We start from the raw sequence: 55,659 nt of genomic DNA on the forward strand, positions 1-55,659 counted from the left end.
AAGAACGGCATGTTCATGCGCGAGCGGCAGGCCGGATCCACGAGGTTGACGTAAAGCTGCGAGCCGTCGATGGCCTCATACAGCAGCCGCGCGCGCGCGATCGCGCGCGCCTCCATCGCCGCCACGCCGGTGAGCTCGCCCTCGCGCTGCGCCGCCACCCACTGGAACACCAGGCCCGCCACGTAGATGGCCCAGGTCGGCGGCGTGTTGGCCATCGACTGCTGCTCGGCCAGCACGCGGTAGTCGAACACGGTGGGGCAGATCGGCAGCGCGTGGCCGAGCAGATCCTCGCGCACGATGATGAGCGTCAGCCCCGCCGGGCCGATGTTCTTCTGCGCCCCGCCGAACGCCAGCCCGACGCGACGCCAGTCGATCGGGCGCGACAGCACGTGGGAGGAAAAGTCGATCACCAGCGGCGCGTCGCACCCCAGCGCCGCCAGGTCCGGCAGCTGGTGGAATTCGACGCCGTGAATGGTCTCGTTGCTGCACAGGTGCACGTAGGCGGGGTTGGCGCGCAGCCGCCACGTGGCCGGGTCGGGGATCGCGGTGTAGCCGCCGTCGGCGCCGCTGGCGGCCACCTGCACGTCGGCGTAGCGGCGCGCCTCCTGCGCCGACTTCTGGCTCCAGGCGCCGGTGACGACCACGTCCACCGCGCGCTGCGGATGGCGCCCGGCCAGATTGAGCGGCACCATCGCGTTGTGCGCCAGCGCGCCGCCCTGGCTGAACAGCACCTTGAAGTGGTCGGGGATGGCCAGCAGCGCGCGCAGGTCGGCTTGCGCCTGCTCGAGGATCTCGCCGAATTCGCGGCCGCGGTGGCTCATCTCCATCACGCCCATGCCGCAGCCGTGCCAGTCCAGCATCTCGGCGGCGGCCTGGCGCAACACGGCCTCGGGCATGGTGGCCGGGCCGGCGGAGAAGTTGAACGGGCGCGCCATCGGCTCAGCCCTCCGCGGGGGCGGGTTCGCCCCCTTCGTCCTCGCCCCCGTCGCCGGCGTCGGCGATGCGCTGCAGACCGCTCAGCCGGTCGCCCTCGTCCAGGCTGATCAGCGTGACGCCCTGCGTGGCGCGGCCCATCTCGCGGATCTCGGCCACGCGCGTGCGCACCAGCACCCCGCGGTCGGAAATCAGCATGATCTCGTCGTCCGGGCGCACCAGCGTGGCGGCCACCACCTTGCCGTTGCGCTCGCTGGTCTGGATCGCGATCATGCCCTTGGTGCCGCGCCCGTGGCGGGTGTATTCGACGATCGGGGTGCGCTTGCCGTAGCCGTTTTCGGTGGCGGTCAGCACGCTCTGCGTCTCGTCTTCGGCCACCAGCAGCGCGATCACCTGCTGGCCGTCCTCCAGCGTCATGCCCTTGACGCCGCGCGCCTGCCGGCCCATCGGGCGCACGTCGTTCTCGTCGAAGCGCACCGCCTTGCCGGCGTCGGAAAACAGCATCACGTCGTGCCGCCCGTCGGTCAGCGCCGCGCCGATCAGGTAGTCACCCTCGTCCAGGTCGACGGCGATGATGCCGGCCTTGCGCGGGTTGCTGAATTCGTCCAGCGGCGTCTTCTTGACCACGCCTTGCGCGGTGGCCATGAAGACGTAATGATCGGCCGGGAAGCTGCGGAACTCGCCGGTCAGCGGCAGCACCACGGTGATCTTCTCGCCCTCGGCCAGCGGGAACATGTTGACGATCGGCCGCCCGCGCGCGCCGCGCCCGCCGGCGGGCACCTCCCACACCTTGAGCCAGTAGACCCGCCCGCGGTTGGAGAAGCACAGCATCCAGTCGTGCGTGTTGGCGATGAAGAGCTGGTCGATCCAGTCGTCGTCCTTGGTGGCGGTGGCCTGCTTGCCGCGGCCGCCGCGGCGCTGCGCGCGGTATTCCGACAGCGGCTGCGCCTTGACGTAGCCGGCGTGCGACAGCGTCACCACCATGTCCTGCGGCGCGATCAGATCCTCGGTGTCGAGCTCCTGCGCGTGGGGCTCGATCTGACTGCGCCGCTGGCCCTGCGGCGTCTGGCCGAATTCGGCGCGGATGGCGCGCAGCTCCTCGGCGATGATCGCCGTGACGCGCTCGGGCTTGGCCAGGATGTCGAGCAGGTCGTCGATCTGCGCCATGACCTCCTTGTACTCGGTGACGATCTTGTCCTGCTCCAGGCCGGTGAGGCGCTGCAGCCGCATCTGCAGGATCTCCTGCGCCTGCGTCTCCGACAGCGCGTAGAGCCCGTCGGCCTGCAGCCCGCAGGCGCGTACCAGTCCCTCAGGGCGGTAGTCGTCGGCGTTCACGGTCCCGCCATCGGCGCGCGCGCGCGTCAGCATCGCGCGCACCAGTTCGCTGTCCCAGCGGCGCGCCATCAGCTCGGCCTTGGCCACCGGCGGGGTGGGGCTTTCGCGGATGATGCGGATGAACTCGTCGATGTTGGCCAGCGCCACCGCCAGCCCTTCCAGCACATGGCCGCGCTCGCGCGCCTTGCGCAGCTCGAACACCGTGCGCCGCGTCACCACCTCGCGCCGGTGCTGCAGGAAGATGTCCAGCAGATCCTTCAGGTTGCACAGCTTGGGCTGGCCGTCGACCAGCGCCACCATGTTGATGCCGAAGGTGTCCTGCAGCTGTGTGTGCTTGTAGAGGTTGTTGAGCACGACCTCCGGCACCTCGCCGCGCTTGAGCTCGATGACCACGCGCATGCCGGACTTGTCGGACTCGTCCTGGATGTGCGCGATGCCCTCGATCTTCTTGTCGCGCGCCAGCTCGGCGATGCGCTCCAGCAGCACCTTCTTGTTGACCTGGTACGGGATTTCGTCGACGACGATGGCCTGGCGCTGGCCGCGGTCGATGTCCTCGAAGTGGCAGCGCGCGCGCATCACCACGCGCCCGCGCCCGGTGCGGTAACCCTCGCGCACCCCCTGCAGCCCGTAGATGATGCCGGCGGTCGGAAAGTCCGGCGCCGGGATGAAGGCCATCAGGTCATCCACCGTTGCCTCGGGGTGCGCCAGCAGGTGCAGGCAGGCGTCCACCACCTCGTTGAGGTTGTGCGGCGGGATGTTGGTGGCCATGCCCACCGCGATGCCGGCCGAGCCGTTGACCAGCAGGTTGGGCAGCCGGCTGGGCAGCACCAGCGGCTCGCGCTCGCTGCCGTCGTAGTTGGGGCCGAAATCGACCGTCTCCTTGTCGATGTCGGCCAGCATCTCGTGCGCGATCCTGGCCAGCCGGATTTCGGTGTAGCGCATCGCGGCGGCGGCGTCGCCATCGACCGAGCCGAAGTTGCCCTGGCCGTCGATCAGCATGTGGCGCAGGCTGAAGTCCTGCGCCATGCGCACGATGGTGTCGTACACCGCGCTGTCGCCGTGCGGGTGGAATTTACCGATGACGTCGCCGACGATGCGCGCGGATTTCTTGTAAGGCCGGTTCCAGTCGTTGCCCAGCTCGTGCATCGCGTACAGCACGCGCCGGTGCACGGGCTTCAGGCCATCGCGGGCGTCGGGCAGCGCGCGCCCCACGATCACGCTCATGGCGTAATCGAGGTAGCTGCGGCGCATCTCCTCTTCGAGGCTGACGGGCAGGGTTTCGCGGGCGAAGGATGGACTCATGGAAGGCGCCGCCTCGGTGGCGTGAATGGGCGTGGGGTGCCGCCGGTGCGTTGCCGGCCCGGATTGATGCCACGCCAGCCGACGATTGTACCGGCCGAGGTCGGCGCGCTTGGCGCCAGGCGAGGCGCTGCGGCCGATGCCATCGCTGTCGCATCGCAGCAACAGCGCCGCGGACGCCGTTGGCGCCGGTTTGGCAGGGGCTTGGCGCTGTGGCGGCTTGTGGCAGAATGGAACCAAGAGCGCAAAGGTCCGTCTATCGTGGGCGGATTCGCGATCTTGTCCGCGTACACCATACCAAGAGGAACCCCATGAACAAGCTCTCGAAGATTGCCGCGCTGTTCGCCACGGCTGCCATGGCCTCGGCGGCCGGTGCCCAGACCATCGACAACTGGCGCAACGGCACCGGTGACCTGGTGTGGAAGAACGGTACCAACGAACTGTGCTGGCGCAACAGCTCGTGGACGCCGGCCACCGCGGCCAAGGGCTGCGACGGCGCGATCGTGCCGGCCCCGGCGCCCGCTCCGGCCCCGGCGCCCGCACCGGCCCCCGCGCCTGCGCCTGCGCCGGCCGCCGCGCCCGCGCCTGCTCCGGCGCCTGCGCCGGCGCCCGCTCCGGCCCCTGCCGCGCCGGCCAAGGTGACCTACGCGTCGGACGTGTTCTTCGATTTCGACAAGGCCGTGCTCAAGCCTGAGGGCAAGGCGCGCCTGGACGACCTGGTCGAGAAGATCAAGGGCATCAAGCTGGAGGTGGTCATCGCCGTCGGCCACACCGACTGGACCGGCCCCGACGCCTACAACCAGAAGCTGTCGGTGCGTCGCGCCGAGGCCGTCAAGGCCTACCTCGTCAGCAAGGGCATCGACGCCAACCGCATCTACACCGAGGGCAAGGGCGAGAGCCAGCCGGTGGCCGACAACCGCACGCGCGAAGGTCGCGCCAAGAACCGCCGCGTCGAAATCGAGGTGGTCGGCACCCGCTGATCGGCGCCGGCCGGCGTGTCCCGGCGCTGGCGGAAAAGTTTCTTTCGACCCGCTGCCAAAGGCCCCGACCGGGGCCTTTGGCGTTTCCGGCGGCTGCGACGCGCCGCGATAATGGCGCCATGGAAACGAAGCTGAACGCGGATCCGGCCGAGCTGGCCAAGTTTTCCGATCTCGCTCACCGTTGGTGGGATCCGGAAGGCGAGTTCCGGCCGTTGCACCAGATCAACCCGCTGCGTCTGGGATGGATCGAGGAGGTGGCCGGGCCGCTGCGCGGCCGCGAGGTGCTCGACGTCGGCTGCGGCGGCGGCATCCTGGCCGAGGCGATGGCGCGCCGCGGCGCGCGCGTGTTGGGCATCGACCTGGCGGACAAGCCGCTCAAGGTGGCGCGGCTGCATGCGCTGGAGCAGCAGGTGGCGGGGCTGGAATACCGTGCCGTCAGCGTCGAGCAGCTGGCGCAGGAGCGCGCGGGCGCCTTCGACGTCGTGACCTGCATGGAGATGCTGGAGCACGTGCCCGACCCGGCCTCGGTGGTGGCGGCGTGCGCGGCGCTCGTCAAGCCCGGCGGCTGGGTGTTCTTCTCGACGCTGAACCGCAACCCCAAGTCGTTCCTGCTGGCCATCGTCGGCGCCGAGTACGTGCTGCGCCTGCTGCCGCGCGGCACGCACGAGTACCGCCGCTTCATCCGTCCCAGCGAGCTGGCGCGCTGGGTGCGCCCGGCCGGACTCGAGGTGGTGCAGCTCAAGGGGCTCAGCTACCAGCCGCTGACGCGACGCTTCACGCTCGGCTCGGACACCGACGTCAACTACCTGATGGCGGCGCGCCGGGAGGCCGCGTGAGCGTGCGCTGGCGCGACGTGCGCGCCGTCCTGTTCGACCTCGACGGTACGCTGCTGGACACCGCACCCGACCTCGGCCACGCAGCCAACCTGCTGCGGCAGCGCCGCGGCCTGCCCCCGCTGCCGTTGGCCCGCTACCGTCCCCACGCCAGCAGCGGCGCGCGCGGCATGCTGGCCATCGCGCTGGGGCTGCAGCCCGGTGACGACGGCTTCGAGGCGGCGCGTGCGGAGTACCTCGCCGTGTACGAGGAGGTGATGTTGCGCGCCACGGCGCCGTTCGAGGGCGTGCTGCCGCTGGTGCAGGCGCTGGATGCGGCCGGATTGCCGTGGGGGGTGGTGACCAACAAGGTCGAGCGCTTCGCGCTGCCGATCGCTGCGCGCGTCGAGCCGCTGCCGCGCGCGGCCGTCGTCATCGGCGGGGACACCACCCCGCACGCCAAGCCGCACCCGGCGCCCCTGCTGGAGGCGGCGCGGCGGCTCGGCCTGGAGCCCGCGGCCTGCCTCTACGTCGGTGACGACGAGCGCGACATCGTGGCCGGCCGCGCGGCGGGCATGCGCACGGTGGCGGCACGCTACGGCTATCTCGGGCACGCCGCCGACGTCGCCACGTGGGGGGCGGATGCCCACATCGACCATCCGCAGCAGCTGTTGAACTTTCTCGAATTGCCCTAAACTAAGCAGGCACGGGGCTGCACCGGTTTCGACGTGGGTGCGGACTCGACGCAGAGCATGCCGAGGTGCTGTCACCTCGCTAAACCACAGCAACAAAGTAACTGCGAACGACGAACGTTTCGCTCTCGCCGCCTGATCGCGGTGAGCCTTGCACCGGTCGGCCGATAGGCCGGGCCGAAGGGGCCGCAAGGTCCTGACGGCGGCAAGGGCACATTCATCGGCTGGTCGCATCGCGGGCAACTTGCGGTGCGATGAGATTCAAGGTTGCTGGTTCCGGGCGCAGCGTGCCGCTGCGCGGCGCGCGGGACGAGACCCCAAACAGACGGCTACGCATGTAGAACTGCGCGAGAATGGCCTGCGGACGGCGGTTCGACTCCGCCCAGCTCCACCACACACCTTGGCCGTGGCGCCGTGCCGCGGCTTTCCCCCTCGGCGGTGCCGCCTTGCCTTGCGTGGACATAGTCATGTCGAACGAAGGGTTTTGTGCGCGGTGCCGGAGGGGTTGCCGTATGCTGCCGGTCTGCAGTCTTTCGAAGAATCGAGGAGACCGGCATGAAAGGCATCGCATGGGCGGCGGCCGCAGGGGCCGCTTTCCTGTTGTCGGGTTGCGCCCACTGGACGGGCGGCCCCACGGCGGTGGCACAGCTGCAACCCACCCGTGGCAGCACCACGCAAGGGGTCGTGCAGTTCCAGCAGCGGGGCGACGTGGTGGTCGTCTCCGGGGAGGTACGCGGCCTCAAGCCGAATGCCGAGCACGGCTTCCACGTGCACGAGCGGGGTGACTGCTCCAGCGGCGATGGCATGAGTGCTGGCGGGCACTACAACCCGCACGGGCATCCCCACGGCCGTCATGGCCATGGCATGCACCACGCCGGGGATCTGCCTAATCTGAAGGCGGACGCACAGGGCGTGGCGACGTTCCGCTTCGAGGTGCGCACGATCAGCGTCGGCGCCGGCCCGGCGGACGTCGTCGGCCGGGCGCTGATCGTGCACCGTGATCCCGACGACTATCGCAGCCAACCGGCGGGCAACGCCGGTCCGCGGCTCGCTTGCGCCGTGATCCAGCTGCAGCGCTGAACCTTGCGGATCAAGGGGAAGGGCGATCGAAAAAGGGCTTACGCGATCGCTCGCGTAAGCCCTTGATGTTGTTGGTCGGCGTGGCGGGATTCGAACTCGCGACCCCTTGCACCCCATGCAAGTGCGCTACCAGGCTGCGCTACACGCCGAAGACTTTCATTATACCGCATCGCCATGGGCCTGCGCCGGTTCGCTGGTGCCGTCGGGCAACAGGTCACGGATGGCACGCAGCTCGGCCGCCAAGGCCCGTCTGGCCGAGGTCGGCAGGCCGGCCAACGCTTCGCCCAAGGTGGCCGTTGCCTGGGTCACCGCCATGGCCAGCTTCTCTCCCTCATCCGCGACAGGCTCCACGGTGGCGTTGCGCTGCTGGCGCTGCTGGCGCGTCCATTCGGCCAGGCGGTTGCGCGCTCCCTGGATCGTGAAGCCCTCCTCGTAGAGCAGTTCACGGATGCGGCGGATCATCAGCACCTCGTGGTGCTGGTAGTAGCGCCGGTTGCCGCGCCGCTTCATCGGGCGCAGCTGGGTGAACTCCTGTTCCCAGTAGCGCAGCACGTGCGGCTTGACGCCGCACAGATCGCTGACCTCGCCAATGGTGAAGTAGCGCTTGGGCGGGATCGGGGGCAGGGTCGCCTCGGTGGCCATGGTGACAATCGACCGCAAAGCCGCAACTGTAGCGCAACGGCGCGGACTGGCCGTCGATCGCCTTCAGCGGCCGGTGGCCAGGGCGTCGAGCCGCTGCGCATCGGCGCAGAACAGGCGGATGCCTTCGGCGAGCTTTTCGGTGGCCATCGCATCGTCGTTGAGCGCGAGGCGAAACGCCGCTTCATCGCCGGCACCGAAGTGGAGCTCGGGCAGGTCGGCGCGGCGCGCCTCGTCCTCGTCCAGCGTGCGTGGCACGTCACCCTCGGTGGCGGCCAGCCGCGCCAGCAGTTCCGGGCTGATGGTCAGCAGATCGCAGCCGGCCAGCGCCAGGATCTGGCCGGTGTTGCGGAAGCTCGCACCCATCACCTCGGTGCGGATGCCGAAGTGCTTGTAATGGCGCCAGATGCGCGTCACCGACTGCACCCCCGGGTCGTGCAGGCCGGCCATCGCCGCCTCGTCCCACTGCGCACCCGCGCGCGCCTTGTGCCAGTCGTAGATGCGGCCGACGAAGGGGGAAATGAGCGTGACACCGGCATCCGCACACGCCACCGCCTGGCAAAAGCTGAACAGCAGCGTGAGATTCGTATGGACGCCGTCGCGCTCCAGTTGCTCGGCGGCGCGGATGCCCTCCCAAGTGGCGGCGATCTTGATCAGCACGCGCTCGCGCGGCACGCCCTCGGCTTCGTAGAGTGCGATCAGGCGGCGGGCACGCGCCGCGGTGGCGGCCGTGTCGAAGCTCAGGCGCGCATCGACTTCCGTGGAAACGCGGCCTGGCACGATGCCCAGGATCTCGCAGCCGAAGCGCACCAGCAGCCGGTCCACGCGTTCGTCCAAGGGGCGATCGCGGTGGCGTGCCAGGACCTCGTCGACGAGCGATGCATAGTCGGGCTTGAGCGCCGCCTTCAGGATGAGCGATGGGTTGGTGGTGGCGTCGCGCGGCTGAAATTGCGCGATCTGCAGGAAGTCGCCGGTGTCGGCGACGACGGTGGTGTGGCGCTTGAGGGCGTCGAGCTGGTTCATCGCGGGGGCGGGCAGAGCGGAATGGGGCGCGGTCAGGTCAGCGGTGTGGCCAGCCGCTCGATCACGGGACGGGTGTCGGGGCGCACACCGCGCCACCAGGCGAAGCTTTCGGCAGCCTGCTCGACCAGCATGCCCAATCCGTCGGCAAGCCGGCCGGCACCGGCAGCGCGTGCCTGGCGCAGGAAGGGGGTCAGTCCCTGGCCGTAGACCATGTCGTAGGCCAGCGTGACCGGTGCGAAGACGCCGGACGGCAGCGGCAGCGGCTCGCCCCCCAGGCTGGCGGCGGTGGCGTTGATGACGACGTCGAACGGGGGCTGCCCGGCCAGGTCGGCGTAGCCGCATGCCGCGAGCTTCTCCCGGCCGAGGCCGAGCGCCTGCAGCGCCGCAACGAGCGCCTCGGCCTTGGCGACGCTGCGGTTGGCCACCACGACGGCGTCAGGCCCGGCCTGCAGCAACGGCTGCAGCGCTCCGCGGGCGGCACCCCCGGCGCCCAGCACGAGCACGCGCCGTCCCGCCAGGGGCTGACCGAGGTTGACCTGCAGGTCGCGCACCAGGCCGACGCCGTCGAAGTTGTCGGCGCGGCAGCGGCCGCCGTCGAACGCCAGCGCGTTGGCCGCGCCGGCCACGCGCGCGCGCTCGCTGACCTCGTCGGCGTAGGCGCAGGCCTCGAGCTTGAACGGCAGCGTGACGTTGAGGCCGCGTCCTCCTGCGGCGCGGAATGCATCCACCGTGGCGGCAAAACCGTCCAGCGGGGCTTCGATCGCGGTGTAGGCCAGCGCCTGGCCGGTGGCCTGCGCGAACAGCGCGTGGATCAGCGGGGACTTGCTGTGGCCGACGGGGTGGCCGATGACGGCGTAGCGATCCATGTCGTGATTGTCACCGATGGCGCCCACGCCAGGCTGACGGCAGGGGGCGCAGGCCACGGTTCAAAGGCCTTGCACGCCGCGTTGCCGCTCGTGCAACCCGGCGCGGGAAGGGCGGCGCTAGGATCGTGTTCCTTGCATCCCGACGCCACTGACGATGTCCGCCGTCCTGCCCACGCTGTTCGTCTCGCACGGTTCGCCGATGATGGCGCTGGCGCCCGGCGCCGCCGGGGCTGCGCTGCGGGGCTGGGGCGAATCGCTCGTGGCGGGGGCCGGCCTGCGCGCGGTGGTGGTGCTTTCGCCGCACTGGATGGAGGAGGTGGCCGCCGTGGGCAGCCACCCCAGCCCGCCGACGTGGCACGACTTCGGCGGCTTTCCGCCGGCGCTGTACCGCCTTCAGTACCCGGCACCGGGCGATCCGGCGCTGGCGCACGAGGTGCTGACACGCCTGCGCGCGGCCGGCCTGCCCACGCGCGAGGATCCGCTGCGTCCGCGCGACCACGGGGCGTGGTCGCCGCTGCGGTTTCTGCTGCCGCAGGCGCGCTGGCCGGTGGTGCAGCTGGCCCTGCCCGTCGCGGCCGATCCGGCGGCCGTGTACGCGCTGGGCGCTGCGCTGGCCGATCTGCGCCACGATGGGGTGCTGCTGATGGGCTCGGGCAGCCTGACGCACAGCCTGACGGTGTTTTTCGAGGAGCGGGCGGCGCTGGATGATCCACCGGCGCCACAGGTCACGGCGTTTGCGGACTGGGTCGCGCAGCGTCTGCAGGCCGGCGACCTGGAGGCGTTGCTGGACTACCGCACGCGCGCCCCGCATGCCGCGCACGTCCATCCGACCGACGAGCATCTGCTGCCGCTGTACTTCGCGCTCGGTGCGGCCGGCTGGCCTCATGGGGAAGTTTCGGTGCGACCGATCACGCGGGAGGTGCAGTACCGCCACCTGGCGATGGACAGCTACGCGTTCGGCTGAACGGGCGGCCGCAGCCCGTCACGACACCCACTTGGTGCTGTCGTCCACCTCGGGCGGCGTGTCGTCGTGCACCAGCGCCTCGCGCAGCGCCAGCAGATCCATCATCACGTCCAACGGAAACCCGCGCCGCCCCCCGCGGTGGTCGTGCAGCAGCTCGTGAAACCGCTCGCGCAGGGCCTGCGGATCGTGCCGCACCGCCGCCAGCGCGTTGGCGATGCGCGGAAACTGGGCCGCCAGCGCTTGCGGATAGGGCAGTCCCGGTGCCGCGCGCAGCCACGCCTCGGTCTCGGGCAACAGGGTATGCACGTCGGTATCGGCCATGGTCGGGCCATTATGCGCACGGCCACGCCGGGCCGCAACCACAGCCAGCTACGATACGTCCAGCATTCTCCACGAATCTCGGTGGCCTTCGTGAGCGCCTTTGGTGGCGGCACCGTGCGCGACCTGCTGCTGGATCGCCGGCCGCTGTTCTGGATCGAGCACGAAGCCTACCTGTGGCTGGTGCTGGCGATGGCGCTGTCGGCGCCGCTGTGGCTGCCGATGGCGCTGCGCGAGACGGGCGCGCGGTTGATGGTGGTGGCCGATGCGCTCGGGCTGGGCCTGTTCGCGATTGCCGGCACGAGCATCGCGCAGGCGGCCGGGATGTCGCCGCTGGTCAGTGCGTTGCTGGGCGTGGCCACGGCGATCGTCGGCGGGGTGGCGCGCGACGTGCTGTGCAACGAGATCCCGCAGGTCTACCGCGACCACCGGCCCTACGCGGTGTGCGCGCTGGCCGGCTGTGCCGCGTACCTGGCGCTGGAGGCGTGGGAAGTGGCGGCGCCGTGGGCCAGCGCAGCCGGCGTGGCGGTGGCCACCGGCAGCCGGTTGGCTGCCGTGGCCCTGGGGTGGACGCTGCCGAGCTGGCGTCCACCCGGCGCGCCTTGAGCGCGGGCGGCGCCCACGGCGGCGCGGGGCGGCCGCCCCGGGGATCAGGCCGCGGCGGCCTCGGCCACCGGCACGCAGCTGCAGAACAGGTTGCGATCGCCGTAGACGTTGTCCACGCGCCCCACCGGCGGCCAGTACTTGCTGCCGGCGCCACCATGTGCGCGGTGGAACGGCAGCGCGGCGGCCTGCTCGCGCGGGTAGGGGTGCGTCCAGGCTTCCTCCAGGCAGTGCGCGGCGGTGTGCGGGGCGTTCTTCAGCGGGTTGTCGTCGCGCGGCCACACGCCCAGCTCCACCGCGCGGATCTCCTCGCGGATGGCGATCATCGCATCGATGAAGCGGTCGAGCTCGGCCAGGCTTTCGCTTTCGGTGGGCTCCACCATCAGCGTGTTGGGCACCGGAAACGACAGCGTCGGGGCGTGGAAACCGTAGTCCATCAGCCGCTTGGCGATGTCCTCGGCCATGATGCCGGCGCTGTCCTTGAAGGCGCGGCAGTCGAGGATGCATTCGTGCGCGACGTGGCCGTTGGCGCTGGCGTAAAGCGTCGGATAGTGCGCGCGCAGCCGGGCGCTGACGTAGTTGGCCGCGAGGATCGCGGCTTGCGTCGCGCGCTTCAAGCCCTCGGCACCCATCATGCGGATGTACATCCAGCTGATCGGCAGCACCGCCGCGTTGCCCAGCGGCGCGGCGCTGACCGCACCGACCGCCGCCTCGCGCGGCGCGGCGCCGGCGTAAGCCCCGGCGGCGTGCGCGGTGGCATGGCCGGGCAGGTAGGGGGCGAGCTCCTCCACCACGCACACCGGGCCGACGCCGGGGCCGCCGCCGCCGTGCGGGATGCAGAAGGTCTTGTGCAGGTTGAGGTGGCTGACGTCGCCGCCGAAGCGGCCCGGCGCGGCCAAGCCGACCAGCGCGTTCATGTTGGCGCCGTCGATGTAGACCTTGCCGCCGTGCTCGTGCACGAGGCGGCACAGTTCGGCGATCTCGGTCTCGAACACGCCGTGCGTGCTCGGGTAGGTGATCATGATGCAGGCGAGTTCCCGCGCATGCTGCTGGCACTTGGCCCGCAGGTCCGCCATGTCGACGTTGCCCTGGGCGTCGCAGGCCACCGGTACCACGCGGTAGCCGACCATCTGCGCGCTGGCCGGGTTGGTGCCGTGCGCGGAGGTCGGGATCAGGCAGACGTCGCGGTGGGGTTCGCCGCGGGCGACGTGCCAGGCGCGGATCGCCAGCAGGCCGGCGTACTCGCCCTGCGAGCCGGCGTTGGGCTGCAGGCTGATGGCGGCGTAGCCGGTGGCCTGCGCCAGCCAGGCACGCAGCTGCTCGTCCAGCAGCCGGTAGCCTTCCAGCTGGTCGGCCGGCGCGAACGGATGCACCTGGGCGAATTCGGGCCAGGTGACCGGGATCATCTCGCTCGTGGCGTTGAGCTTCATCGTGCACGAGCCGAGCGGGATCATCGTGCGGTCCAGCGCCAGATCCTTGTCCGCGAGGCGCCGCAGGTAGCGCAGCATCGCGGTCTCGCTGTGGTGGCTGTTGAAGACCGGGTGCGTCAGGTAGGCCGAGGTGCGTCGCAGCGCCGCCGGCAGCAGCGGCTGCGCCCGGGCGGCCACGGCGTCGAAGTCCGGCAGCGGCTGGCCCGGCAGCGCGAACACCTTCCACAACGCCTCGACGTCGGCGCGCGTGGTGGTCTCGTCCAGGGAGATGCCGACGTTGCCGTGGCCGGCGTCGCGCAGGTTCATGCCGGCTTCGCGCGCGCGCAGCAGGGCCGCGGCGGCGCCTTGCCCGAGGTGCAGCGTCAGGGTGTCGAAGGCGGTGCCGTTGGCGGGATGGTGGCCGAGCTCGCCCAGCCCGGCGGCCAGCACCGCGGTCAGCGTGGCCACGCGTTCGGCGATGCGGCGCAGCCCCTGCGGGCCGTGGTAGACGGCGTACATCGAAGCCACCACCGCCGGCAGCACCTGCGCGGTGCAGATGTTGGAGGTGGCCTTCTCGCGCCGGATGTGCTGCTCGCGCGTCTGCAGGGCGAGGCGGTAGGCCGGCTGGCCGTGCGCATCGACGCTGACGCCGACCAGCCGTCCGGGCAACGAGCGCTTGAAGGCATCGCGGCAGGCGATGAAGCCGGCATGGGGGCCCCCTGCGCCCATCGGCATGCCGAAGCGCTGCGCGCTGCCGACCACGATGTCGGCGCCCCACTCACCGGGGGGGGCGAGCAGCGTCAGCGCCAGCAGGTCGGCCGCGACGACGAAGGCCGCGCCCTTGGCGTGCACGCGTCCGGCGTCCTCGCGCCAGTCGTCGATGCGGCCGGTGGTGGCCGGATACTGCGTCAGCGCGGCGAAGTAGTCCTCGCGCGCCAGCGCCTGCAGCCAGTCCTCGCGGCTGTGGGTGACACGCACCTGAAGGCCCAGCGGCTCGGCGCGCGTGCGCACCACTTCGATCGTCTGCGGATGGCAGTCGGCGCTGACGACGAACACGGTGCCACCGGCCTTGACGACCCGGCGCGCCAGCGTCATCGCCTCGGCCGCGGCGGTGGCCTCGTCCAGCAGCGAGGCGTTGGCGATGTCCATGGCGGTGAGGTCGGCCACCATGGTCTGGAAGTTGACCAGCGCCTCCATGCGGCCCTGCGAGATCTCGGCCTGGTACGGCGTGTAGGCGGTGTACCACGCGGGGTTTTCCAGCACGTTGCGCAGGATCACGCCCGGCGTCAGGGTGCCGTAGTAGCCTTGGCCGATGAAGCTCTTGAGCAGCCTGTTGCGCGCGGCGATGGCCTTGAGCTCGGCCAAGGCCTCGGCCTCGCTGGCCGGGGCGGGCAGCTGCATCGCGTCCAGGCGCGCGATCGCCTGCGGCACGATGCTGGCGGTCAGCGCATCGAGGCTGTCCTCGCCGATGGCGGCCAGCATGCGGCGCTGGTCGGCGTCGGTCAGGCCGATGTGGCGGGCGACGAATTCGCCCTGCGGCAGCAGGTCGGCCAGCGGTGTGGAGGCGGGGGTGGTCATCGGGCAGTCTCGGGCGCGGGGTCAGTGGGCGATCTGCTGGTAGGCGGCTTCGTCCAGCAGGCCGTCGAGCTCGGCCGGATCGGCCAGGCGCAGCCTGAAGAACCAGCCTTCGCCCATCGGGTCGCGGTTGGCCAGCGAGGGGTCGGCGCGCAGCGCCTCGTTGACCTCGACCACCTCGCCGCCGACCGGGGCGTAGACGTCGGCGGCGGCCTTGACCGACTCGACGACGCCGGCCACGTCCTTCCGCGCGAGCTTGCGGCCGATCTCGGGCAGCTCGACGAAGACGACGTCGCCCAGCGCATCCTGCGCGTGGTGCGTGATGCCGACGGTGGCGAGGTCGCCGTCGACGCGGATCCATTCGTGCTCGGGGGTGAACTTGAGGGTCATCGGAGGGCTCCTGCGGGAAAGGGAAAAACGCTCTTCGGGGGCACGCGACCGTCAGCCGCGGTGATAACGGGGCGCCACGAACGGCATCGGCACGACTTCCATCGGCACCGGCTTGCTGCGCACGATGGCGTGCAGGCGCGTGCCGGCGGCGGCGTGGGCGCTGGCGACGTAGCCCATCGCGATGGGCACGTCCAGCGTCGGCGACAGCAGCCCGCTGGTCACCTGGCCCACCGGTGTGCCGTCGGGGGTCTGCAGCGGGGCGGGCTCGCGCACCGGGATGCGCTCCAGCGCCTTCAGGCCGACGCGGCGGCGCGCCACCTCGGCGCGGCCGTCCAACTGCGCCAGCACCCGGTCGGCGCCCGCAAAGCCCCCGGCGCGCTCGCCGCCGCTGCGGCGCACTTTCTGGATCGCCCAAGTCAGGCCGGCCTCCACCGGCGTGGTGGTGCGGTCGATGTCGTGGCCGTACAGGCACAGGCCGGCTTCCAGCCGCAGCGAGTTGCGCGCGCCGAGCCCCACCGGCTTGACTTCCGGCTGCGCCAGCAGCGCGCGTGCGAACGCCTCGGCGGCCTCGGCCGGCAGGCCGATCTCGAAGCCGTCCTCGCCGGTGTAGCCGCTGCGCGTGACGTACAGATCGGCGCCCTGCCAGGTGAGCGGCATGCCGGTCATGAAGACCAGCCGCTCCACCCCCGGCAGCAGGCGCTGCAGCGCCTGCGCCGCCAGCGGCCCCTGCAGCGCCAGCAGCGCGCGCTCGAAATGCGCGGTGACGCTGCAGCGCGCGCCGATGCGGGCCTGCAGGTGCGCCAGGTCGGCGTGCTTGCAAGCGCCGTTGACGATCAGGTAGAGGTCGTCGCCGCGGTTGACGAACATCAGGTCGTCGAGGATGCCGCCGTCGTCCGCGAGCAGCAGGCCGTAGCGCTGGCGGTGCAGCCCCAGTCCCTGCACGTCCATCGGGATCAGGCTTTCCAGCGCCGCGGCAGCCTGCGGGCCGCGCAGCGTGATCTGCCCCATGTGCGAGACGTCGAACAGACCGGCGGCTTGGCGCGTGTGCAGGTGCTCGCGCAGCAGGCCGTCGGGGTACTGCACCGGCATCGCGTAGCCGGCGAACGGCACCATGCGCGCGCCGAGCTCGAGGTGCAGCGCGTGCAGCGGGGTGGTCAGCAGATCGGTGGCGGAGACGGACATGGCGGGCTTCCCGACGGCAACGACAGGGCCGGTCCGAACACGGACCGGGGCGCGCCTGCTGTCCGCTTTACCTGAGAGATTCACGCCGCAGTCGCCGCCCTGAGGCGGCGCGACACCGCGTTTGCTCCTTCGGTGGACGCCGCCGCCCGGGGTTCGGTCCGGCGTGGCCGCGCCTCTCTCCAGCAGGAAACCCGCCAGCCGCACGCGGCCGGGGCGGGGCATCAGTCCTTTTGCCTGAGCGTTCGGCCCGCGGGCCTGCGCCTTCGGCGGCCGCCCGGCACCTCGGCAAGGTGCGGCGGCGCTCTCCTGATGGGTTGCATTGTAGCGCCGCTGCCGCGACCCGTCGCGGCCCGGTCCAAGGCGGGCTCACATCCCCCACACGCCGATCGTGCGGCCGCCGATGGTCTCGCGGCGGTGGAAGATCTTCTCTTCCCAGCTCCGCCCGGGCCGGCGGTCGAAGACGATCAGGTGCGCTTCCTGCGCGCCGCACTGGTCGGCATACGCCGCCGTCTGGGTGAGGCCTTCCTCGATCGTCGCTTCCAGGCTCCTGTGCAGGATCTTGAGCTCGAGGACGACGCGCTGCACGGGCCCGAGAAAGCCTTGCGCTTCATCGAGCGGCCACTCGAGGAAGAGGTCGGTTCGGCGACGGCCCAGGCCGTACTCGCGGCTGATGCGGCCTCCTCCGTTGACGATCCTCTGCAGGAAGGCCTGCAGCAGCAGCTGCGGGCCGGCTTCCCGGTACTGGAAGCGCTCGATCCAGGCGTCGGCGTTTTCGCGGAAGAATTGCTGGAAGGCCGCAAGGAGCTTGTCCATGTCCAGCCGCCGGTCGCTCGGGCGGACGTACCAGGCCTGCTGCTGCGGCAGCATGTACTGGGTGCTGAAGGTGAGTTCGCGCGGGATGACTTCGCGGTAGATGCGGTTGCTGATCTCGGCCGACGGGATGCGTCGAATCAGCCCCAGGTCTTCGACGTACTGCAGGTCGTCGCTGGGCAGGTCATGCACGGCTTCGTCGCCGCCGGCCAGCAGGCGGCTGATGACGGCGTGCACGCGCGGCTCTCTCAACTTGTCGGTGAGCTGATCGAGGTGCGTGGCGCGGCTCTGGATCAGCCGCTCGCGCGCGGCCTTGTAGCGCTCCAGCGTCACCGGCAGCGCGCGGTTCTTGCGCAGCTCCTTGTCTTGCCAGGTGCATTCGTGCCCCAGGGCATTGACCAGCCACGGCTGGCCCCGGGTGTCTTCCCAGAGTTCCGGCCAGATGGCTTCCTCGAAACGCTGGCCGGTGGCTTCGGTGTGCTGCAGCCACAGCGCGCGCGTTTCTTCTTCGCTGAAGTTGCCCAGCCGGATCGAGGCGGCCTTGATGTTGAAGGCGCTGCCGCCCGTGATGATCTCGCCGTCGCCGCTGTGGATGCGGTAGTCGCGCACATCCCGCACGCCGCACAAGACCACCGTCTGCGGAAAGGCCATCGGCCGCTGCGCGTAGCCGGCGCGGATCTGACGCAGCAGCGAGATCAGCGTGTCGCCGACCAAGGCGTCGACTTCGTCCAGGAGCAGCACGGCGGGGCGCTGCGGCGCCATCTGGCTCCAGTGCCGCAGCAGGGCGGTGAGGCGGTCGCGCGCGTCGATGGCTTCGCCTTCGCGGCGGTACCAGTCGTAGAGCGCACGCTCGCCGGTGGCGTCCTCGATGCTGCGGGCGATGGCGTGACAGGCGGCGCTGATGCCGGCCTGCACGTCGCCACGGGCGGCCTGCGCGCCTTCGATGTTGGCGTAGGCGCAGCGGTAGCGCCCCTGCCGGTTCAGATGCTCCATCAGCGCCAGCAGCGCCGTGGTCTTGCCGGTCTGCCGCGGGGCGTGCAGCACGAAGTAGCGCTTGGTCTCGATCAGCGATTCGATCTCCGCCAGATCCACGCGCGTCAGTGGATCCAGCAGATAATGGTCTGCGGGAACCGATGGACCTGCAGTGTTGAACTGCTTTTCCATCGCGGTCACATGCCGGCGTAGTTCGGTCCGCCGCCGCCCTCGGGGGTCACCCAGACGATGTTCTGTGTCGGGTCCTTGATGTCGCAGGTCTTGCAGTGCACGCAGTTCTGCGCGTTGATGACGAGCTGCGGCACACCGTCCTTCTCGACGAATTCGTAGACGCCGGCGGGGCAGTAGCGGCTCTCCGGCCCGCCATAAAGCGCCAGGTTGACCGCCACCGGCACCGAGGCGTCCTTCAGCGTCAGGTGCGCGGGCTGGTTTTCCTCGTGGTTGGTGTTGGAGAGGAAGACGCTGGAGAGCCGGTCGAAGGTCAGCACGCCGTCCGGCTTGGGGTAGCGGATCGGCTCGACCTGGCTGGCGGCATGCAGGCGCGCGTGGTCGGGCACATGGCGGTGCACGGTCCACGGCGGGCTCTTGATCCCCAGCCGCGGCAGCAGCCAGTGCTCGATGCCGGTCATCAGCGCGCCGATCGTGTTGCCCTTCTTGAACCAGGTCTTGAAGTTGCGCGCGCGGTGCAGCTCCTCGTACAGCCAGCTCTGCTCGAACGCGGCCGGGTAGGCGGTGAGTTCGTCGTGCGCGCGGCCGGCGCGCAGCGCCTCGAAGGCCGCCTCGGCGCACAGCATGCCGGTCTTGATGGCGGCGTGGCTGCCCTTGATGCGCGCGGCGTTGAGGTAGCCGGCGTCGCAGCCCACCAGCGCGCCGCCGGGGAAGACGGTCTTGGGCAGGCTCAGCAGCCCGCCGGCGGTGATGGCGCGCGCGCCGTAGCCGATGCGCTTGCCGCCCTCGAGGTGGGCGCGGATCGCCGGATGGGTCTTCCAGCGCTGCATCTCCTCGAACGGGCTCAGCCACGGGTTCTGGTAGTCCAGCCCGACGACGAAGCCGAGCGTGACCTTGTTGCCCTCCATGTGGTAGAGGAAGCCGCCGCCGTAGGTGTGCTCGTCCAGCGGCCAGCCGGCGGTGTGCACCACCAGGCCGGGCCTCGCCTTCTCGGGCGGGATCTCCCACAGCTCCTTGATGCCGATGCCGTAGGTCTGCGGGTCGCGGCCCTCATCGAGCCGGAAGCGCGCGATCAGCTCCTTGCCCAGGTGGCCGCGCGCGCCCTCGGCGAAGACGGTGTACTTGGCGCGCAGCTCCATGCCGAGCTGGAAGGCGTCGGTGGGCTCGCCGTCCTTGCCCAGGCCCATGTGGCCGGTGGCCACGCCGACCACGCCCCCCTGCTCGTCAAAGAGCACCTCCGCGGCGGTGAAGCCGGGAAAGATCTCCACCCCCAGCGCCTCGGCCTGCTCGCCCAGCCATTTGGTGACGGCTCCCAGGCTGATGACGTAGTTGCCCTCGTTGTGGAAGCAGTCGGGCATCAGCCAGCGCGGCGTGCGCAGCGCCCGTTTCGCGTCGAGGAACAGCACCTCGTCGCCGGTGACCGGCTGGTTCAGCGGCGCGCCACGCTCCTTCCAGTCGGGAAAGAGTTCGGTGAGCGCGCGCGGATCCATCACCGCGCCCGACAGGATGTGCGCCCCCGGCTCCGAACCCTTTTCCAGTACGCAGACCGATACCTCCGCCCCTTGGGCGGCGGCCAGCTGCTTGAGCCGGATCGCGGTGGCCAGCCCCGCCGGGCCGGCGCCGACCACGACGACGTCGTACTCCATGGCCTCGCGCGGGCCGAACTGCTCGATCAGATGCGCCGGGGTCTTCATGGCGGTGGGGTCTTCCTCGGGGGTGGCCCGGCGCGCCGCCGCACAGAGAGGGGAACGCGGCCCGCGCGCCGGAGAAGGGTGGGGGTGTCAGGTTGGCGACCGATTGTAGTGGGGCATGCCTTAGGATGGCTGTCTGTCCGACGACAACCACCCGAGAGGAGGCTGCATGCGCCTGGAACTGCCCGAGGCCAAGCGCCTGGTGCACACCATGACGATCCCGATCCGCTGGGGCGACATGGATGCCATGGGGCATGTCAACAACACGGTCTACTTCCGCTACATGGAGATCGCGCGGCTGCAGTGGATGGGCGAGTGGGGGATGCCCGCCAACCCGCAGGGGCAGGGGCCGGTCATCGTCAATGCGTTCTGCAACTTCCTGCGCCAGCTGGAGTACCCGGGCGAGGTGATCGTGCGCAGCTACGTCGGCTCGCTGGGGCAGCGCTCGTTCGACATGTTCCACGAGATGCTGCGCACCGACGGCGGCGACACGGTTTACGCCAACGGCGGCGCCACCGTGGTGTGGGTGGACTTTCCGGCGCAGCGCTCGCTGCCGCTGCCCGAGGCGCTGCGCGCGCGGTTGGCCGACGCGGGGTGAGGCCGGGCGCGCCGGCGGAGGTTTCGCGCCGAGCGGCCGGGCGGCGCGGCTGCGCTCACTTGGCCTTGGGCAGGCGGCCCATCAGGTAAAACTCCGGGTTGGGCTCCATGCCGCTGAACGAGGCCATGCGGTTGGACAGGCCGAAGAAGGCGGTGATGGCGGCGATGTCCCAGATGTCCTCATCGTTCAGGCCATGCGCGTGCAGCGCGGCGAAGTCGGCGTCCTCGATCTCGTGCGAGCGCTGGCACACCTTCATGGCGAAATCGAGGATCGCGCGCTGACGCGGCGTGATGTCGGCCTTGCGGTAGTTGACCGCCACCTGATCGGCCACCAGGGGCTTTTTCTCGTAGATGCGCAGGATGGCGCCGTGCGCCACCACGCAGTACAGGCACTGGTTGGCGGCGCTGGTGGCCACGACGATCATCTCGCGCTCGCCCTTGGTCAGGTTGGAGGAGCGCCCGACCGTCTCCGGCATCATCAGCGCGTCGTGGTAGGCGAAGAAGGCGCGCCACTCCGCCGGGCGGCGGGCGAACATCAAAAAGACGTTGGGCACGAAGCCGGCCTTTTCCTGCACCTCCAGGATGCGCGCGCGGATGTCGTCGGGCAGGTCCTTCAGCTCGGGCAGCGGGTAGCGGGGCATCGGGGGTCTCCTCGTTCACGGCAGGGTGGATCAGTCGTCCAGCGACGCGCTCCAGCGCGCATTCCAGCCCGGGGCGGCGCCACGGGTACGCCAGCGCTCCAGCTCGCGCCGGTCGCGCTTGGTCGGGCGGCCCTGGGTGTAGGCCAGCGCCGGCTCCGGCGCCAGTCGGCGCAGCTCCGCGTGGCGCTGGCGTGCCTCGATCGACTCGGCTGTCTCCTCGTAGAGCAGGGCGGCCTGCGGCGCCGGGCCGCGCACCGCCGACAGCGCCTTGACGACCACGGTGCGCTCGACATCGCCGGTGCGCATCCGGATCACGTCGCCGGGGCGCGGTGCGCGTGCAGCCTTGGCAGGCTGGCCATTGACCCACACGCGGCCCTTGTCGATCATCTCGGCCGCCAGCGCGCGGGTCTTGTAAAAACGTGCCGCCCACAGCCACTTGTCCAGCCGCACGCGGCCAGGCTCCTCCCCGGCGTCGGTTCGGTTGGGGCGCGGTGTGCGGCTCATCACCTCCGATGGTAGCGCGCCGCGCGCCTCACATCGCCGCGCCCAGCGCCCGTGCGCGCTGGCGCGTGGCCTCGGCGGCGGCGGGGTCGTGCGGCGTGCGCGTCGGCCAGCCGGCCAGGTGCCGCTCGGCCAGGTCCGCCAGCGCCCGCAGCCAGCCCAGGTCGTCGTTCAGGCACGGGATGCAGTGGAACTCCCGCCCGCCGGCGGACAGAAAGGCTGCGCGCGCCTCCTGGTCGATTTCCTCCAGCGTCTCGATGCAGTCGGCGGTGAAGCCGGGGCACACCACGTCCACGCGGCCGACGCCTTGGCGGGCGAGTTCCACCAGCGTCGGCTCGGTGTAGGGCTGCAGCCACTTGGCCTTGCCGAAGCGCGACTGGAACGTCACGACCGCCTGTTCGGGCGGCAGCTCCAGCGCCTCGGCCAGCAGCCGGCCGGTCTTGCGGCATTCGCAGTGGTAAGGGTCGCCGAGCTGCAGCGTGCGCGCCGGCATGCCGTGAAAGCTCATCACCAGCCGCTCGGGCCGGCCATGCTCGGCCCAGTGGGCGCGCACGCGCGCGGCCAGCGCCCCGATGTAGCCGGCGTCGTCGTGGTAGTGGTTGACGAAGCGCAGCTCCGGCACCCAGCGCAGCCCGCCCGCCCAGCGCCACACCTCGTCGAAGACGCTGGCGGTGGTGGCGGCGCAGTATTGCGGGTAGGCCGGCAGGATCAGGATGCGCGTGCAGCCGGCGGCTTTGAGCGCCTCCAGCTCGCGCGCGATGGCCGGCTCGCCGTAGCGCATCGCCCAGCGCACCGTCACGTGGTGGCCGCGCTCGCCCAGCAGCCCCTGCAGCAGCTTGGCCTGCCGCTCGGTCCATACCTTCAGCGGCGAGCCCTCCGGTGTCCAGATCGTGGCGTACTTGGCCGCCGACTTGCGCGGCCGCACGTTCAGGATGATGCCGTGCAGGATCGGCCACCACAGCGCGCGCGGCAGCTCCACCACGCGCGGGTCGCTGAGGAACTGCCCCAGGTAGCGCCGCAGGGCGGCCGGGGTCGGCGCCTCGGGGGTGCCGAGGTTGATCCACAGGATGCCCGTGCGGGCGGGCTGGCCGTGCGTGTAGGCGGGTTCGGGGCGCATGCGCATGGTGGTATTCTGGCGCACGATGATCGACGCCGCCGGCCTGCGGGCCTTGACCCTGGATCTGGACGACACGCTGTGGCCGATGCGGCCCACCATCGAGCGTGCCGAGGCCGCGCTGCAGGCGTGGCTGGAGGCGCACGCGCCCACCACCGCCGCGCGGCTGCGCGATCGCGCCTGGGCGCGCGCGGTGCGCGCCGGCGTGCAGCGCGACCACCCGGACCGCCACCACGACCTGACCTTCCTGCGGCGCGAGGCGATCCGCGTGGCGCTGCGCGCAAGCGGCGACGACCCGGCGCTGGCGGAGCCGGCGTTCGAGGTGTTCTACGCCGAGCGCCAGCGCGTCGAGCTGTTCGCGGACGCCCGGCCGGCGCTGGAGCGGCTGGCGGCGCGCTGGCCGCTGGTGGCGGTCTCCAACGGCAACGCCGACGTGCGCCGCGTCGGCCTGGGTGACTGTTTCGTCGCCCACGTCGGCGCGCGCGAGGCTGGCGTGGCCAAGCCGCACCCCGGCATCTACCAGGCGGCGCTGGCGGCGGCGGGCGTGGCGCCGCAGGCGGCGCTGCACGTCGGCGACGACCCGCTGCTGGACGTGGTCGGGGCGCGCCGCGCCGGGCTGGCCGCCGTCTGGGTCAACCGCCACGGCCACGACTGGGACGCCGCGCTGCAGCCGAAGGACTGCGGCTGCGGCGGCGGGGACATGGCGCGCGCGCTGCACGCCGGCGGCGTGCAGCCGCAGCCGCACGAACGCCCGCACGCGCAGGTGGCGCATCTGCTGGAATTGTGTGAACGGCTCGGCTTGGGCTGAGGCGGGGCCGCCGATGCAAGGAGCTTGAACCGATGGCGCTGACGATCCATGGCATCTTCGCCTCGCGCGCGGTGCGGCCGCTGTGGGCCGCGCAGGAGCTGGGCGTACCCTACACCCATGTGCCGACGCCGTATCAGGGCGGGGCGACGCGCACGCCGGACTTTCTGGCGCTCAACCCCAACGGCCATATCCCGGTGCTGGTCGACGAGCGACCCGAGGGGCGCGTGGTGGTGTGGGAGTCGATGGCCTGCGCGCTCTACCTTGCGCGGCACTACGGCAAGGGCGACGGCAGCGACCTCGCGCCGGCCAGCCCGGCCGAGGACGCCGAGGCGCTGCGCTGGGCGTTCTGGGCCGTCACCGAACTCGAGGCCGACGCGCTGTGCGTGCTGATGCACCGGCTGGGCCTGCCGCCGCAGCGGCGCGACGCCGACAAGCTCGCCGCCGCGGAGCGGCGCCTGCGTGTGCCGCTGAAGGTGCTGGAGGATCATTTGAGCGCGCGCGCCGCGCAGGGGCATGATCACCTGGCCGCGGCGCGCTTCACCATCGCCGATCTGTGCGTGGCGTGCGTGGCCAACTGGGCGCGCCCGTCGCACGAGCTGATGCACGCCTTCCCGCGCGTGCACGACTGGCTGCAGCGCTGCCACGCCCGCCCTGCCTATCAGGCGCTCAAGGCGGCGGCGAAGGGGCAGGGGTGAGCGTGCGGCGAGGCGTTGGGCTGCCCGGGCCCGCGCGTCCGACCTTGGCCGGGGCGCCGACCGCCGCCGTCAGCGGCTGAAAGGGAAAACCGCATGACCGAGATCCATTTCATCGTCGAACAGGCGCCCGAGGGTGGCTGGCTCGCCCGCGCTGTCGGCGCCGACATCTTCACCGAGGCCGATGAGCTGCCGGCGCTACACCAGCAACTGCGCGATGCGGTGGCCTGCCACTTCGACGAGCCGGACCGTCCGCGGCTGATCCGGCTGCACATCACGCGCGAGGAGGTCATCGCCGCGTGAGAATTCCGCGCGACCTGTCCGGGCGGGAGCTGGTGCGGCGGCTGCAGCGGGTCGGTTATGACGTGACGCGTCAGACCGGCAGCCACCTGCGGCTGACGACGACGTGCGGCGGCCAGCACCACGTCACGGTTCCCGCGCACGACCCGCTGCGCATCGGCACGCTGGCGGCGGTGCTCGACAGCGTGGCCGCGCATCTGGGCTGCAGCCGCGACGACCTGCTGCGCCGGCTGTTCGACTGATTCAGGCGAGGGGGTCGCCGCGCAGGACCTCCACCGCCGCCAGCCCGCTGCGCACGGCGCCTTCCAGAGTGGCGGGGTAGGGGCCCGCGACGTAGTCGCCGGCGGCCAGCAGCCCGGCGGCGATGTGCGCAGCGGGCCGGCGCAGGCCCGGGGTGCAGGCGAAGGTGGCGCGCCGCTCGACGAGGGTGGCGAGCGCCTGCACGCCGGGGCAGGCCAGTGCCGCGGCCAGTTGCCGGGTGACGGCTGCGGCCAGACCCTCACGGTCGCCGTCCCACGACGGGTCGGGGCTGCTGACGACGGCGGCCAGCAGCGCGCCGTCGGCCGCAGCGGTGTTCTCGCCCCGGTGAAAGACGAACTGCGCCGGCGCTGGCCGCGCCTCATTCGGCAAGGCCAGCATCGGCTGCGGCCAGCGCCAGCGCCAGCCGCGCGGCGCGCGGGCATAGATGGTGGCGATCGGCACGTGGGCCAGCGCCTTGGCCTGCGCCGCCCAGCCGCGCACGGCCGTGGCCTCGGGCGCCGGGCAGGCCGGGTCTCCGGCCCAGGTCGAGACCAGCCGCGCGGCCTCGGGGGCTGGCGTGGCCAGGATGACCGCCTCGGCCGCGAGCGCCGCGCCGTCGGCCAGGTGGACGTGCCAGCGGCCCCCGCGGCGCGCCAGTGCCAGTGCGCGCGCGCCGAGGCGAAGCTCCGCGCCGCGCGCCGCGAGCCACGCGGTGGCGGCGTCCGGCAGCAGGGCGCCGAGGTCGCCGCGCGGCAGCAGCAGGTCGCTCGGGGCCAGACCTGCCGGGGCCGGGGCGCGCAGGGCGTCGCGCAGCACGCGCAGGAAGGTGGTGCCGCACGCCGTGGCCGGCGCGGTGTTGAGCGCCGCCACCGCCAGCGGCTCGATCAGTTCGTCCACCACGCGCGCCGGCAGCCCGGTGCACAGGTCGGCCACCGTGGCCTGCGGCGGGCAGGTGAAGCCGGCAGCCATCCAGCGCGCCGCGCGGCCCAGCGCTGCCGCGCGCTCACCCCAGCCCCAGCCGCGTGCCGTCAGCAGCGTGGCGGCCAGCGCCAGCGGTGCCGGCATTCGCGTGGCCCAGCCGGGCAGGATCAGGCCGGTGCCATCCGGGCGCGGCAGCGCGAGCGGCAGCCGCTGCAGATGCCGTTGCCACGGCACCCCCAGCGCCTCGAGCAGGCCGAGCGTGGCGCCGCAGGCGCCGATCAGGATGTGCTGGCCGTTGTCGAGCGGCAGCCGCCCGCCGCGGCCATCGGGCAGCGTCAGCCGCCGCGCCCGCCCGCCCCAGTGCCGGCTGGCCTCCAGCAGCGTGACGCGCCAGCCGGCGCGTGTGGCGGCCACCGCCGCGGCCAGCCCGGCCCAGCCGCCGCCGATCACCACTGCGGCCGGTGCGCTCACCACCGCCCCAGCGCCTGCATCTTCCACGCCAGCCACAGCTTGCGCAACGGGGTCAGCGCCACACGCTCGCGCAGCACGCGGTGGGGCTGGCGTGCCACCTCGCGCAGCAGCGCGCGGTAGATGCTGGCCATCATCAGCCCCGGTTTCTGGCTGGCCCGGTCGGCCGCGGGCAGCAGCGCCACCGCCTCGTCGTAGGTTGCGAGCGCCCGTTCGATCTGAAAGCGCATCAGCGCCTCGAAGCGCGCCTCGAAGCCGGCCTCGGCCTCCTGTCCGAGGGTGAGCAGCTCGCGCGGCTTGACCTCGAAGCGGCGCAGTTCATCCAGCGGCAGGTAGATGCGCCCGCGCAGCGCGTCGTCGCCGACGTCACGGATGATGTTGGTCAGCTGAAGCGCGCGCCCGAGCCGGTGCGCGTAGGCGGTGGTGGCTTCCTCGGTCTGGCCGAAGATGCGCGCGGCCACCTCGCCGACGACGCCGGCCACCAGGTGGCAGTAGTGCGCCAGCGCCGCGAAGTCCAGCCAGCGGTTCTGCTGCAGGTCGAGCTCGCAGCCGTCGATCACCGCCAGCAGCGGCTCCGGCCGCAACCCGTAGACCGCGATGTGCGGCTGCAGTGCGATCAGGGCCGGATGGTCGGCGCGGCGTCCGGGGCTGAAGGCCAGCGCCACCTGCTGGCGCCACCAGGCCAGCTTGGCCTGTGCGACGCCGGGCTCGCGCACCTCGTCGACGATGTCGTCGATCTCGCGGCAGAAGGCGTAGAACGCGGTGATCGCCGCGCGCCGCTCGGGCGGCAGGAACAGGAACGCGTAGTAGAAGCTGCTGCCGGCGGCCACAGCGCGCTCGCGCGCGTACGCCTCGGCGTGCCGCAGGGCCGCGCTCATGTCGGCGCCCCCGCCGCGCGTCCCTGCGGGTTGGCGGCGCGGCGCATCGTCACCACCACCAGCAGTGGCACCACGAACAGCGTCAGCACGGTCGAGACCAGCAGCCCCCACACGATGGCCGAGGCCACCGGGCCCCACAGCAGGCTGTGACCGCCGAATCCGAAGGCCAGCGAGACCAGGCCGCCGATCGTCGTCGTGCTGGTGATGATGATCGGCACCACGCGCCGCCGCGCCGCGTAGAGCGTCGCGTGCATCAGCCCCATGCCGCTGCGCAGCCGCTCGTTGACCGCGTCGATCAGCACGATGGCCGCGTTGACCGCGATGCCGGTGAGCGCGATCACGCCGTAGAGCGTGTACAGCGACAGCGGGTTGCGCGTGATCGCCAGCCCCACCGCCACGCCGGCGAACGCCAGCGGCACCGTGACCAGGATCATCAGCGGCTGGAAATAGCTGCGGAACTGCGCCGCCAGGATCAGGTAGATCAGCCCGACGCCAAGCAGGAACAGGCGCTGCATGGCCGAAAGGCTCTCCTCGATGTCCTCCAGCTCGCCGGAGAAGTCCAGATCGACGCCGGGGTGCTGCAGGCGCAGCGTCTCCCACGCGGCGCGGATGCGGCGGTTGGCCTCGGCGGTATCGAGCACCGCCTTGTCGAGGTCGGCCTCCACGGTGATGGCGCGGCGCAGGTTGTGGTGGCGGATGAAGCCGCGCGTGGGCTCCACCTGCGCCTGCACCAGCGTGCCCAGCTGCGTGACGCCGCCGCCGGGCAGCGCCACCGGCGTGGCCAGAAGCGCGGCCGGGTCGGCCGGGCGCGCCTCGGGCAGGCGCTGGCGCACGCGCAGCTCGATCTTGTCGCCGCCCTCGCGCGTGAAGGCCACCACCTCGCCATCGACCGCCAGCCGCACCAGCCGCGTCACCTGCGCGGCCGACAGGCCCAGCTCGCGCAGCGCCTCGGGCTTGAGCTCCAGCCGCAGCATCGGCCGCCCCGGCAGGCTGTCGTCCTGCACGTCGCGCGCGCCCGGCAGCGCGGCGATCACCCCCTTGAGCGCCGCGGCGGCGGCCTCGATCTGCGCCCACTCGTCGCCGCGCACCTTGACGTTGATCGGTTTGCCGGCCGGCGGCCCGCCTGAGAGCAGCGTGAAGCTCTTGCGCCCGGGACCGGGCAGCGACTCGATCTCGGCCCGCATCGCCTCCACCACCTCCTGCACCTCGCGAGCGCCCGGCGCGCGCGGGTTCAGCGAGACGAACACCTGTCCGTAGGCGTCGCCGTAGACCGGCTCGGTCTGCGTGAATTTCAGGCCGGCGGTGGAGGTGACGGCGCGCGCCTCGTGGCCGTCCTCCGCCGGGCCGACACCGCGCAGGTGGCGCCGCACCAGCTGCTCGACGCGCTCGGTCTCGGCCAGCGTTTCTTCCAGCGACGCGCTGGCCGGCATGTCCACGTTGACGTAGAACGCGCGGATCGGGTCGAAGGCGAAGAACTGCACGCGCACGATACCAGTGGCCACCAGCGCGCCGGCGCCGGCGATGATGGCCGCGCCAGCGGCAAGGAACAGCCACGGCCGGCGCAGGGTGTAGGCCAGCAGCTGGCCGTAGCGCAGGCGCACGGCGCGGTTGAAGCGGTTGCGCCATGCCTGCACGCGCGACGGGCGGTCCAGCCGCACGTCGAGCATGCTGACGTGCACCGGCATCATCCAGAACGCCTCCAGCAGCGAGATCAGCAGCGCCAGCGTGACGACGAACGGGATGATGAACATGAACTTGCCGACGATGCCCGGCAGCAGCATCAGCGGCAGGAAGGCCGCCAGCGTCGTCGCCACGGACGCCAGCACCGGCTTCCAGACCTCGGCGATGCCGTCCAGACTGGCCTGCAGCGCCTGCTGGCCGCGCTCCAGCCGATAGTAGATCGCCTCCACCACCACCACCGCGTCGTCCACCAGCATGCCCAGCGCGATCACCACGCCGAGCAGGATCGAGATGTTGACGGTGTAGCCGAGCGCCCCCAGCAGCGCGAACGTGCCCAGCAGCGCAAACGGGATGCCCAGCGCCACCAGCAGCCCGATGCGCCAGCCGAGGAACAGCCAGCAGATCGCCAGCACCAGCAGCACCCCCACCAGCGCGTTGGACTCCATCACGCCGATGGCCTCGCGCGTCGGGATGGTCTGGTCGTCGGTCAGCGTCAGCTGCAGGCCCTGCGCGGCCAGCACGGCGTTTTCGCGCGCGATGAAGGCGCGCAGGTCGTCCAGCAGCTGCAGGGTGTTGACGCGCGCCTTTTTCGTCACCGCCAGCGAGATCGCCGGCTGGCCATCCATCGAGGCCAGCTGCGCAGGCTTGGCGCGCGCCCACTCCACGCGCGCCACTTCGCCCAGGCGCGCGCGCGCGCCGGGCCGGCCGGCGGCGGCCACCTCCAGCCGCGCCAGCCGCTCGGGGTCGAGCGTGATGCCCGCCACCGCGATGGTCCACACGCCCTGTTGGGTGGCCAGCGTGCCGGCGGCGGTGTCGCGCCAGAAGCCGCGCAGCGCATCGGCCACGTCGGCGGCGGTCAGCCCGCGCGCGGCCAGCGCCGCCGCATCCGGTTCCACCCGGATCTCCGGGTCGCGCAGCCCGGAGGCGAACACCTGGTCCACCCCGCGCAACCGTTCCAGCTGGCTGCGCAGGCGTCGGCCCTCGCGGCGCAGCACCTCGTCGTCGGCCGCGCCGGTCAGGCGCATGATCGCGGTCGGAAAGCCGTTGGAGGTGGAGATCTCCAGGATGCGGGGCGTCTGAGCCTGTTCCGGCAGCTCGGTGCTGGCCTTGTTCTGGATCTCGCGCCGCAGGTCGTTGATGCGCTTGTCGAAGGTGCGCTCGTCCAGCTCGCCGAAGCGGATCAGGAGGCTGGAGACGTTCTCGCGCGAGCTGGAGCTGACGAAGCGGATGTCGGCCACCCCCTTGATCGCGTCTTCCAGCGGGTTGGTGACGAGCCGCTCGACGTCCTCGGCGCTGGCGCCGGGCAGCACCGTGGTGACGTTGACCCAGTTGAAGTTGATCTCGGGGTCGCGCTCGCGCGGCATCTGCAGGTAGGCCAGCAGGCCCAGCAGCATGACCACCACGAACGCGATGTTGGCCAGCGGGTGGTTGGTGATGAGGGCGCGCAGCAGTCGCATCGGTTCGAATCTCCGCGCGCGCTCATGGGGCCAGGGTTACCGGCTGGCCGTCGCGCAGGGCCTGCTGGCCGCGCACCACCAGGCGCGCGCCATCGGGCAGGCCCGCCGCCGGGGCCGGGCGGCCCTCCTGCGCGCCGGGCAGCGGCACGAAGCGCGCGCGCGCCGCCGCGCCGTCGCCCTCCACGGTGAAGACGCCCAGCTGCGCGCCGCGGCGCACCAGCAGCGCCGCCGGCACGTGCGGCTGCGGCGCCGCCCAGCGCAGCAGGCCGGCGGTACCGGGCGGCAGCGCCGGGCCCTGCAGCGCCAGCCGCACCGTCTGCAGCCGCGTGGCCGGCGCCACCGTCGGCACCACGCGCAGCAGCCGCGCCGCGCGCACCTGGCCGTCGTCGGCCTCGAAGCGCGCCTGCGCCCCGGCACGCAGCTCGGCCACCTCGGCGGGGCTCAGCGCCGCCTGCAGCTCCACGCCGTCGGTCTGCGCCAGCACGAACAGCACCGCCCCCGGCGCCACCGTCTCGCCCTGCTGCGCCAGCCGCTGCGTCACCGTGCCGGCAAACGGCGCGCGGATCACCGCCTTGGCCAGCTGGCGCTCGGCGGTCTGCAGCGCGGCTTCGGCGCTGGCCAGTTCGGCGCTTTGCAGCGCCAGCTCCGTCTCGCGCGCGTTGAGCGCCTCCGGCGACAGAAAGCCCTGCGCCTGCAGCTCGCGCGCACGACGCAGCTGCGTCTGCACCAGCTCCAGCCGGGCGCGTGCGGCATCCCGCGCGGCGCGGGCGCGGTCGCGCGCGAGTTCGAGGTCGGTGGCGTCCAGCCGCGCCAGTTCCTGCCCGGCGCGCACCGGCTGGCCGACGTCGGCGCTCCAGCGCTGCAGCACGCCGCCGACCTCGGCGGCGATCCTGGCCTCGTTGCGCGCCACCACCTGGGCGCTGGCCTGGCGCTCGGGCCGCAGCGCCACCTGCGCCAGCGGCTGCACCTGCACCGGGGCCGGGGCGGTGGAGGCCGGGCCGGGGACGCCGGGTTTGGAGGCGGTCGCCACTGCCGGCCACGGCAGCGTCGCCAAGAACAGCGCGGCCAGCGCCGCGCTGCGCAGGGTCGTTGGTTTCAGCATACGGGATCGTCTCGGGCGTCCGGTGGGCGGTTCCATGCTGTGCGCCACAGCAAGAGGGGGACGTCGGTGCCGCGCAGGCGTGGGCGCTGCCGCAGCACCCGACCGCCCAGCGCGTCCACCTTCTGCAGCACGCGCAGGCCGCCCTGCAGCACCAGCCGCAGCTCCCAGCCGAAGCGCCCGCCGACGCGCCGCGGTAGCCCCCAACCCTGCACCAGCAGGGCGCGGGCGCGCGCGCAGCCGTGGCGCACCACCGGCGTCAGCGCCTCGATGCCATGCGCGGTGAGTGCTCGCGCCGGCTCCAGCCCATGCCGGCGCAGCCACGCATCAGGCAGGTAGCGCCGCCCGCGCGCCTCATCCACCCCCAGATCCTGCCAGCAGTTGATCAGCTGCAGCGCGGAGCAGATGGCGTCGCTTTCGGCCAGCGCCTGCGGGTCATGCACACCGGCCAGGTGCAGCATCAGCCGGCCCACCGGGTTGGCCGAGCGGCGGCAGTAGTCCAGCAACTCGGCCTCGTCGGCGATGCGCCGACCCTGCGCGGTCCAGCGCACATCCTGCTCGAAGGCATCCAGCAGGTCCAGCAGCGGCCGCGCCGGCAGGTCATGGCGCCGTCGTGCCAGGTGCCAGTCCTGTACGGCGAGCCGCCAGGCCGGATCGGGTGGCGCGCCGACGGCTTCGCCCGCGCCGTCCTGCACCGCCTGGCGCAGCCATGCCAGCGCGCACAGCCGCTCGTCGGCCGTCGCGTCGCCCTCGTCGGCCGCGTCGTCGGCCAGGCGCGCCACGCGGTAGACGGCCCGCACCGCCGCCCGCCACGGTGGCGGACACAGCAGGGAGGCGACGGGAAAATTCTCGTCGTGTGCGACGGCGGGGGCCAACGGCATGGTGCGCCGATGTTGCCACAGCTGCGAGGGCCGCTGGGCGGCAAGGGGAGTTCCCGATGGCGACGCGCCGCCCGGGTGCTACCATCGAAACCAAACAAGAACACCAAACCTCACGCACGATGCCGCCGCGGGCGGAACGCCGATGCCCCAGAGCCGAATGCTGGAACACCTCGAACACGTGGCCCGCCTGACCCACGGGCGCGACCGCGAGGGGCTGGACAGCACGTTGACCGAGGTGCTGTCATCGGTGCTGCAGGCCGAGGCGGTCACCTTGTGGGAAGCGCTGCCCCATGAGACGGGCGAGCGCGCCCTGCGGCGCGCCGTGGCGGGTGCGGCGGCCCCGGCCGACGCCGTGGTGGCCGACGAGCCGCCGCCGCTGTCGGCGGTACCGGGCCTGGCCGCGGTGCTGCAGACGGGCCGTCCAGAGGTCCTCGAGGCGGCCGGGGGACAGCGGCTGCTGGTGCCGCTGCAGACCGAGACCCAGCGCCGTCTGGTGCTGGACATCGTCCTGTCGCGCGCGGTCGAGGCGCAGGACCAGCGCGTCGCCGAGGGCATGGGGCGCATTTACGTCAATGTCATCAACCTGCTGGAAGCCAGCGAGCGCGACACCCTCACCGGCCTGCTCAACCGCAAGTCGTTCGACGACACCTTCTACAAGGCCACCCGCCCGGCCGACGCCGACGGCGCCCCGGCGGCCGGTGGCGAACGCCGGGCCCGTGCCGCCACCTGCTGGCTGGGCGTGATCGACGTCGACCACTTCAAGAGCGTCAACGACCGCTTCGGCCACCTGATCGGTGACGAGGTGCTGCTGCTGATGGCCCGGCTGCTGCGCCAGACGTTTCGCCACGACGACCATCTCTACCGCTTCGGTGGCGAGGAGTTCGTGGCGCTGATCCGTGCCGACGACGCCGCGGCCGCCGCGGCGGCCTTCGAGCGCCTGCGCGCCAGCGTCGAGGCCTACCCCTTTCCGCAGGTCGGCCGCATCACCGTCAGCACAGGCTACACCGCGGTGCGGCCGTTCGACACGCCGGCCGATGCGTTCGAGCGTGCCGACCGTGCCGTCTACCTGGCCAAGGCGCAGGGGCGCAATGCCGTGCGCTGCTTCGAGACCGACGTCGCTGCCCAGGCGGCGGCCGAGCCGATGCAGCACGCCGGCGGTGGCGTGGAGCTGTTCTGACACCCCGCGCCGCCGCGGCGCGCACGGCTACAATGGCGCGCCTGCCGCGCGTTCCCCGGCGGGAGACAAGCGCGGCCTTGCGCGGGTGGCGAAATTGGTAGACGCACCAGGTTTAGGTCCTGACGGTGGCGACACCGTGGGGGTTCGAGTCCCCCCCCGCGCACCATATCATTATCATCATTTTCTCAAGCGATCAACCGTCCGGCGACCACCTCGACAACAGTTGCGAGGGCTCCGGTCGGCGAGGTGCTCGACCCGCCTCGTGGACCGTTCCGACGTTCACGAAGCACACCGGCAGATCGGTGGCACCCAGTGCGAAAGCCTGGCGAAGCACGGCGGATCCGAGCGCCTTGCCACTGGTCAGCGCCGATCCGTAGCCCATCGCGGTGGCCATGAGCAGGACGTTCTGCACGGCGCAGCCAGCACCGATGAGGCGCTCGTGGAGGGGGACGTCGGGGTCGCGCGGGCCGGTGTCGACCACCAGCAGCCACAGCAGGGGTGCGCGCAGCGCTTTCTGGCGTGCCCGGGCCAGTTCCTCATCGAGGGCCCCGGCGTCGCGCTTCCGCAGCGCCTCGGCGAAAACCTCACTCAGCGCCGCCCGGGCCGAGGCTGGTATTTCGATGAAGCGCCAGGGGACGAGCTGGCGGTGATCGGGGGCGGCTGCCGCGGCAGCCAAAAGCTGTTCGATCTGGGCGTGGGTCGGTCCTGGGGCCACGAGCCGTTTGGGCAGTACGGTCCTGCGCTCGGTGATCCATTGCAGCGCCCAGGCGGCTGCATCGGGATGACCTGCCGGTGTCGCGGTGACCGGGGCTGTGGCCATGTCCGGGGCTCGGCAGTATCACAGAGAGGACGCGGGTCGCCCCAGGCCGGGGTGCATCCTGGAGCCGTCGGTGTCGCCAGAAGCAGCGAGATGTGCGTGGGCGTCTACGTGGTCGACGGCGATCGCGGCCAACGTCTCGATCAGCCGGTCGTCGTCCCCGACGGCCGCCGTCAGCTGCCACGTGACCTGCGGGCAAGCGCGGCGCAGCTCCTCGATCTGGTTGGGAACATCGCGCCTGACGTGGCCGCCCGTGCCGAGGAAGAGCGGCAGCACCACGATCCGTCGGCATCCGTCGCGTGCAAGCCGATGGCCGGCCTCAGCCAGACCTGGGGTCATGAACTCGAGGAACGCGAGCTGAACTGCCACTGCCGGACGTGCGGCCCGGACAGCCTCGGCGAGGCGTTCGAAAGGCGTGGCCCAAGCCGGGTCGCGGGCGCCATGCCCCAGCAGAATCAGGCCGTCGAAGATCGCTAGGGACGAGCATCCGTCAGACATGGTGATACCCTCGCCGAGGTCAGGCCGCGCGCCGCCCGGCCCCGTGGCTGGATGCTTGTTCGTCGGCATGCGCCAAGGCGGCAAGGGCCTGCAACACCTCACCGACGATGATGATGGAGGGACTGCCAAGGCCTTGCGACACCAGGGTTTCGACCAGCCGCTCCAACGTGGTGACGGCAACCCGTTGGTTGGCCAGCGTCGCGTGCTGCACCACGGCTGCCGGCGTGGCGCCGGGCAGTGCGCCGAGGAGCCCGGACTGAATGTCCGCGGCGCGGGTGATCCCCATGTAAACGACCAGGGTCAGTTTGAGGGCGGCAGCTGCCTGACCGAGCAGTACCCAGTCGGGTTCGGCCTGCCCGGGGGCGCCGTGGCCGGTGATGAAGACGACCCCGTGGGCAAACCGCCGGTGCGTCAGGGCCGTCTGCAGCGCCGTGGCCGCGGCCAGCCCTGCGGTGATGCCGTTGATCACGTCCACCTCCAGACCGGCTGCCCGCAGCTGCTCGATTTCCTCGCCGCCGCGTCCCAGAATGAAAGGATCTCCACCCTTGAGTCGCACCACCCGCAGACCGCGGTGGGCCTGCTGGATCATGAGCCGGTCGATGAACGCCTGGGGGGTCGACGCGCACCCGCCACGCTTGCCGACACGGATCACGCGCGCATCCGGCCGGGCGTGCACCAGGACTTCCTCGTTGACCAGATCGTCCATGAGGATGACGTCGGCCGCCGCGATGGCCCGCACGGCTTTCAGCGTCAGCAGTTCCGGATCGCCGGGGCCGGCTCCCACCAACGTGACCGGCCAACGCGTGCGGGGCTGGGATGGTTTCATGGGGTGAGCTCCTCGTTCAGGTTTTCCTGGATGGCAGGCTGCGGGTTCCTGCGGGCCGCTTGGCGGGCCAGCAGCTCGAGGATCCATTCGGCTTGCCGCCGCAGCGGGGCAGGGCAAGGGGTGATGTCATGCAGCAGGCGCAAGGTGTAGTCGACGGTGGCGCCAAGATTGCGCCCGTCCGGCAGATCGGGCGCCTGCGCGAGGCTGCCGGTTTCGGCCTCGCACAGCAGCCGATGGCGGCCAGCCTCGAAGGCGTCGATGCGAGGCAGACGGCGTGGGTCGGCGACCGGCTCGCCCTCGGTACCGCGCAGCAGCATGGCCCAGCAGCCCAGCATGTGCAGCACCGCCGCGGTGCTGTGCAGGTATTCCGGATGCGTGTAGCTGCTGACCAGAAGCGCCCCTTCCACGGGTTGCATCAGCTTGACGAGGCTGTGCGCCGTGTTGCGCAGGCCGAGGACGCGGCGCGCGTCGAGCACCCGCTGCAGGCCGGGCAACAGCTGCCGCGTGGCCAGCCAGACGACACCGGCGCGGTCGGCGACCGCCTCGGGGGTGGCCGCAAACTCGACGTCCACGCCGCGCTCCTTGATGGCGTGCAGCACGGCATGCGACGTGAGCCGTCCGGCAGGATCGTCCGTCTGGCCGTGCACGATGACGCGGCAGCCACGCTGCGCCAGCATCAGGGCCAACAGCGGTGTCAGGACGGGCAGGCGCCGGGCGCCGTTGTAGCTCGGCAGCACCACGGTGGGCGTCACGCCGCCCGGCACCCGCCGCATCGTGGCATGGATGGCATCGAGAAAGCCGGCCAGTTCCTGCGGCGTTTCGCCCTTGACGCGCATCGCGACGCAGAAGGCCCCGAGTTCGAGGTCCGTCACACGCCCGTGCAGCAGGTCGGTCATCAGGCCGCACGCCTGCTCGCGCGACAGAGGGCGAGCCCCGTCACGGCCACGCGCGATCTCCCGCAGGCAGGCGGCGATGCTCATCGAAGCGCCCCTTCAGCTTCGCTGCCAGCCATGGCCGCCGTTGGAGATGGCGGGTGGGCGCGCAGCAGGCGTTTGAGCTGCGGCAGGCACGATCCGCACTGCGTGCCGCAACCCAGGGCTTGCTGCAGGCCGTGAAGGCGCATCGTTTCATCGCCAGGACGTCCGCGCAGATCCGCCACGATGGCCGCTTCGCTGACGCCCACGCACTGGCAGACGATGGGCGACAGCGGTGGCGCTGCGCCGGTGGGAGGGGTTCGCAGATCCATCAGCAGCATCGAGGTCGGGATCACGACCGGCTCGCGCCGACGCAGCAGGGCCTCCATCCATTCGGCGGATTGGCATCGTCCGCTGAGCAAGAAGCCGGCGAGCGGGCGACCCTCGTCGCCGTGGGCTGGGTCCGACCAGCGCAGACGCCGGTGGAAACGACGTGGCGCATCGTCCAGCCCGACGACGTCCGGTCCGTCAAGCTCCAGTTCCTCACAAAGCTGGAGCAGCCAGTCGCTATCCGCCGGCGCGCGTTCGGCGGCGGCCTTGAACAGAAGGCCGTCCGTCATCGCGTCGTCCTGTGCCGGGTCGTCGGCTGACGGGCCAGTGGTGGTGACAGTCCCGAACGGCACGCACACGGCGTAGTCGAAACGGGTCAGCAGCTTGCGCAGCACGGCCTGCGCGCGCAGGGCCTTGTCCGGGGGCAGCCAGGCCATCGCATGCAGGCGCCAGCCGAGCCGGGCTGGCTCGATCCGTACGGCGGCATGTTTCAACTCCGGCTGGCGCGAACGCGGACAAACCGCTGGCAGCGTCAGGCCGTTGATCCCGTGCCCCATGCACGCTGAGGCCGAGGACGCGCCGCCCAGGTACTCGCCGCCCCAGTGCATGGGCACGAAGCACTGCCGTCGCTGGACCTCGTCCGATGGCATGGCCGGCAGCACCACGTGCCCGCGGCGACTCTCAAGCCGAACCAGGTCCCCGGCGCGCAGCCCTTCCTCGCGCAGATCGTCGGGATGCATCCAGACGACCGGTTCGCCCACGTGCCCGAACAGACCGCCGACGGTGGCGGTGCGGGTCATGCCGTGCCATTGGTCACGCAGGCGTCCGGTCAGCAGCGCATACGGATAGCGTTGGCAGCGGTCTTCGGCCACCGGTTCGTAGGGGAACGCGACGAAGCGTGCCTTCCCATCGGGTGTTGGGAACCGCCCGTCGGTGTACAGGCGCGGCGAGCCGCCGGCCGCCGTGTCCGGGCAGGGCCACTGTTGCGGTGCCTGCTCCAGCCGCGCGTAGCTCAGGCCGGTGATGTCGAGGTCGCGGCCGCGCGTGCTTTCGCGGTGCTCATTCCAGACTTCCTCGGGCGAGCGGTACGGGAACAGGGATGCCGCCGAGCGCGCCGGCAGCCGGGCCTCCAGACGGCGCCCGACCTCCGCCGCGATGCGCCAATCGGGCCACGGCTCCTCTCCGGTGTGGCCACGCGGGGGGCTGACGGCGGCACGCACCCGGCTGATGCGCCGCTCGCTGTTGGTGACCGTGCCTTCCTTCTCACCCCAGGTGGTCGCGGGCAACAGCACATCGGCCCATTGGCAGGTGGCCGCCGTCTGGTAGGCCTCCTGCACGATGACGAGTTCGGCTCGGTCGAGTGCCTGACGCACGGTGGCCTGATCGGGCATCGACTGGGCCGGATTGGTGCAGGCGATCCACAGCGCCTTGATCTGCCCGCGGGCGGCGGCTTCGAACATTTCCACCGCCGTCAGGCCCGGCCGATCCGGTAGCGCCGCATCGGGCAGCAGCCCCCACAACCGGGCCATCTCGAGGCGATGCGCAGCATCGGTCAGGTCGCGGTGGGCACTGAACAGGGTGGCCATGGCGCCGACTTCGCGTCCGCCCATCGCATTGGGCTGGCCGGTCAGGGACAGCGGTCCCGCTCCTGGACGGCCGATCTGCCCGCAAGCCAGATGCAGGTTGATCAGACTGGCGTTCTTGGCCGTGCCGCTGGTCGATTGATTCAAACCCTGGCAATAAAGGCTCAACGTGCGCAGGCGCCGATCCCGCGGCAGGGGAACGCCGGCAGGCCATCCCTCCGGAACCCCTGCCAGCCACCGGGCGGCTGTGAGCAGATCGCCCATTGAAATGGCGCACACTTGGGCGACGAGCTCGGGGGGGTAAGCCTGCGCCAGCTCGCGCAGCTCCTCGTAGCCCTGGGTGTGCCGCTCGATGTATTCGCGATCGACCCAGCCTTGTGCTTCCATCACGTGCAGCAGGCCGTGAAACAGCATCACGTCAGTGCCGGGCTGCAGCGCCAGATGCAGATCGGCCAGGCTGCAGGTGTCGGTTCGTCGCGGGTCGGCGACGATGATGCGCATCTGGGGGCGCCGCGCCTTGGCTTCCTCCAAACGTCGGAACAGGACGGGGTGCGCCCACGCGGTGTTGCTGCCGGCGATGAACACGCAGTCCGCGTGGTCCAGATCCTCGTAACAGGCCGGAGGAGCATCGGCGCCCAAGGTGAGCTTGTAGCCAACGACGGCGCTGCTCATGCACAGGCGCGAGTTGCTGTCGATATGCGGTGTGCCGATCAGCCCACGGGCCAGCTTGTGAAAGACGTAGTAGTCTTCGGTCAGCAGCTGGCCGCTGACGTAAAACCCCACGGCTTGGGGGCCGTCCCGCCGAATGATGGCTGCCAACCGGTCGGCCACATGGTTCAGAGCCTGATCCCAGGCGACGGGCCGGGGTGGTGTGTCCCTTGAAGTCCGCAGCATCGGCTGCAGCAGGCGCGTGGCCGTTTGGCGCAGCGGGTTGGCGGTCAAGTGCAGCGTCGAGCCCTTGGTGCAAAGCCGGCCGAAGTTAGCCGGATGCTGCGGGTCGCCACGCACGCCGACGACGCGATCCCCACGGCTTTCGATCAGCACCCCACACCCCACGCCACAGTAGGGGCAGGTCGAGCGCGTCACCCGCGTCCCTTCTGCCGTCGCCGAAGGCGGCGTGACTGGCTTTTCAAGAGTGGATGTTGGCATGGCAGATCCGGAAGCATTCAGCCGGCGCCGACGAGAGAGGCCGGGCCGTTGGGGGCTGAGACGGTCGGCGCGCACCGGGCCGGACCCGCGATCGGTCGGGTGAGGTCCACCGCGTGGTGAGCGAGCTCGTCGGCGCGCAGCCAGATTTCGCCGTCGGTGACCCGAACCTGAAAGGTCGGCGTGCAGCCCTCGTCCGGCGCAGCCGCCTTGCCATCAGACAGGCCGATCGTCCAGTTGTGCAGCGGGCAGGCCACCCGTTGATCGAACACGATGCCCTGGCTCAGCGGCCCGCCACGGTGCGGGCACCGATCCAGCAAGGCAAAGATGCGATCGTCCGCGGTGCGAAAGACCGCGACGTCCAGGCCCTGCGCGCGCGCCACGCGACGCGCGCCAAGCGGAGGAATGTCTTCGATGCGGCAGATACGGATCCATCCGGCGTCATCCGGCGACGGGTTGCAGCTGGGCGCGTTCATGCAGAAACTCCTTCCTCGGGCAGGCGGTCCACGCTCCCATCCGCTTCGACCACGGCCACCGGCTGAAACTGGCGTTCGTCGACCTGGGCGCGCACCCGTTCATGCCAGGGATCGGGTTCGTCACGCAGGGCGTCCTGCAGACGGGCCCACAACGCGCGGCGGCCTTCGTCGTCCTGCACGATGCGCTGCTTGACGTAGTCCAGCCCGACGCGGGCGACGAAGTGGCAGGTCCGCTCCAGATACCATCCTTCCTGCCGGTACAGTTCCAGAAAGGCGCCGGCGTACTCGAGCACCTCCTCGGCGCGGCGGACTTTGACGAGAAACTGGGCGACCTCCGTCTTGATGCCGCCGTTGCCCGCGACGTAGATTTCCCACCCGGACTCGACGCCCACCACCCCGACGTCCTTGATGCCCGCCTCGGCGCAGTTGCGAGGGCAGCCGCTGACGGCCAGCTTGACCTTGTGCGGGGCGTACATGCGCCACAAGGCACGCTCCAGCTCCTTGCCCAGGCGCGTGCTGTCCTGGGTGCCGAACCGGCACCACTCGCTGCCGACGCAGGTCTTGACGGTGCGCAGCGCCTTGGCGTAGGCGTGCCCGCTGGGCATGCCGAGATCGCGCCACACGTGGACCAGGTCTTCCTTGCGCACGCCCAGCAGGTCGATACGCTGACCGCCCGTGATCTTGACCGTCGGGATCCGGTACTTTTCGACCACGTCGGCGATGCGGCGCAGCTCGGCCGCGCTGGTCTCGCCGCCCCAGATGCGGGGAACCACGCTGTAGGTGCCGTCCTTCTGGATGTTGGCGTGGCTGCGTTCGTTGATGAAGCGGCTCTGGGGGTCATCGCGCGCTTCACCTGGCCAGGTGCTGATCAGGTAATAGTTGACCGCAGGCCGGCAGGTGGCGCAGCCGTTGGGGGTTTTCCAGCCCAGGTGGCTGAACACGTCGGCGATGCGCAGCAGACGGCGTCCATCGGCCAGCGGCGTGCGGATGGCCTGACGCAATTCCTCGTGGCTGAGCTCGGTGCAGCCGCAGACTGGTTTTTTCTTCGGCGTGGCTTCGTAATTGCCGCCCGCCACCGACATCAGGATCTGCTCCACCAGCCCGGTGCAGGAGCCGCACGAGGCGCTGGCCTTGGTGTGGCGGCGCACTTCTTCCAGCGTGAACAGCCCCTTGCTGCGGATGGCCTGGCAGATGGTGCCTTTGCGCACCCCGTTGCAGCCACAGATCTCGGCGTCGTCCGGCAGCGCGGCAGCGTGGTGCTGGCCCTGGTGCCCGCCGTCGCCCAGATGCCGTTCGCCGAAGATGAGCCTGTCACGGATCGGCTCAATGTCCTGCCCCTCGCGCATCAGGCGCAGGTACCACGACCCATCCGCGGTATCGCCGTACAGGCAGGCCCCCACCAGTCGCCCACGCTGGATGACCAGCTTCTTGTACACGCCGGCCTGCGGATCGCTGAGCACGATCTCCTCGCAGTCAGCGTCCTCGGCTCGGCCGCTGGAAGCCCCCATGAATTGGCCTGCCGAGAAAAGGTCGATGCCGGTCACCTTCAGCTTCGTCGAGACGAGCGAGCCGCCGTAGCGCGCGATGCCGAATTCGGCCAGGTGGTTGGCCAGCACCTTGGCCTGCTCGAACAGGGGGGCCACCAGGCCATAGTTCACCCCCCGGTGGTTGACGCATTCGCCCACGGCATAGATGCGCGGGTCCGTGAGGGTCTGCATCGTGTCGGTGACGACGACGCCGCGCTGGCAGTGCAGGCCCGCACGCTCGGCCAGCGCCGTGTTGGGGCGGATGCCGACGGCCATGACCACCAGTTCGGCGGGAATCGTCGTGCCGTCCTTCAGGCGCACCGCGCCGACGCGCCCGTCGGCGCCTGGCAGCAAAGCCTCGGTGTGCGCCTGCAGCAGGAAGCGCAGCCCTCTTTGTTCGAGCGCGCGCTGCAACAGGCCGGCCGCCACGGGATCCAGCTGACGTTCCAGCAGCCACGGTGCCACGTGTACCACCGTGACTTCCATGCCGCGCTTGGCCAGACCGTTGGCGGCCTCCAGGCCCAGCAGACCACCGCCGATGACCACCGCATGCCGGTGGCGCTGCGCGGCTTCGATCATGGCCAGCGTGTCGGCGATGTCGCGGTACGCGAGTACGCCAGGCAGCTCGCGCCCCGGAATCGGCAGCATGAATGGGATCGAACCGGTCGCCAGGATAAGCCGGTCGTAGGGCACCTCGATCTCGGTGCCGTCGGCCCGGCGGCCGCGTACCCGGCGGCGCGCCCGGTCGATGTCGGTGGCGGTGCAACCCGCATGCAGTGTGATGCCGTGCTGCCGGTACCAATCCCAATCGTTGAGGACGATGTCCTGCAACGTTTGCTCCCCGGCCAGCACCGGTGAGAGCAGGATTCGGTTGTAGTTGGGGTGCGGCTCGGCGCCCAGAACGGCGATGTCGTACCGATCCGGGGCCAGCTGCAACAGCTCCTCCAGCGCCCGCACGCCGGCCATGCCGTTGCCGATCATGACGAGCCGCTGGCGATCACGAGGGTGGGTTCGCATGTCCATGGTCAGGCAGCCTTCTCAACATGCGTCTGGCGGGTGTAGAGGAAGTCCAGCACGGCCTTGCGGCAGCGCAGGTAGGTGGCATCCTCGGCCAACTGCAGCCGCTGCCGCGGCCGGGCCAAGGGCACCGGCAGCACCTCGCCGATGGTGGCAGCCGGCCCGTTGGTCATCATCACGATCTTGTCCGCCAGCAGCACCGCCTCGTCGACGTCATGCGTGACCATCACCACCGTGCTGCGGGTGCGTTCGACGATGTCGAGCAGCTCATCCTGCAGGCGGGCGCGCGTCAACGCATCCAGCGCCCCGAACGGTTCGTCCATCAGCAACACCTTGGGCTCGATGGCCAGCGCCCGGGCGATCCCCACGCGCTGCTTCATGCCGCCGCTGATCTCGCCCGGCCGCTTTTGCGCGGCGTGCGCCAGACCGACCAGCTCCAGCGCCGCCGCCGTGCGCTCCCGCAGCCGCGCCTTGGGCTCGCTGGCGCCAAACACCCGCTCGACACCGAGGTAAACGTTGTCGAAACAGGTGAGCCACGGCAGCAGCGCGTGGTTCTGAAACACCATGGCGCGGTCCGGCCCTGGCCCGGCGATTTCCCGGCCGGCGCACAGCAGCACGCCCTGGCTCGGCCGGGTCAGTCCCGCGATCAGGTTGAGCAAGGTGGATTTGCCGCAACCGGAGTGGCCGATCAGCGTGACGAACTCCCCCTTGGCGATGGTCAGGTTGATGTCGCGCAGCGCGACGAACGGCCCCCGTGGCGTCTTGAACACCTGTCCCACGCCTTGGATCTCGATGTACTTCAGGTCTTGCGGGTTCATGAGCGCACCTCGTCGTACGTGAACGCGGCAGCCAGCCGCACGAGCACGGTCTCCAACGCCAGGCCGACCAGGCCGATGACGAGGATCGCCACCAGGATGTGCTGGACGTTGAGGTTGTTCCACTCGTCCCAGACCCAGAAGCCGATGCCGACCCCCCCGGTGAGCATCTCGGCGGCGACGATGACCAGCCACGCCGTGCCCACGCTCAGACGCACACCGGTCAGCACGTACGGCAGCGTGGCCGGCAGCAGGATGCGCGTCAGCACCGTCCAGCTGGACAGATCCAGCACCCGGGCCACGTTGAGGTAGTCCTGCGGAACGCGCTGAACGCCCACCGCGGTGTTGATGATCATCGGCCAGATGGAGCAGATGAAGATCGTCCAGATGGCGGCCGGGTTGGCGCTCTTGAAGACCAGCAGCCCGATCGGCAGCCACGCCAGCGGGCTGACCGGGCGCAGCAGGGCGATCAGCGGGGCGAACATCGCCGACAGCCAGCGCGAGCTGCCCAGCGCGAAGCCCAGCGGAATGCCGACCAGCGCCGCCAGGCCGAAGCCCAGACCGACGCGCTGCAGGCTGTGCAGGACGTTCCAGCCGATTCCTTGATCATTGGGGCCGTTCTGGTAGAACGGATCGCTGAACAGGGCCCATGCGGCCTCGAAGGTGGAGCGCGGGGTGGGAAACGCGCCGCCCTCCCGGGTCAGCAGCGCCCAGACGCCCACCAGCAGCGCCAAGCCGCTGGCAGCAGCCAGTGCCCGCGTCAAGGTCGGAAGCCAGACCGCGCCCGCGCTGGAGGCATTGGCCCGCGCGGGCGCTGGCTTGCGGGTCGGGGTCGAGCTGGATGCGCCCTGGGCACGTGCGGCAGTCACGGGCGGCGGCGAGACCGAGGACACTTCGTCCGCGGGCGGCATGTGAAAGACGGCGGCAACCATGATGGGCTCCTCGGGGTCAGGCCTTGACAGCGAAGCCGTCGGCATAGCGCGCAGGATCCTTGCCGTCCCACACGACCCCGTCGATCAATCGGTTGGAGCGCAGGTCGGACTTGGGCAGGTTGACTTTGAGCTGGGTGGCGGCCTGACGGTACAGCTCGGTCTGGTTGATCTCTCGCGCCACCTGCTGGTAGTTCGGATGTTCCTTCAGCAGTCCCCAGCGCTTGTGCTGGGTCAGGAACCACATCCCGTCGGACAGGTACGGATAGTTCACCGCCCCGTCGGCGAAGAACTTCATGTGGTTCGGATCATCCCAGGTCCGGCCCAGCCCGTTCTGATAACGCCCGAGGATGCGCTGGTTGATCGCATCGACGCTGGTGTTGACATAGGCCTTGTCGGCGATGGTCTCGGCCATCTTCAGCTTGTTCTGCAGCCCGCTGTCGATCCAGCGGCTGGCCTCCAGCACGGCCATGATGACGGCGCGGCAGGTATTGGGGTTCTGGCGCACGAAGTCGGCAGTCGTCCCCAGCACCTTTTCCGGGTGATCCTTCCAAATGTCCTGCGTGGTGACCGCCGTGATGCCGATCCCATCCATGATGGCGCGGTGGTTCCAGGGCTCACCGACGCAGAAGCCATCCATGTTGCCAACCCGCATGTTCGCCACCATCTGCGGCGGCGGCACGGTGATGACCTTGGCGTCACGCAGCGGATGCACGCCCAGGCTGGCCAACCAGTAGTACAGCCACATCGCGTGTGTGCCAGTGGGGAAGGTCTGCGCGAAGGTGTATTCCCGCTTCTCGGAGGCCATCAGCTTGGCCAGACCCGGGCCGTCCACCGCTCCCTTCTCGGCCAGTTTGCGGCTCAGCGTGATGGCCTGGCCATTGTGGTTCAGGGTCATCAGCACCGCCATGTTGCGCTTCGGCCCGCCGACCCCGAGGTGCACGCCGTAGATCAGGCCATAGAGCACGTGCGCCATGTCCAGGTCGCCGTTGATCAGCTTGTCCCGCACGCCGGCCCACGAGGCTTCCTTGGTCGGGATGATCTTGACGCCGTATTTCTGATCAAAGCCGAGCACGCTGGCCATCACGACACTGGCGCAGTCGGTCAGCGGGATGAAACCGATCTTGACTTCCTTCTTCTCGGGTGCGTCCGAGCCTGCTGCCCACACCCCGGGATGTCCCAGAGATCCGAACACGGTGGCAGCCCCCAAGGCGGCGGTGCGCTGCAGCGCCCGGCGTCGGTCGGGGCGCTGCGGTCCTGTCCGTGGCGAGGTGCCGGCGCCTGATTGAGCGGAATGGTGAGCGGTGGTCATGGCAAACCTCCTGAAGGGGGTGAAAAAAGGTGAAAAAAGCAAACGGCGCCCTTGTCGTCAGACCCCCCGAAGGGGTCTGCTGCGAAAGGACGCCGTTGTCCGGTGTGTGCGCGCCGACCGCCGTTGGTCACGCGCTTTGTCAAACCCTCAAGCACGAATCGTGCCAAGGTCGGCGATGAGGGTAGATCATGGGGCATGCCCCGTCGTAGTGGGTTTCACGGGGGCGGTGAACGAACCTTCCGCTCCGTGCAGTGCACCGCGCAGGTGCAACCATGCCCTCTTGCGGCGCCTGCTGCGCAACTTTGGCGCCGTTTACGGGCGGTCAGCCGGCAGCAGCTCGGCGCTGGCCAACAGCGCCTGCGCCACGTCGACGAGACGTCGGCCTTGGTTCATCGCCTGTTGGCGCAGACGGCGATGCGCGTCTGCCTCACTCAGGCCTTGCCGGGCCATCAAAAGACCCTTGGCGCGTTCGATCAACCTGCGCTCCTGCAGGTTGGCCCGAACCCGTTCGAGCTCGGCCGTGACCTGCTGCAGCTGGCGTGACTGCGCCTCGATGACCTCCAGGACACACGCGCTGGATCCATGGGGCCAGGACGGCGCAGGCGCTGCGGATCTCGCAGCCTCGTCCTCAGCAGCAAAAAAGGCGGCTGCATCCTTCCATGCATCCTCGTCGGATCGAAGGTCCAGATCCCCGGTGGCCAGTTCCGACAGTGACCGCTCGGCCTGCCGCAGCTTGTGCTCGCTCAGGGCTCGCAGCTCCTGGACCAGCTGCTCTTCGACCCTGCGCAGCGCATCCAGGCGTGCCGTGCAGGCGGCAAACCAAGCGGCACTGCAGCTGGAATTCAGCCGTGCGGCTGTTCCAGACGACAGCAAATGACGGCGAAACCGTTCCAGCTTGGCCAATACCGTCGCGTCAGGCAGATTGGCCAGCGCGTCGGCCAGCTCTTTCGACGTCAGCGTGGCCACGACCTCGATGCTTCGCTGTTGCGCATCAATCAGGTGCTGGAGGTGTCGTTGCTCGTCAGCTGAAATCGAGCCACGGGCGAAGGCCAAGGCTCCGGCGGCGCGTTCCTGTCCCGCGAGCTCCTTGCCCTGGGCCAAGTGGAACAGTGCGACCAGGCAGCGCGAGATGTCGGGGTCCTGGGCCGCGTCCGCGGCCTCGAACACCATCGACAGCAGGGTCTGAATCAGTCGGATGTACGCCTGGGTTGCCCAGCGTGCCGAGCAGCGTCGTTCCAAGACCTGCTCGCGCAGCCAAGGCAGTGCCTGCAGTCCCTGGTGCACCAGGGCGATGTCGGTCAGCAGTCGGGCACGCTGCAAGCCTGGGGTGGTCATGCCTGAGTCGATGGCATCCAACTCAGCAGTAAAGCCCTCTCGCTCCCGGTCGGTCGCTGCCGTCTGCTGCGTCAGAGCTTCGCGCCATTCATCGGTCGTGCTGCCTAGAAACAGATTGGTCAACCCGCGTTCCCGCTGCAGCTGGTGAACCAGGGCGGTGGTCGTGTGCAGCAACCGGCTCGTCTGAGCCAGTTGCCGCAGCTCGGCTACCATGGCCTGACGCGAGGCCCGCAACCATCGCAACGCTCTGTCCATGGGTACCAGGCAAGCAAGTTGGATGCCTGTCCGTGCCGGATCCCCGGGGACCTCGAAGGCCAATGGGGACGGAGCCCCCAATCCATCCGGGGTGTGCCTGTGTTGGCGGATACACTTGTAGGCGGGGGGGTCGCGTGTGCTCCGGCTATTTACGCAATATCTACGCAAGTCAACTGCAAGCCATTGATGTTTCGACGGTGTTGGTGCGCCCCCCGCGCGCACCACGGCGTCGTCGCGTCTGCGCGGGCTGCGACCGCTGTCCGGCCGCGTCTGCCTCGCCTTCCCATGTCCCTGCCTGATGCTCTCGACTGGGTGACGCTGGGTACGCTGGCGGTGTTCGCCATGGTGTACCTCGGCATGTTCCTGGGTGGCCTGCCGCGCACCGGGCTGGACCGCAGCGGCGTGGCGCTGCTCGGGGCGATCGCGATGATCGCGGTGCAGGGCTGGTCGGTGGCCGAGGCTGCCGCGGCGATCGACCTGCCGACGATCGTGCTGCTGTTTGCCTTCATGCTGCTGTCGGCGCAGATGCGGCTGGGGGGCTTCTACGGTGCGGTGACGCTGGCGGTGGGGCGGCGCGCCTGGCCGCCGGCGGCGCTGATGGCGGCGCTGCTGGCGCTGGTGGCGGTGCTGTCGGCGGTGTTCTCCAACGACGTGGTGTGCCTGGCGGTCACGCCGGTGGTGGTGCGCATCGCCTGGCGGCGCGGCTGGGATCCGGTGCCGTGGCTGGTGGCGGTGGCGTGCGCGGCCAACATCGGCTCGGCTGCGACGCTGATCGGCAACCCGCAGAACATGCTGATCGGCTCGGTGCTGAAGCTGCCGTTCGCGGCCTACAGCGCGCAGGCGCTGCCGCCGGTGTTGCTGGCGCTGGCGGCGCTGTGGCTGTGGATGGTGGGGGTGCTCAGGCGCACGCCGCCGCGCGTGGCGCCGCCGGTGGCGGCACTGGACGATGCACCGCCCTACGACCGTTGGCAGTCCGCCAAGGGTTTGCTGGTGGCGGCGGCGCTGCTGGCGGCGTTTGTATTGACCGACTGGCCGCACGAGGGGGTGGCGCTGGTGGCCGCCGGCGTGCTGCTGCTGAGCCGTCGGCTGCACTCGGTGCAATTCATGGGGCTGGTCGACTGGCCGCTGTTGCTGCTGTTCATGGGGCTGTTCGTCGTCAACGCCGGGCTGCAGCGCACCGGCCTGGCAGCGCAGGCGGTGGACTGGATGGGGCGCCACGGGCTGGCGCTGCACGAGCCACTGGTGCTGGCCGGCGCGGGGCTCGCGCTGTCCAACCTGGTGTCCAACGTGCCGGCGGTGATGCTGTTGCTGCCCCACGTGCAGGGGACGGGGGCGGGCGTGACGCTGGCGCTGGCCAGCACCTACGCCGGCAACCTGCTGCTGGTGGGCTCGATCGCCAACCTGATCGTGGCCGACCTGGCCGCGCGTGACGGCGTGCGGCTGGACTGGCGGCGCCACGCGGCGATCGGCGTGCCGGCCACGTTGCTGAGCCTGCTGACATGGGCGCTGTGGGCGGCAGTGTCCGGGCCCGCGGCCTGAGCGGCGCATTACAATCGACCATTTGTCCGGCGCTTCGGTGTGCCGGATGACCGAACATCCTCAGGATTCGTCCCGCGGGCGGGTCCGTCGTCCCTTCTAGGAGTGATCAATGGCAGTCAACGTCGAAACCCTGGACAAGCTCGAGCGCCGGATCACGCTCGAGCTGCCGCTGGAGGCCATCCGCAAGGAAGTGGATGCGCGGCTGAAGCGGCTGCAGCGCCAGGTGCGCATGGACGGTTTCCGCCCGGGCAAGGTCCCGCTGTCGGTGGTGGCGCAGCGCTATGGGTACTCGGTGCAGTACGAGGTCATGAACGACCAGGTCGGGCAGGCGTTCGCCGACGCCGTGGCCGAGGCGCAACTGCGCGTCGCCGGCCAGCCGCGCATCACCGAAAAGGAAGGCGCCCCCGAGGGCATGGTGGCGTTCGAGGCCGTCTTCGAGGTCTTCCCGGACGTCAAGCTCGGTGACCTGTCGGCGCTGGAGCTGGAGCGGCTGGAGTCGTCGGTCGACGAGGCCGCCGTCGAGCGCACGCTGGAGATCCTGCGCAAGCAGCGCCGCACCTTCAGCCCGCGCGCCGAGGGTGAGCCGGCCCAGGACGGCGACCGTGTGACGATCGACTTCGAGGGCAAGATCGACGGCGAGCCGTTCGCGGGCGGCAAGGCCAGCGACTTCGCCTTCGTGCTGGGCGAAGGCCAGATGCTGCCGGAGTTCGAGAACGCCGTGCGCGGCATGAAGGTGGGTGAGTCCAAGACCTTCCCGCTGGCGTTCCCGCAGGATTACCAGGGCCGCGAGGTGGCCGGCAAGACGGCGGATTTCCTGGTCACGGTGAAGAAGATCGAGCAGCAGCAGCTGCCCGAGGTGGACGAGGCGTTCGTCAAGTCGGTCGGCATCGAGGCCGGCACCGAAGCGGCGCTGCGCGAGGACATCCGTCGCAACCTGGAGCGTGAGCTCAAGTTCCGCCTGCAGGCGCGCAACAAGACGACGGCGCTGGAGGCGCTGGCCAAGGCGGCCGTGCTGGACCTGCCCAAGGCCGCCGTGGAAGCCGAGATCGACCGCCTGGTCGAGGGTGCACGCCAGGACCTGAAGCAGCGCGGCATCAAGGACGCCGACAAGGCGCCGATCCCGCGTGAGCTCTTCAAGGAGCAGGCCGAGCGCCGCGTGCGTCTGGGGCTGGTGGTGGCCGAGCTGATCAAGACCCACGATCTGCGTGCCACCGATGAACAGGTCGAGGCCCACCTGCGCGAGCTGGCTTCCTCCTACGAATACCCGGAGGAAGTGGTGCGCTGGTACAAGGCCGACCCGCAACGCCTGGGGGAGATCCAGGCCATCGTGCTGGAAAACAATGTCGCCGATTTCATCTTCGCGCAGGCCAAGGTCACGCCCAAGGTGGTCACCTTCGCCGAGCTGATGGGCCAGTGAGAACGGCGGCGCATGCCGGCGCCGGCCGGTGCGCCGGCGCGACGGGGGGCGGACGGCGGTCCGCCCCTTTTTGCTGGCGCCGCCGCGGGGCAGCCCCGGAGCGGTTACAGTAAGCCCATCGCACAACCCCATGCACCCGAGACGGAGCACACGACGCATGAGCGCGCTGGATACCCAGGCCCTGGGCCTGATCCCCATGGTCATCGAACAGTCGGGCCGCGGCGAGCGGGCCTACGACATCTACTCGCGCCTGCTGAAGGAGCGGGTGGTGTTCCTCGTCGGCCCGGTCAACGACCAGACCGCCAACCTGGTGGTGGCGCAGCTGCTGTTCCTCGAGAGCGAAAATCCGGACAAGGACATCTCGCTCTACATCAACTCGCCGGGCGGTTCGGTCAGCGCCGGCATGGCGATCTACGACACGATGAACTTCATCAAGCCCGACGTCTCCACGCTGTGCATCGGCATGGCCGCCAGCATGGGCGCCTTCCTGCTGGCCGCCGGTGCCAAGGGCAAGCGCTTCGCGCTGCCCAACTCGCGCGTGATGATCCACCAGCCGCTGGGCGGCGCGCAGGGCCAGGCCACCGACATCGAGATCCACGCGCGCGAGATCCTGCGCCTGCGCGCCGACCTCAACCGCATCCTGAGCGAGCGCACCGGCCAGCCGCTGGAGAAGATCGAGCGCGACACCGACCGCGACTTCTTCATGTCCGCCGCCGAGGCCGCCGAGTACGGCCTGGTGGACAAGGTCATCGACCGGCGTGCCTGAACCCCATCGCCCCACCACCGCGACGCCCTTTCCATGCCCGACAAGAAGAGTTCCCGCGACAAGACCCTGTACTGCTCGTTCTGCGGCAAGAGCCAGCACGAGGTGCGCAAGCTGATCGCCGGTCCCTCGGTGTTCATCTGCGACGAGTGCATCGAGCTGTGCAACGACATCATCCGCGACGAGGCGCAGGATGAGCCCGCCAAGGCGTCCGGCCCGGCGGCCGATGCGCTGCCCACGCCGGCGCAGATCAAGGAGCACCTGGACCAGTACGTCATCGGTCAGGAGGCGGCCAAGAAGACGCTGGCGGTGGCGGTCTACAACCACTACAAGCGGTTGCGCCACAACGAGGAGGTGCAGAAGAGTGGCGTGGAGCTGGCCAAGAGCAACATCCTGCTGATCGGCCCCACCGGCAGCGGCAAGACGCTGCTGGCCGCCACGCTGGCGCGCAAGCTGCAGGTGCCGTTCGTGATGGCCGACGCCACCACGCTGACCGAGGCGGGCTACGTCGGCGAGGACGTCGAGAACATCATCGCCAAGCTGCTGCAGACCTGCGACTACGATGTCGAGAAGGCGCAGCGCGGCATCGTCTACATCGACGAGATCGACAAGATCACGCGCAAGTCCGAGAACCCCTCCATCACGCGCGACGTCTCCGGCGAGGGCGTGCAGCAGGCGCTGCTCAAGCTCATCGAAGGCACGGTGGCCAGCGTGCCGCCGCAGGGCGGCCGCAAGCACCCCAACCAGGACATGATCGCGGTGGACACCACCAACATCCTGTTCATCTGTGGCGGGGCGTTTGCCGGGCTGGAGAAGATCGTCGAGGCGCGCACCGAGGCCAGCGGCATCGGCTTCGGCGCCACCGTGCGCAGCAAGCGCGAGCGTCCGCTGACCGAGCTGTTTGCGCAGGTGGAGCCCGACGACCTTGTGCGCTACGGCCTGATCCCCGAGCTGGTGGGTCGCCTGCCGGTGGTCACCGCGCTGGCCGAGCTGGATGAGGAGGCGCTGGTGCGCATCCTCACCGAACCGAAGAACGCCATCGTCAAGCAGTTCGCCGAACTGTTCGCGATGGAGGGCGTGGAGCTGGAGGTGCGACCGGCCGCACTGCGCGCGATCGCCAAGAAGGCGCTGCAGCGCAAGACCGGCGCGCGCGGCCTGCGCTCGATCCTGGAGCAGGCGTTGATGGATACCATGTTCGAGCTGCCCAGCCTGCGCGGCGTCGCGCGGGTGGTGGTGGAGGAGGCCACCATCACCGAAGGCCGCCCGCCGCTGCTGGTGTACCACGAGGAAGCCAAGCAGGCCTGAGCCGCGGTGCTGCCAGCCCGCCGCCGTGGCGGCGCGCGCCGCTTGAAGTCCGGCCGCCGCGCCCCCACCTGAGCCGCCTGAAAGGAACCATCCCGATGTCCGGACTGCCCCCTCTGCCTGCCGAGCCCGTCACGCTGCCGCTGCTGCCGCTGCGCGACGTGGTCGTCTTTCCGCACATGGTGATCCCGCTGTTCGTCGGGCGGCCCAAGAGCATCAAGGCGCTCGAGGCCGCCATGGCGCACGAGCGGCGCATCATGCTGGTGGCGCAGAAAACCGCCGCCAAGGACGAGCCGACCCCGAACGACCTGTTCGAGGTCGGCTGCGTGGCCAGCATCCTGCAGATGCTCAAGCTGCCCGACGGCACCGTCAAGGTGCTGGTGGAGGGCGTGCAGCGCGCCAAGGTGCTGCGCGTCGACGACGGTGAAGCGCACTTCGCCGCCCACGTGCTGCCGGTGGACGCCGAGGCCGAGCGTGCCGAGGCCGACCCGAAGGAGCTGGAGGCGCTGCGCCGCGCGGTGATGCAGCAGTTCGAGCAGTACGTCAAGCTCAACAAGAAGATCCCGGCCGAGATCCTGACCTCGATCGCCAGCATCGACGATCCGGGGCGGCTGGCGGACACGATCGCCGCGCACCTGCCGCTGAAACTGGAGGCCAAGCAGAGCGTGCTCGACCTGGAGCGCCTGGTGCCGCGGCTGGAGCACCTGTTCGCGCAACTGGAGGCCGAGGTCGAGATCCTCAACGTCGACCGGCGCATCCGCGGCCGCGTCAAGCGCCAGCTCGAGAAAAACCAGCGCGAGTTCTACCTCAACGAGCAGGTCAAGGCGATCCAGAAGGAGCTCGGCGAGGGCGAGGAGGGCGCCGACCTCGAGGAGCTGGAAAAGAAGATCAAGAAGGCGCGCATGCCCAAGGAGGCGCGCAAGAAGGCCGAAAGCGAACTGAAGAAGCTGCGGCTGATGTCGCCGATGTCGGCCGAGGCCACGGTGGTGCGCAACTACATCGACGTGCTGGTCAACCTGCCGTGGAGCAAGAAGACCAAGGTGCGCCACGACCTGGCCTACGCCGAGGAAGTGCTCAACGCCGACCACCACGGGCTGGAGAAGGTCAAGGAGCGCATCCTGGAGTACCTGGCGGTGCAGCAGCGCGTCGACAAGGTCAAGGCGCCGATCCTGTGCCTGGTCGGCCCGCCGGGGGTGGGCAAGACGTCGCTGGGCCAGTCGATCGCCAAGGCCACCGGGCGCAAGTACGTGCGCATGGCGCTGGGCGGCATGCGCGACGAGGCCGAGATCCGCGGCCACCGGCGCACCTACATCGGCGCGCTGCCGGGCAAGGTGCTGCAGAACCTCACCAAGGTCGGCGTGCGCAACCCGCTGTTCCTCCTGGACGAGATCGACAAGCTCGGCATGGATTTCCGGGGTGACCCGGCCTCGGCGCTGCTGGAGGTGCTCGACCCCGAGCAGAACCACACCTTCCAGGATCACTACGTCGAGCTGGATTTCGACCTGTCGGACGTGATGTTCGTGGCCACGTCCAACTCGCTCAACATCCCGCCGGCGCTGCTGGACCGCATGGAGGTGATCCGGCTGTCGGGCTACACCGAGGACGAGAAGGTGGCCATCGCGCTGCGCTACCTGCTGCCCAAGCAGCGCGCGAACAACGGCGTCAAGGACGACGAGCTGGAGGTGAGCGAAGCCGCCGTGCGCGACATCGTGCGCTACTACACGCGCGAGGCCGGCGTGCGCGCGCTGGAGCGCGAGATCTCGCGCATCTGCCGCAAGGTGGTCAAGGGACTGCTGCTGGGCAAGATGAGCAAGCCGGTGGTCGTCACGCCGGACAACCTGGCGGACTTCCTCGGCGTGCGCAAGTACACCTACGGCCGCACGGAACAGCAGAACCAGGTCGGGCAGGTGGTGGGGCTGGCCTGGACCGAGGTCGGCGGCGACCTGCTGACGATCGAGGCCGCGATCATGCCCGGCAAGGGCAACGTGATCCGCACCGGGTCGCTCGGCGACGTGATGAAGGAGTCGGTGGAGGCCGCGCGCACCGTGGTGCGCAGCCGCGCGCGGCGCCTGGGCATCGCCGACGAGCTGTTCGAGAAGAAGGACATCCACATCCACGTGCCCGATGGCGCCACGCCCAAGGACGGCCCGAGCGCCGGCATCGCGATGACCACCGCGATCGTCTCGGCGCTGACCGGCATCCCGGTGCGCGCCGACGTGGCCATGACCGGCGAGATCACCCTGCGCGGCGAGGTCACGGCCATCGGCGGCCTGAAGGAAAAGCTGCTGGCGGCGCTGCGCGGCGGGGTGCGTACCGTCATCATTCCGGAGGAGAACGTCAAGGACCTGGCCGAGATCCCGGACAACGTCAAGCAGGGTCTGGAGATCGTGCCGGTCAAGTGGATCGACAAGGTGCTGGAGCTGGCGCTGGAGCGCCTGCCGCAGCCGCTGCCGGAGGAGGAAGAGCCGGCCGTGCCGCCGGCGGCCCCGGCGACCGGAAGCGGCGCGGTGCCGGTGACGCACTGAAGTCGGGCGAGCGGCGGATTTTTTCCGCTATAATGCAGGCTTCAGACGACGCGCCGACGATCAAGTCAGCACGTCGTGCGGCATGCGGGAATAGCTCAGTTGGTAGAGCGCAACCTTGCCAAGGTTGAGGTCGCGAGTTCGAGACTCGTTTCCCGCTCCAGATTGCCGGCGGCTCGCCCGCAAGGCGGGCCGCCAAACCGGCGGTTGCCGGGTTGAACCGGACAAGGCGCGGTAGCAAAGCGGTTATGCACCGGATTGCAAATCCGAGTAGGTCGGTTCGACTCCGGCCCGCGCCTCCAGTCAGCGCGGCAGGTGAAAGCCTGTCGCAAAGGCGGGAATAGCTCAGTTGGTAGAGCGCAACCTTGCCAAGGTTGAGGTCGCGAGTTCGAGACTCGTTTCCCGCTCCAGTCAAAGAGGGCCAGCCCGATGGGGCTGGCCTTCGTCTTTTCGGTTCCACCCCGGCGGGTGTCAGCCGATCGTCACGGCACGGTGACCAGCCAGTCGCGCACGGCCGCCAGCAGGGCGTCGGGCTGGTCGCGCTGCGGGCTGTGGCCGCAGTGCGGCAGCTCCAGCCGCTGCGCGTGCGGCGCCGCGGCCTGGATGGCGTCCAGCTGCGCCAGCGTGCCGTATTCGTCGTCCAGTCCCTGCACCAGCAGCAGCGGGGCACGGATGCGCGCGCATTCGGCACGGATGTCAAAGCCGCGGAAAGCCTGCGACAGCCAGACGTCGTTCCACTGCCAGAAGGCGCTGTCCGGATCGGCGTGGTGGCGCGCCAGCCGTGCGCGCAGGTCGCCTTCCTCGTAGGCGGTGCGCGCCGCGGCGATGGCACGCAGCGTCACGTCCTCGACCACGACGTGCGGCGCGATGGCCACGCAACCCGCTGCCGGCAGGCGCGCCGCGTACAGCAGCGCGATGCTGGCGCCGTCCGAATGGCCCACCAGCACCGGGGGTTGGCGGATACCGAGCGCTGCCAGCAGCGCCGGCAGCGTCGTCCACGCTTCGCGGTGCAGGTAGTCCGGCGCATGGCGGCCGCGGCCGCGCACGTCGGGGATCGGCTCGGAGCGGCCGTAGCCGCGGCGCGAGTACAGCCAGCCCTCCCGACCGCTGGCCGCGCACAG

The 55,659-nt window shown here is 70.5% G+C and carries 48 protein-coding genes, 5 tRNA genes, 1 other RNA gene and 2 riboswitches (2 of these 56 cut by a window edge); of the genes, 22 read left to right on the forward strand and 32 right to left on the reverse strand.

What is annotated here, in order from left to right:
- Positions 1-935, reverse strand: the 5' portion of a protein-coding gene (gene serC, locus Tsedi_RS03755; RefSeq protein WP_143893750.1) for a 3-phosphoserine/phosphohydroxythreonine transaminase. 208 nt of this gene lie to the left of the window's left edge; only the first 935 of its 1,143 coding nucleotides appear in the window; its start codon is at positions 933-935; its stop codon lies off the left edge, out of view.
- Between the two features lie 4 nt (positions 936-939).
- A complete protein-coding gene (gene gyrA, locus Tsedi_RS03760) occupies positions 940-3,570 on the reverse strand; it encodes a DNA gyrase subunit A (protein WP_143893751.1) in 2,631 nt (876 codons plus the stop codon).
- A 308-nt stretch (positions 3,571-3,878) separates the two neighbouring features.
- On the opposite strand from gyrA, the gene ompA reads away from it, so the two are divergent.
- The 5 genes from ompA (at position 3,879) to Tsedi_RS03785 (ending at position 7,131) form a co-directional block, all read left to right on the forward strand.
- A complete protein-coding gene (gene ompA / locus Tsedi_RS03765) occupies positions 3,879-4,547 on the forward strand; it encodes an outer membrane protein OmpA (protein WP_143893753.1) in 669 nt (222 codons plus the stop codon).
- A 119-nt stretch (positions 4,548-4,666) separates the two neighbouring features.
- Positions 4,667-5,383 (forward strand): bifunctional 2-polyprenyl-6-hydroxyphenol methylase/3-demethylubiquinol 3-O-methyltransferase UbiG, encoded by a 717-nt coding sequence (gene ubiG, locus Tsedi_RS03770; RefSeq protein ID WP_143893755.1) that lies wholly within the window; start codon positions 4,667-4,669, stop codon positions 5,381-5,383.
- On the forward strand, positions 5,380-6,054 hold the full coding sequence (locus Tsedi_RS03775) for an HAD family hydrolase (RefSeq protein WP_143893757.1): 675 nt from the start codon (positions 5,380-5,382) through the stop codon (positions 6,052-6,054). The genes ubiG and Tsedi_RS03775 overlap by 4 nt, the downstream gene beginning before the upstream one ends.
- Before the next feature lie 13 nt (positions 6,055-6,067).
- Positions 6,068-6,445: a transfer-messenger RNA gene (ssrA, locus tag Tsedi_RS03780) on the forward strand.
- A gap of 161 nt (positions 6,446-6,606) precedes the next feature.
- Complete coding sequence (locus Tsedi_RS03785; RefSeq protein ID WP_143893758.1) at positions 6,607-7,131, forward strand: superoxide dismutase family protein; 525 nt, start codon at positions 6,607-6,609, stop codon at positions 7,129-7,131.
- A 72-nt stretch (positions 7,132-7,203) separates the two neighbouring features.
- Here Tsedi_RS03785 and Tsedi_RS03790 read toward each other — a convergent pair.
- The 4 genes from Tsedi_RS03790 to aroE form a co-directional block, all read right to left on the reverse strand.
- Positions 7,204-7,280, reverse strand: a tRNA-Pro gene (locus tag Tsedi_RS03790).
- Positions 7,281-7,290: 10 nt separating this feature from the next.
- Complete coding sequence (locus Tsedi_RS12340) at positions 7,291-7,773, reverse strand: MerR family transcriptional regulator (RefSeq protein WP_246099167.1); 483 nt, start codon at positions 7,771-7,773, stop codon at positions 7,291-7,293.
- A gap of 63 nt (positions 7,774-7,836) precedes the next feature.
- A complete protein-coding gene (gene tal / locus Tsedi_RS03800; RefSeq protein ID WP_143893760.1) occupies positions 7,837-8,793 on the reverse strand; it encodes a transaldolase in 957 nt (318 codons plus the stop codon).
- 32 nt (positions 8,794-8,825) lie between these two features.
- Positions 8,826-9,659, reverse strand: a complete 834-nt coding sequence (aroE, locus tag Tsedi_RS03805; protein ID WP_143893763.1) for a shikimate dehydrogenase — start codon at positions 9,657-9,659, stop codon at positions 8,826-8,828.
- A gap of 154 nt (positions 9,660-9,813) precedes the next feature.
- Here aroE and Tsedi_RS03810 point away from each other — a divergent pair, with 154 nt between their 5' ends.
- Positions 9,814-10,623 carry a DODA-type extradiol aromatic ring-opening family dioxygenase gene (locus Tsedi_RS03810; RefSeq protein ID WP_143893765.1) on the forward strand — a complete coding sequence of 270 codons (810 nt, stop codon included), beginning with the start codon at positions 9,814-9,816 and terminating at the stop codon, positions 10,621-10,623.
- 18 nt (positions 10,624-10,641) lie between these two features.
- On the opposite strand, the gene Tsedi_RS03815 is transcribed toward Tsedi_RS03810, so the two are convergent.
- Complete coding sequence (locus tag Tsedi_RS03815; protein ID WP_143893768.1) at positions 10,642-10,944, reverse strand: hypothetical protein; 303 nt, start codon at positions 10,942-10,944, stop codon at positions 10,642-10,644.
- A gap of 12 nt (positions 10,945-10,956) precedes the next feature.
- Between Tsedi_RS03815 and Tsedi_RS03820 the strand changes: the two genes are divergently transcribed.
- On the forward strand, positions 10,957-11,547 hold the full coding sequence (locus Tsedi_RS03820; protein WP_221934197.1) for a trimeric intracellular cation channel family protein: 591 nt from the start codon (positions 10,957-10,959) through the stop codon (positions 11,545-11,547).
- A 44-nt stretch (positions 11,548-11,591) separates the two neighbouring features.
- Here Tsedi_RS03820 and gcvP read toward each other — a convergent pair whose 3' ends face one another.
- The 5 genes from gcvP to Tsedi_RS03845 all read right to left on the reverse strand — a co-directional run bounded on the left by gcvP (position 11,592) and on the right by Tsedi_RS03845 (position 19,765).
- Positions 11,592-14,531 carry an aminomethyl-transferring glycine dehydrogenase gene (gene gcvP / locus Tsedi_RS03825; RefSeq protein WP_143893772.1) on the reverse strand — a complete coding sequence of 980 codons (2,940 nt, stop codon included), beginning with the start codon at positions 14,529-14,531 and terminating at the stop codon, positions 11,592-11,594.
- A gap of 21 nt (positions 14,532-14,552) precedes the next feature.
- On the reverse strand, positions 14,553-14,918 hold the full coding sequence (gcvH, locus tag Tsedi_RS03830; RefSeq protein WP_143893774.1) for a glycine cleavage system protein GcvH: 366 nt from the start codon (positions 14,916-14,918) through the stop codon (positions 14,553-14,555).
- Positions 14,919-14,969: 51 nt separating this feature from the next.
- Positions 14,970-16,100, reverse strand: a complete 1,131-nt coding sequence (gene gcvT / locus Tsedi_RS03835; RefSeq protein WP_143893776.1) for a glycine cleavage system aminomethyltransferase GcvT — start codon at positions 16,098-16,100, stop codon at positions 14,970-14,972.
- A 52-nt stretch (positions 16,101-16,152) separates the two neighbouring features.
- Positions 16,153-16,293, reverse strand: a riboswitch (glycine riboswitch).
- Positions 16,294-16,319: 26 nt separating this feature from the next.
- A riboswitch (glycine riboswitch) is annotated at positions 16,320-16,412 on the reverse strand.
- Positions 16,413-16,466: 54 nt separating this feature from the next.
- A complete protein-coding gene (locus tag Tsedi_RS03840; protein WP_143893778.1) occupies positions 16,467-18,074 on the reverse strand; it encodes an AAA family ATPase in 1,608 nt (535 codons plus the stop codon).
- Between the two features lie 5 nt (positions 18,075-18,079).
- Positions 18,080-19,765 carry an electron transfer flavoprotein-ubiquinone oxidoreductase gene (locus tag Tsedi_RS03845; protein ID WP_143893781.1) on the reverse strand — a complete coding sequence of 562 codons (1,686 nt, stop codon included), beginning with the start codon at positions 19,763-19,765 and terminating at the stop codon, positions 18,080-18,082.
- Between the two features lie 166 nt (positions 19,766-19,931).
- Between Tsedi_RS03845 and Tsedi_RS03850 the strand changes: the two genes are divergently transcribed.
- Positions 19,932-20,360 carry an acyl-CoA thioesterase gene (locus Tsedi_RS03850; RefSeq protein WP_143893783.1) on the forward strand — a complete coding sequence of 143 codons (429 nt, stop codon included), beginning with the start codon at positions 19,932-19,934 and terminating at the stop codon, positions 20,358-20,360.
- 55 nt (positions 20,361-20,415) lie between these two features.
- Here the strand turns inward: Tsedi_RS03850 and Tsedi_RS03855 are convergent, their stop codons facing one another.
- Genes Tsedi_RS03855 through hemH form a run of 3 tightly spaced genes read right to left on the reverse strand, consistent with a single transcriptional unit; the run spans position 20,416 to position 22,624 of the window.
- Entirely contained in the window at positions 20,416-21,000 is a 585-nt protein-coding gene (locus Tsedi_RS03855; RefSeq protein ID WP_143893785.1) for a peroxidase-related enzyme, read from the reverse strand.
- 30 nt (positions 21,001-21,030) lie between these two features.
- The gene (locus Tsedi_RS03860) at positions 21,031-21,504 is read right to left on the reverse strand and encodes an RNA-binding S4 domain-containing protein (protein WP_143893787.1); all 474 of its coding nucleotides are present in this window, start codon (positions 21,502-21,504) and stop codon (positions 21,031-21,033) included.
- Between the two features lie 28 nt (positions 21,505-21,532).
- Positions 21,533-22,624 carry a ferrochelatase gene (gene hemH / locus Tsedi_RS03865; protein WP_143893790.1) on the reverse strand — a complete coding sequence of 364 codons (1,092 nt, stop codon included), beginning with the start codon at positions 22,622-22,624 and terminating at the stop codon, positions 21,533-21,535.
- Between the two features lie 19 nt (positions 22,625-22,643).
- Here hemH and Tsedi_RS03870 point away from each other — a divergent pair, with 19 nt between their 5' ends.
- The 4 genes from Tsedi_RS03870 (at position 22,644) to Tsedi_RS03885 (ending at position 24,657) form a co-directional block, all read left to right on the forward strand.
- Positions 22,644-23,423: an HAD-IA family hydrolase gene (locus tag Tsedi_RS03870; RefSeq protein ID WP_246099168.1), complete on the forward strand. Its 780-nt coding sequence runs from the start codon at positions 22,644-22,646 to the stop codon at positions 23,421-23,423.
- A gap of 32 nt (positions 23,424-23,455) precedes the next feature.
- A complete protein-coding gene (locus tag Tsedi_RS03875; protein WP_143893794.1) occupies positions 23,456-24,118 on the forward strand; it encodes a glutathione S-transferase family protein in 663 nt (220 codons plus the stop codon).
- Positions 24,119-24,211: 93 nt separating this feature from the next.
- Positions 24,212-24,418 (forward strand): 2-oxoisovalerate dehydrogenase, encoded by a 207-nt coding sequence (locus Tsedi_RS03880; protein WP_143891429.1) that lies wholly within the window; start codon positions 24,212-24,214, stop codon positions 24,416-24,418.
- Entirely contained in the window at positions 24,415-24,657 is a 243-nt protein-coding gene (locus Tsedi_RS03885) for a type II toxin-antitoxin system HicA family toxin (RefSeq protein WP_143893796.1), read from the forward strand. Before Tsedi_RS03880 ends, Tsedi_RS03885 begins: the two co-directional genes overlap by 4 nt.
- A 1-nt stretch (position 24,658) precedes the next feature.
- Here Tsedi_RS03885 and hpnE read toward each other — a convergent pair whose 3' ends face one another.
- The 5 genes from hpnE to hpnC are packed head-to-tail and all read right to left on the reverse strand — an operon-like array spanning position 24,659 to position 32,039.
- On the reverse strand, positions 24,659-26,047 hold the full coding sequence (gene hpnE, locus Tsedi_RS03890; RefSeq protein WP_246099169.1) for a hydroxysqualene dehydroxylase HpnE: 1,389 nt from the start codon (positions 26,045-26,047) through the stop codon (positions 24,659-24,661).
- A complete protein-coding gene (hpnD, locus tag Tsedi_RS03895) occupies positions 26,044-26,922 on the reverse strand; it encodes a presqualene diphosphate synthase HpnD (protein ID WP_143893800.1) in 879 nt (292 codons plus the stop codon). Before hpnD ends, hpnE begins: the two co-directional genes overlap by 4 nt.
- Positions 26,919-30,059: an efflux RND transporter permease subunit gene (locus Tsedi_RS03900; protein WP_143893802.1), complete on the reverse strand. Its 3,141-nt coding sequence runs from the start codon at positions 30,057-30,059 to the stop codon at positions 26,919-26,921. The genes hpnD and Tsedi_RS03900 overlap by 4 nt, the downstream gene beginning before the upstream one ends.
- A 22-nt stretch (positions 30,060-30,081) precedes the next feature.
- Positions 30,082-31,161, reverse strand: coding sequence for an efflux RND transporter periplasmic adaptor subunit (locus Tsedi_RS03905; protein ID WP_185970573.1), 1,080 nt, complete (start codon positions 31,159-31,161; stop codon positions 30,082-30,084).
- Entirely contained in the window at positions 31,155-32,039 is an 885-nt protein-coding gene (hpnC, locus tag Tsedi_RS03910) for a squalene synthase HpnC (RefSeq protein WP_143893806.1), read from the reverse strand. Before hpnC ends, Tsedi_RS03905 begins: the two co-directional genes overlap by 7 nt.
- A 142-nt stretch (positions 32,040-32,181) precedes the next feature.
- On the opposite strand from hpnC, the gene Tsedi_RS03915 reads away from it, so the two are divergent.
- Positions 32,182-33,216, forward strand: a complete 1,035-nt coding sequence (locus Tsedi_RS03915; RefSeq protein WP_246099170.1) for a GGDEF domain-containing protein — start codon at positions 32,182-32,184, stop codon at positions 33,214-33,216.
- 79 nt (positions 33,217-33,295) lie between these two features.
- A tRNA-Leu gene (locus tag Tsedi_RS03920) sits at positions 33,296-33,382 on the forward strand.
- 27 nt (positions 33,383-33,409) lie between these two features.
- Here Tsedi_RS03920 and Tsedi_RS03925 read toward each other — a convergent pair.
- The 11 genes from Tsedi_RS03925 to Tsedi_RS03975 all read right to left on the reverse strand — a co-directional run bounded on the left by Tsedi_RS03925 (position 33,410) and on the right by Tsedi_RS03975 (position 46,953).
- Positions 33,410-34,036, reverse strand: a complete 627-nt coding sequence (locus Tsedi_RS03925) for a nitroreductase family protein (protein WP_143893808.1) — start codon at positions 34,034-34,036, stop codon at positions 33,410-33,412.
- 18 nt (positions 34,037-34,054) lie between these two features.
- Positions 34,055-34,531: a sirohydrochlorin chelatase gene (locus tag Tsedi_RS03930; protein WP_342781086.1), complete on the reverse strand. Its 477-nt coding sequence runs from the start codon at positions 34,529-34,531 to the stop codon at positions 34,055-34,057.
- Between the two features lie 19 nt (positions 34,532-34,550).
- Positions 34,551-35,357: a uroporphyrinogen-III C-methyltransferase gene (gene cobA, locus Tsedi_RS03935; RefSeq protein WP_143893810.1), complete on the reverse strand. Its 807-nt coding sequence runs from the start codon at positions 35,355-35,357 to the stop codon at positions 34,551-34,553.
- Positions 35,354-36,337, reverse strand: a complete 984-nt coding sequence (gene ybiB / locus Tsedi_RS03940; RefSeq protein WP_143893812.1) for a DNA-binding protein YbiB — start codon at positions 36,335-36,337, stop codon at positions 35,354-35,356. Before ybiB ends, cobA begins: the two co-directional genes overlap by 4 nt.
- Positions 36,334-39,333: a nitrate reductase gene (locus tag Tsedi_RS03945; RefSeq protein ID WP_143893814.1), complete on the reverse strand. Its 3,000-nt coding sequence runs from the start codon at positions 39,331-39,333 to the stop codon at positions 36,334-36,336. Before Tsedi_RS03945 ends, ybiB begins: the two co-directional genes overlap by 4 nt.
- Positions 39,334-39,350: 17 nt before the next feature.
- Positions 39,351-39,806: a nitrite reductase small subunit NirD gene (gene nirD / locus Tsedi_RS03950; protein ID WP_143893816.1), complete on the reverse strand. Its 456-nt coding sequence runs from the start codon at positions 39,804-39,806 to the stop codon at positions 39,351-39,353.
- The gene (gene nirB / locus Tsedi_RS03955; RefSeq protein WP_246099171.1) at positions 39,803-42,355 is read right to left on the reverse strand and encodes a nitrite reductase large subunit NirB; all 2,553 of its coding nucleotides are present in this window, start codon (positions 42,353-42,355) and stop codon (positions 39,803-39,805) included. The genes nirD and nirB overlap by 4 nt, the downstream gene beginning before the upstream one ends.
- A 2-nt stretch (positions 42,356-42,357) precedes the next feature.
- Positions 42,358-43,167, reverse strand: a complete 810-nt coding sequence (locus Tsedi_RS03960; protein ID WP_143893818.1) for an ABC transporter ATP-binding protein — start codon at positions 43,165-43,167, stop codon at positions 42,358-42,360.
- Entirely contained in the window at positions 43,164-44,096 is a 933-nt protein-coding gene (ntrB, locus tag Tsedi_RS03965) for a nitrate ABC transporter permease (RefSeq protein WP_143893820.1), read from the reverse strand. Before ntrB ends, Tsedi_RS03960 begins: the two co-directional genes overlap by 4 nt.
- 16 nt (positions 44,097-44,112) lie before the next feature.
- On the reverse strand, positions 44,113-45,405 hold the full coding sequence (locus Tsedi_RS03970; protein ID WP_143893822.1) for a CmpA/NrtA family ABC transporter substrate-binding protein: 1,293 nt from the start codon (positions 45,403-45,405) through the stop codon (positions 44,113-44,115).
- Between the two features lie 312 nt (positions 45,406-45,717).
- Positions 45,718-46,953 carry a nitrate regulatory protein gene (locus Tsedi_RS03975; protein ID WP_185970574.1) on the reverse strand — a complete coding sequence of 412 codons (1,236 nt, stop codon included), beginning with the start codon at positions 46,951-46,953 and terminating at the stop codon, positions 45,718-45,720.
- 327 nt (positions 46,954-47,280) lie between these two features.
- Between Tsedi_RS03975 and Tsedi_RS03980 the strand changes: the two genes are divergently transcribed.
- The 8 genes from Tsedi_RS03980 (at position 47,281) to Tsedi_RS04015 (ending at position 54,948) form a co-directional block, all read left to right on the forward strand.
- Positions 47,281-48,534, forward strand: a complete 1,254-nt coding sequence (locus Tsedi_RS03980; RefSeq protein ID WP_143893826.1) for an SLC13 family permease — start codon at positions 47,281-47,283, stop codon at positions 48,532-48,534.
- A 109-nt stretch (positions 48,535-48,643) separates the two neighbouring features.
- Positions 48,644-49,951: a trigger factor gene (gene tig, locus Tsedi_RS03985; RefSeq protein ID WP_143893828.1), complete on the forward strand. Its 1,308-nt coding sequence runs from the start codon at positions 48,644-48,646 to the stop codon at positions 49,949-49,951.
- A gap of 157 nt (positions 49,952-50,108) precedes the next feature.
- On the forward strand, positions 50,109-50,717 hold the full coding sequence (clpP, locus tag Tsedi_RS03990; RefSeq protein ID WP_143893830.1) for an ATP-dependent Clp endopeptidase proteolytic subunit ClpP: 609 nt from the start codon (positions 50,109-50,111) through the stop codon (positions 50,715-50,717).
- 33 nt (positions 50,718-50,750) lie between these two features.
- Entirely contained in the window at positions 50,751-52,019 is a 1,269-nt protein-coding gene (gene clpX, locus Tsedi_RS03995; RefSeq protein WP_143893832.1) for an ATP-dependent Clp protease ATP-binding subunit ClpX, read from the forward strand.
- Between the two features lie 95 nt (positions 52,020-52,114).
- Positions 52,115-54,541 carry an endopeptidase La gene (gene lon / locus Tsedi_RS04000; protein ID WP_143893834.1) on the forward strand — a complete coding sequence of 809 codons (2,427 nt, stop codon included), beginning with the start codon at positions 52,115-52,117 and terminating at the stop codon, positions 54,539-54,541.
- 84 nt (positions 54,542-54,625) lie between these two features.
- Positions 54,626-54,701: transfer RNA gene (locus tag Tsedi_RS04005), tRNA-Gly, on the forward strand.
- 65 nt (positions 54,702-54,766) lie between these two features.
- Positions 54,767-54,840, forward strand: a tRNA-Cys gene (locus Tsedi_RS04010).
- Positions 54,841-54,872: 32 nt separating this feature from the next.
- Positions 54,873-54,948 (forward strand) — tRNA-Gly (locus Tsedi_RS04015).
- A 72-nt stretch (positions 54,949-55,020) separates the two neighbouring features.
- Here Tsedi_RS04015 and Tsedi_RS04020 read toward each other — a convergent pair.
- On the reverse strand, positions 55,021-55,659 hold the 3' portion of the coding sequence (locus Tsedi_RS04020) for an alpha/beta fold hydrolase (RefSeq protein WP_143893836.1). It continues 177 nt past the right edge of the window; 639 of the gene's 816 nt are visible here — the last part of the coding sequence; its start codon lies beyond the right edge, outside the window; the stop codon is at positions 55,021-55,023.

This window comes from Tepidimonas sediminis (assembly GCF_007556605.1).
GTDB classification, from domain to species: domain Bacteria; phylum Pseudomonadota; class Gammaproteobacteria; order Burkholderiales; family Burkholderiaceae_C; genus Tepidimonas; species Tepidimonas sediminis.

Coding starts and splice junctions, on each gene's coding strand:
- Tsedi_RS03855 (WP_143893785.1), bottom strand. CDS start 21,000: ATGCCCCGCTACCCGCTGCCCGAGCTGAAGGACCTGCCCGACGACATC.
- Tsedi_RS03975 (WP_185970574.1), bottom strand. CDS start 46,953: ATGGTAGCCGAGCTGCGGCAACTGGCTCAGACGAGCCGGTTGCTGCAC.
- hemH (WP_143893790.1), bottom strand. CDS start 22,624: ATGCGCATGCGCCCCGAACCCGCCTACACGCACGGCCAGCCCGCCCGC.
- Tsedi_RS03915 (WP_246099170.1), top strand. CDS start 32,182: ATGCCCCAGAGCCGAATGCTGGAACACCTCGAACACGTGGCCCGCCTG.
- hpnD (WP_143893800.1), bottom strand. CDS start 26,922: ATGAGCGCGGCCCTGCGGCACGCCGAGGCGTACGCGCGCGAGCGCGCT.
- ubiG (WP_143893755.1), top strand. CDS start 4,667: ATGGAAACGAAGCTGAACGCGGATCCGGCCGAGCTGGCCAAGTTTTCC.
- Tsedi_RS03785 (WP_143893758.1), top strand. CDS start 6,607: ATGAAAGGCATCGCATGGGCGGCGGCCGCAGGGGCCGCTTTCCTGTTG.
- gcvH (WP_143893774.1), bottom strand. CDS start 14,918: ATGACCCTCAAGTTCACCCCCGAGCACGAATGGATCCGCGTCGACGGC.
- tig (WP_143893828.1), top strand. CDS start 48,644: ATGGCAGTCAACGTCGAAACCCTGGACAAGCTCGAGCGCCGGATCACG.
- Tsedi_RS03860 (WP_143893787.1), bottom strand. CDS start 21,504: ATGAGCCGCACACCGCGCCCCAACCGAACCGACGCCGGGGAGGAGCCT.
- gcvP (WP_143893772.1), bottom strand. CDS start 14,531: ATGACCACCCCCGCCTCCACACCGCTGGCCGACCTGCTGCCGCAGGGC.
- aroE (WP_143893763.1), bottom strand. CDS start 9,659: ATGGATCGCTACGCCGTCATCGGCCACCCCGTCGGCCACAGCAAGTCC.
- hpnC (WP_143893806.1), bottom strand. CDS start 32,039: ATGCCGTTGGCCCCCGCCGTCGCACACGACGAGAATTTTCCCGTCGCC.
- ybiB (WP_143893812.1), bottom strand. CDS start 36,337: ATGAGCATCGCCGCCTGCCTGCGGGAGATCGCGCGTGGCCGTGACGGG.
- Tsedi_RS03925 (WP_143893808.1), bottom strand. CDS start 34,036: ATGGCCACAGCCCCGGTCACCGCGACACCGGCAGGTCATCCCGATGCA.
- ompA (WP_143893753.1), top strand. CDS start 3,879: ATGAACAAGCTCTCGAAGATTGCCGCGCTGTTCGCCACGGCTGCCATG.
- Tsedi_RS03900 (WP_143893802.1), bottom strand. CDS start 30,059: ATGCGACTGCTGCGCGCCCTCATCACCAACCACCCGCTGGCCAACATC.
- ntrB (WP_143893820.1), bottom strand. CDS start 44,096: ATGGTTGCCGCCGTCTTTCACATGCCGCCCGCGGACGAAGTGTCCTCG.
- Tsedi_RS03875 (WP_143893794.1), top strand. CDS start 23,456: ATGGCGCTGACGATCCATGGCATCTTCGCCTCGCGCGCGGTGCGGCCG.
- clpX (WP_143893832.1), top strand. CDS start 50,751: ATGCCCGACAAGAAGAGTTCCCGCGACAAGACCCTGTACTGCTCGTTC.
- Tsedi_RS03820 (WP_221934197.1), top strand. CDS start 10,957: ATGCGCACGGCCACGCCGGGCCGCAACCACAGCCAGCTACGATACGTC.
- Tsedi_RS03945 (WP_143893814.1), bottom strand. CDS start 39,333: ATGCCAACATCCACTCTTGAAAAGCCAGTCACGCCGCCTTCGGCGACG.
- gcvT (WP_143893776.1), bottom strand. CDS start 16,100: ATGTCCGTCTCCGCCACCGATCTGCTGACCACCCCGCTGCACGCGCTG.
- Tsedi_RS03870 (WP_246099168.1), top strand. CDS start 22,644: ATGATCGACGCCGCCGGCCTGCGGGCCTTGACCCTGGATCTGGACGAC.
- Tsedi_RS03880 (WP_143891429.1), top strand. CDS start 24,212: ATGACCGAGATCCATTTCATCGTCGAACAGGCGCCCGAGGGTGGCTGG.
- nirD (WP_143893816.1), bottom strand. CDS start 39,806: ATGAACGCGCCCAGCTGCAACCCGTCGCCGGATGACGCCGGATGGATC.
- cobA (WP_143893810.1), bottom strand. CDS start 35,357: ATGAAACCATCCCAGCCCCGCACGCGTTGGCCGGTCACGTTGGTGGGA.
- Tsedi_RS03815 (WP_143893768.1), bottom strand. CDS start 10,944: ATGGCCGATACCGACGTGCATACCCTGTTGCCCGAGACCGAGGCGTGG.
- gyrA (WP_143893751.1), bottom strand. CDS start 3,570: ATGAGTCCATCCTTCGCCCGCGAAACCCTGCCCGTCAGCCTCGAAGAG.
- Tsedi_RS12340 (WP_246099167.1), bottom strand. CDS start 7,773: ATGGCCACCGAGGCGACCCTGCCCCCGATCCCGCCCAAGCGCTACTTC.
- Tsedi_RS03905 (WP_185970573.1), bottom strand. CDS start 31,161: ATGCTGAAACCAACGACCCTGCGCAGCGCGGCGCTGGCCGCGCTGTTC.
- tal (WP_143893760.1), bottom strand. CDS start 8,793: ATGAACCAGCTCGACGCCCTCAAGCGCCACACCACCGTCGTCGCCGAC.
- Tsedi_RS03970 (WP_143893822.1), bottom strand. CDS start 45,405: ATGACCACCGCTCACCATTCCGCTCAATCAGGCGCCGGCACCTCGCCA.
- Tsedi_RS03810 (WP_143893765.1), top strand. CDS start 9,814: ATGTCCGCCGTCCTGCCCACGCTGTTCGTCTCGCACGGTTCGCCGATG.
- Tsedi_RS03850 (WP_143893783.1), top strand. CDS start 19,932: ATGCGCCTGGAACTGCCCGAGGCCAAGCGCCTGGTGCACACCATGACG.
- Tsedi_RS03960 (WP_143893818.1), bottom strand. CDS start 43,167: ATGAACCCGCAAGACCTGAAGTACATCGAGATCCAAGGCGTGGGACAG.
- Tsedi_RS03930 (WP_342781086.1), bottom strand. CDS start 34,531: ATGTCTGACGGATGCTCGTCCCTAGCGATCTTCGACGGCCTGATTCTG.
- clpP (WP_143893830.1), top strand. CDS start 50,109: ATGAGCGCGCTGGATACCCAGGCCCTGGGCCTGATCCCCATGGTCATC.
- Tsedi_RS03980 (WP_143893826.1), top strand. CDS start 47,281: ATGTCCCTGCCTGATGCTCTCGACTGGGTGACGCTGGGTACGCTGGCG.
- Tsedi_RS03840 (WP_143893778.1), bottom strand. CDS start 18,074: ATGGAAAAGCAGTTCAACACTGCAGGTCCATCGGTTCCCGCAGACCAT.
- nirB (WP_246099171.1), bottom strand. CDS start 42,355: ATGGACATGCGAACCCACCCTCGTGATCGCCAGCGGCTCGTCATGATC.
- Tsedi_RS03845 (WP_143893781.1), bottom strand. CDS start 19,765: ATGAAGACCCCGGCGCATCTGATCGAGCAGTTCGGCCCGCGCGAGGCC.
- lon (WP_143893834.1), top strand. CDS start 52,115: ATGTCCGGACTGCCCCCTCTGCCTGCCGAGCCCGTCACGCTGCCGCTG.